General features: G+C 49.8%; 42 protein-coding genes and 1 tRNA gene (2 of these 43 cut by a window edge). 15 read left to right on the top strand and 28 right to left on the bottom strand.

Going from position 1 to position 57,671, the window contains the following annotated elements; translation table 11 throughout:
• From J3P34_RS19510 to J3P34_RS19495, 4 genes are all read right to left on the bottom strand, one after another.
• Nucleotides 1-180 carry the start of a RecQ family ATP-dependent DNA helicase gene (locus J3P34_RS19510; protein ID WP_210490318.1) on the bottom strand. The gene continues 1,734 nt to the left of window position 1, outside the view, so the window shows 180 of its 1,914 coding nt (coding positions 1-180); its start codon is at nucleotides 178-180; its stop codon lies off the left edge, out of view.
• A 270-nt stretch (nucleotides 181-450) separates the two neighbouring features.
• A complete protein-coding gene (locus J3P34_RS19505; protein WP_210490317.1) occupies nucleotides 451-1,272 on the bottom strand; it encodes a hypothetical protein in 822 nt (273 codons plus the stop codon).
• Between the two features lie 364 nt (nucleotides 1,273-1,636).
• Nucleotides 1,637-3,745, bottom strand: a complete 2,109-nt coding sequence (locus J3P34_RS19500) for a ComEC/Rec2 family competence protein (protein ID WP_210490316.1) — start codon at nucleotides 3,743-3,745, stop codon at nucleotides 1,637-1,639.
• Between the two features lie 99 nt (nucleotides 3,746-3,844).
• On the bottom strand, nucleotides 3,845-4,888 hold the full coding sequence (locus tag J3P34_RS19495; protein WP_210464312.1) for a PhoH family protein: 1,044 nt from the start codon (nucleotides 4,886-4,888) through the stop codon (nucleotides 3,845-3,847).
• Nucleotides 4,889-4,998: 110 nt separating this feature from the next.
• Between J3P34_RS19495 and J3P34_RS19490 the strand changes: the two genes are divergently transcribed.
• The 4 genes from J3P34_RS19490 to J3P34_RS19475 all read left to right on the top strand — a co-directional run bounded on the left by J3P34_RS19490 (nucleotide 4,999) and on the right by J3P34_RS19475 (nucleotide 6,996).
• Nucleotides 4,999-5,775: an SAM hydrolase/SAM-dependent halogenase family protein gene (locus tag J3P34_RS19490; RefSeq protein ID WP_210490315.1), complete on the top strand. Its 777-nt coding sequence runs from the start codon at nucleotides 4,999-5,001 to the stop codon at nucleotides 5,773-5,775.
• Between the two features lie 182 nt (nucleotides 5,776-5,957).
• The gene (locus J3P34_RS19485) at nucleotides 5,958-6,248 is read left to right on the top strand and encodes a putative quinol monooxygenase (protein WP_210490314.1); all 291 of its coding nucleotides are present in this window, start codon (nucleotides 5,958-5,960) and stop codon (nucleotides 6,246-6,248) included.
• Between the two features lie 78 nt (nucleotides 6,249-6,326).
• Nucleotides 6,327-6,866, top strand: a complete 540-nt coding sequence (locus tag J3P34_RS19480) for an iron-sulfur cluster co-chaperone HscB C-terminal domain-containing protein (RefSeq protein WP_210464306.1) — start codon at nucleotides 6,327-6,329, stop codon at nucleotides 6,864-6,866.
• A 46-nt stretch (nucleotides 6,867-6,912) separates the two neighbouring features.
• A tRNA-Leu gene (locus J3P34_RS19475) sits at nucleotides 6,913-6,996 on the top strand.
• A gap of 266 nt (nucleotides 6,997-7,262) precedes the next feature.
• Here J3P34_RS19475 and J3P34_RS19470 read toward each other — a convergent pair.
• From J3P34_RS19470 to J3P34_RS19385, 18 genes are all read right to left on the bottom strand, one after another.
• Complete coding sequence (locus J3P34_RS19470) at nucleotides 7,263-8,234, bottom strand: ROK family protein (RefSeq protein ID WP_246853812.1); 972 nt, start codon at nucleotides 8,232-8,234, stop codon at nucleotides 7,263-7,265.
• A gap of 93 nt (nucleotides 8,235-8,327) precedes the next feature.
• The gene (locus J3P34_RS19465) at nucleotides 8,328-10,526 is read right to left on the bottom strand and encodes a GH92 family glycosyl hydrolase (protein WP_210490313.1); all 2,199 of its coding nucleotides are present in this window, start codon (nucleotides 10,524-10,526) and stop codon (nucleotides 8,328-8,330) included.
• 239 nt (nucleotides 10,527-10,765) lie between these two features.
• The gene (locus tag J3P34_RS19460; protein ID WP_210490311.1) at nucleotides 10,766-12,181 is read right to left on the bottom strand and encodes a glycoside hydrolase family 125 protein; all 1,416 of its coding nucleotides are present in this window, start codon (nucleotides 12,179-12,181) and stop codon (nucleotides 10,766-10,768) included.
• 106 nt (nucleotides 12,182-12,287) lie between these two features.
• Nucleotides 12,288-13,448 carry a glycoside hydrolase family 76 protein gene (locus J3P34_RS19455; RefSeq protein WP_210490310.1) on the bottom strand — a complete coding sequence of 387 codons (1,161 nt, stop codon included), beginning with the start codon at nucleotides 13,446-13,448 and terminating at the stop codon, nucleotides 12,288-12,290.
• Between the two features lie 78 nt (nucleotides 13,449-13,526).
• Complete coding sequence (locus tag J3P34_RS19450) at nucleotides 13,527-14,666, bottom strand: SusE domain-containing protein (protein ID WP_210490309.1); 1,140 nt, start codon at nucleotides 14,664-14,666, stop codon at nucleotides 13,527-13,529.
• 35 nt (nucleotides 14,667-14,701) lie between these two features.
• Complete coding sequence (locus J3P34_RS19445) at nucleotides 14,702-16,327, bottom strand: RagB/SusD family nutrient uptake outer membrane protein (RefSeq protein WP_210490308.1); 1,626 nt, start codon at nucleotides 16,325-16,327, stop codon at nucleotides 14,702-14,704.
• 12 nt (nucleotides 16,328-16,339) lie between these two features.
• Nucleotides 16,340-19,645, bottom strand: coding sequence for a SusC/RagA family TonB-linked outer membrane protein (locus tag J3P34_RS19440; protein ID WP_246853811.1), 3,306 nt, complete (start codon nucleotides 19,643-19,645; stop codon nucleotides 16,340-16,342).
• A 153-nt stretch (nucleotides 19,646-19,798) separates the two neighbouring features.
• Nucleotides 19,799-20,875, bottom strand: coding sequence for a FecR family protein (locus J3P34_RS19435; protein WP_210490306.1), 1,077 nt, complete (start codon nucleotides 20,873-20,875; stop codon nucleotides 19,799-19,801).
• A 242-nt stretch (nucleotides 20,876-21,117) separates the two neighbouring features.
• A complete protein-coding gene (locus J3P34_RS19430) occupies nucleotides 21,118-21,786 on the bottom strand; it encodes an RNA polymerase sigma factor (RefSeq protein WP_210490305.1) in 669 nt (222 codons plus the stop codon).
• Nucleotides 21,787-22,468: 682 nt separating this feature from the next.
• On the bottom strand, nucleotides 22,469-23,371 hold the full coding sequence (gene ypfJ / locus J3P34_RS19425; protein ID WP_210490304.1) for a KPN_02809 family neutral zinc metallopeptidase: 903 nt from the start codon (nucleotides 23,369-23,371) through the stop codon (nucleotides 22,469-22,471).
• Between the two features lie 314 nt (nucleotides 23,372-23,685).
• Entirely contained in the window at nucleotides 23,686-25,077 is a 1,392-nt protein-coding gene (locus J3P34_RS19420; protein ID WP_210490303.1) for a sigma 54-interacting transcriptional regulator, read from the bottom strand.
• A gap of 287 nt (nucleotides 25,078-25,364) precedes the next feature.
• Nucleotides 25,365-26,204 carry an amidohydrolase family protein gene (locus tag J3P34_RS19415; RefSeq protein WP_210490301.1) on the bottom strand — a complete coding sequence of 280 codons (840 nt, stop codon included), beginning with the start codon at nucleotides 26,202-26,204 and terminating at the stop codon, nucleotides 25,365-25,367.
• Nucleotides 26,205-26,285: 81 nt separating this feature from the next.
• A complete protein-coding gene (locus tag J3P34_RS19410; protein ID WP_210490300.1) occupies nucleotides 26,286-27,380 on the bottom strand; it encodes a hypothetical protein in 1,095 nt (364 codons plus the stop codon).
• On the bottom strand, nucleotides 27,331-28,452 hold the full coding sequence (locus J3P34_RS19405; protein WP_210490299.1) for a pyridoxal phosphate-dependent aminotransferase family protein: 1,122 nt from the start codon (nucleotides 28,450-28,452) through the stop codon (nucleotides 27,331-27,333). Before J3P34_RS19405 ends, J3P34_RS19410 begins: the two co-directional genes overlap by 50 nt.
• The gene (locus J3P34_RS19400; protein WP_210490297.1) at nucleotides 28,445-30,517 is read right to left on the bottom strand and encodes a hypothetical protein; all 2,073 of its coding nucleotides are present in this window, start codon (nucleotides 30,515-30,517) and stop codon (nucleotides 28,445-28,447) included. The genes J3P34_RS19405 and J3P34_RS19400 overlap by 8 nt, the downstream gene beginning before the upstream one ends.
• A 14-nt stretch (nucleotides 30,518-30,531) precedes the next feature.
• Complete coding sequence (locus J3P34_RS19395) at nucleotides 30,532-31,803, bottom strand: hypothetical protein (protein ID WP_210490296.1); 1,272 nt, start codon at nucleotides 31,801-31,803, stop codon at nucleotides 30,532-30,534.
• A 68-nt stretch (nucleotides 31,804-31,871) separates the two neighbouring features.
• Entirely contained in the window at nucleotides 31,872-32,654 is a 783-nt protein-coding gene (locus J3P34_RS19390) for a hypothetical protein (protein WP_210464271.1), read from the bottom strand.
• 66 nt (nucleotides 32,655-32,720) lie between these two features.
• Complete coding sequence (locus J3P34_RS19385) at nucleotides 32,721-33,611, bottom strand: hypothetical protein (RefSeq protein ID WP_210490295.1); 891 nt, start codon at nucleotides 33,609-33,611, stop codon at nucleotides 32,721-32,723.
• Between the two features lie 531 nt (nucleotides 33,612-34,142).
• On the opposite strand from J3P34_RS19385, the gene J3P34_RS19380 reads away from it, so the two are divergent.
• The 3 genes from J3P34_RS19380 to J3P34_RS19370 all read left to right on the top strand — a co-directional run bounded on the left by J3P34_RS19380 (nucleotide 34,143) and on the right by J3P34_RS19370 (nucleotide 36,514).
• On the top strand, nucleotides 34,143-34,982 hold the full coding sequence (locus tag J3P34_RS19380; RefSeq protein WP_210490294.1) for an alpha/beta fold hydrolase: 840 nt from the start codon (nucleotides 34,143-34,145) through the stop codon (nucleotides 34,980-34,982).
• A gap of 287 nt (nucleotides 34,983-35,269) precedes the next feature.
• Nucleotides 35,270-35,692: a DUF1810 domain-containing protein gene (locus tag J3P34_RS19375; protein WP_210490293.1), complete on the top strand. Its 423-nt coding sequence runs from the start codon at nucleotides 35,270-35,272 to the stop codon at nucleotides 35,690-35,692.
• A 108-nt stretch (nucleotides 35,693-35,800) separates the two neighbouring features.
• Nucleotides 35,801-36,514, top strand: coding sequence for a RibD family protein (locus J3P34_RS19370; RefSeq protein WP_210490292.1), 714 nt, complete (start codon nucleotides 35,801-35,803; stop codon nucleotides 36,512-36,514).
• A 227-nt stretch (nucleotides 36,515-36,741) separates the two neighbouring features.
• On the opposite strand, the gene J3P34_RS19365 is transcribed toward J3P34_RS19370, so the two are convergent.
• Nucleotides 36,742-37,200: a hypothetical protein gene (locus J3P34_RS19365; RefSeq protein ID WP_210490291.1), complete on the bottom strand. Its 459-nt coding sequence runs from the start codon at nucleotides 37,198-37,200 to the stop codon at nucleotides 36,742-36,744.
• A gap of 1,903 nt (nucleotides 37,201-39,103) precedes the next feature.
• Complete coding sequence (locus J3P34_RS19360; protein WP_210490289.1) at nucleotides 39,104-40,843, bottom strand: WYL domain-containing protein; 1,740 nt, start codon at nucleotides 40,841-40,843, stop codon at nucleotides 39,104-39,106.
• A gap of 96 nt (nucleotides 40,844-40,939) precedes the next feature.
• On the opposite strand from J3P34_RS19360, the gene J3P34_RS19355 reads away from it, so the two are divergent.
• The 5 genes from J3P34_RS19355 (at nucleotide 40,940) to J3P34_RS19335 (ending at nucleotide 48,521) form a co-directional block, all read left to right on the top strand.
• Entirely contained in the window at nucleotides 40,940-41,710 is a 771-nt protein-coding gene (locus tag J3P34_RS19355; protein WP_210490287.1) for a nucleotidyltransferase domain-containing protein, read from the top strand.
• Complete coding sequence (locus J3P34_RS19350; protein ID WP_210490286.1) at nucleotides 41,691-42,761, top strand: DNA polymerase beta superfamily protein; 1,071 nt, start codon at nucleotides 41,691-41,693, stop codon at nucleotides 42,759-42,761. The genes J3P34_RS19355 and J3P34_RS19350 overlap by 20 nt, the downstream gene beginning before the upstream one ends.
• A gap of 150 nt (nucleotides 42,762-42,911) precedes the next feature.
• Entirely contained in the window at nucleotides 42,912-44,336 is a 1,425-nt protein-coding gene (locus tag J3P34_RS19345) for an RtcB family protein (protein ID WP_210490285.1), read from the top strand.
• Between the two features lie 262 nt (nucleotides 44,337-44,598).
• On the top strand, nucleotides 44,599-45,972 hold the full coding sequence (locus tag J3P34_RS19340) for a 3' terminal RNA ribose 2'-O-methyltransferase Hen1 (protein WP_210490284.1): 1,374 nt from the start codon (nucleotides 44,599-44,601) through the stop codon (nucleotides 45,970-45,972).
• Complete coding sequence (locus J3P34_RS19335) at nucleotides 45,969-48,521, top strand: polynucleotide kinase-phosphatase (protein ID WP_210490283.1); 2,553 nt, start codon at nucleotides 45,969-45,971, stop codon at nucleotides 48,519-48,521. Before J3P34_RS19340 ends, J3P34_RS19335 begins: the two co-directional genes overlap by 4 nt.
• A gap of 364 nt (nucleotides 48,522-48,885) precedes the next feature.
• On the opposite strand, the gene J3P34_RS19330 is transcribed toward J3P34_RS19335, so the two are convergent.
• A complete protein-coding gene (locus J3P34_RS19330; RefSeq protein ID WP_210490282.1) occupies nucleotides 48,886-52,509 on the bottom strand; it encodes an ABC transporter permease/M1 family aminopeptidase in 3,624 nt (1,207 codons plus the stop codon).
• Nucleotides 52,506-53,435, bottom strand: coding sequence for an ABC transporter ATP-binding protein (locus tag J3P34_RS19325; protein WP_210490280.1), 930 nt, complete (start codon nucleotides 53,433-53,435; stop codon nucleotides 52,506-52,508). The genes J3P34_RS19330 and J3P34_RS19325 overlap by 4 nt, the downstream gene beginning before the upstream one ends.
• Before the next feature lie 828 nt (nucleotides 53,436-54,263).
• Between J3P34_RS19325 and J3P34_RS19320 the strand changes: the two genes are divergently transcribed.
• Both J3P34_RS19320 and J3P34_RS19315 read left to right on the top strand, forming a co-directional pair.
• Nucleotides 54,264-54,983, top strand: a complete 720-nt coding sequence (locus J3P34_RS19320) for a sensor histidine kinase (RefSeq protein WP_246853810.1) — start codon at nucleotides 54,264-54,266, stop codon at nucleotides 54,981-54,983.
• Nucleotides 54,952-55,677 carry a LytR/AlgR family response regulator transcription factor gene (locus J3P34_RS19315; RefSeq protein ID WP_210490278.1) on the top strand — a complete coding sequence of 242 codons (726 nt, stop codon included), beginning with the start codon at nucleotides 54,952-54,954 and terminating at the stop codon, nucleotides 55,675-55,677. The genes J3P34_RS19320 and J3P34_RS19315 overlap by 32 nt, the downstream gene beginning before the upstream one ends.
• Before the next feature lie 210 nt (nucleotides 55,678-55,887).
• On the opposite strand, the gene J3P34_RS19310 is transcribed toward J3P34_RS19315, so the two are convergent.
• The gene (locus J3P34_RS19310) at nucleotides 55,888-56,145 is read right to left on the bottom strand and encodes a hypothetical protein (RefSeq protein WP_210490277.1); all 258 of its coding nucleotides are present in this window, start codon (nucleotides 56,143-56,145) and stop codon (nucleotides 55,888-55,890) included.
• A gap of 9 nt (nucleotides 56,146-56,154) precedes the next feature.
• Nucleotides 56,155-56,586, bottom strand: a complete 432-nt coding sequence (locus J3P34_RS19305; protein WP_210490276.1) for a hypothetical protein — start codon at nucleotides 56,584-56,586, stop codon at nucleotides 56,155-56,157.
• Between the two features lie 718 nt (nucleotides 56,587-57,304).
• Between J3P34_RS19305 and J3P34_RS19300 the strand changes: the two genes are divergently transcribed.
• A protein-coding gene (locus tag J3P34_RS19300; RefSeq protein ID WP_210490275.1) for an Ig-like domain-containing protein crosses the window boundary here: on the top strand, nucleotides 57,305-57,671 show its 5' end (the start). 5,126 nt of this gene lie beyond the right edge of the window; only the first 367 of its 5,493 coding nucleotides appear in the window; the start codon lies at nucleotides 57,305-57,307; its stop codon lies beyond the right edge, outside the window.

Raw genomic sequence — 57,671 nt, 5'->3', positions numbered from 1 at the left:
CACGCACACGCCTCCAAGCGCCAGCGCCGGCACCTGGAAACACACCGATTTCCCGCCGCCGGTGGGCAGAATGGCCAGCGTGTCATTCCCCGCCAGCACCGAGTTGATAATGTCCTCCTGCCCCGGCCTGAACGCCTCGTGCCCCCAATATTGCCGCAGGATGTCTAATGTATTTGCCATAGATCACCCAAAAATACGAATTTGTCTGAGGATGCAGGCGCTGGTAGACCCGGTAATCGGTAAAGACGCTCGCAGGGCCTCCGAACGCTTCGAGCTCTTTAAAGCAGAGCGGATTACAGTTGCGTGCAGAAACTCCCCTCCTAATTTAGGAGGGGTGCCCGCAGGGCGGGGTGGTGAATAATGCTTTTAGCCTGATTTCCCCTAAACGGTCTAAAAACAGAAAACCCAGCCATTTGGCCGGGCTTCTATACATTCACTCTATTTAAGGACTTAGGCAGCAGCAGATTGATCGTGCTCGCGGTCCTCAATTACTTTCTTCAGTTTCACAATAGACTGTTTGGCACGCTCCTCATCCAGTTTGTTGATGTTCAGGAGCATTTTGGTTTTCTCCTGACGCGTGATCACCGGATTGTTCAGCAGGCGGATGATTTCTTCCTTCTGCTTGGCGGTGGCGTACTTCACAGGGGCTTCCTCAGCTACCGGGGCCGGAGCAGCGGCTACAACCGGGGCAGGAGTTGGCTCTACCGGAACCGCGTCGGCCGGAACGGCTTTCATGGTCTTGGCAGGGGCAGCAGGCTTGACTGGCTGCTCAACTTTCTGCTCGGTCACGTTGCCCTGGTAGTCCATCTCCTCAGCAGGGGTTGGCTCATACCCGGCGGCTCTGATGATCCAGGCTAAGATGTTACGGTAGGCTTTGCCGATGGCTCTGGTCTGTGCCATAGACGCGATAGCGTATTCCTGGTAGTACTTACGGCCCTGCTCTTTGTTGGAGCAGATCGCGAAGCCGGCGCCCACTATCTGCTCGGTACGCAGGTTCAGCAGGTTCACCTTGGCCAGGTACTTGATCTCGGTGCTATCGCTCATATTGGTAAGCTCATCTACCACGGGCAGAATACCCAAGCGGGAACCGGCGTACTGCCAGCCTTCCACGTTCACGTACTCCTTGCCTTGTATGTTTTGATACAGCCGATTCTCCTTAATGAACTTCGCCAAATCAACGGCCAAGTGCATGGTCTCATCAGAGCGGGAGATATCAAAACTTTCGATTTTGTTCTTCTTAACCACTTTCTCTTCGTTACTAGCTTGGTTCATTTTCGTCTGCATTTAATTCGTTGTTGTGTTACAGATTGATAACAGACCTCCCTCTCTAAAAGTGCCAAACAGGTGAATTTTAACACTATTTTATTGCACTGATAATCAACAACTTACAAGTATTTACTAAAATATTTTTAGCATTTACAACCTCTTTATTCTCAGCACATTACCTGATTAGCTAAATACATTAGCAACATCTTACACCTAGCGAAGGACTCAAAACGCTAAACACCTAAATACCAGAACCTTATTATACGTTTAACAGCAGAAAAGGGTACCCAAAAGTAGCAGAAATGCCAGCACACCAACCCTTGAACTGGTCTTTGCCTGTTGTGAAAAAAGAGTCTTAAAACGATTATTACTAGAGCCTGATTTGCCACGCCCCGTCTTCTTCCAGCACGTGCACGCGGTACCCGGCGGCCCGGAGTTCATTGGCTTTCCTGGCCACGTACCTTCGGCTGTTCGTCTGGTCCAGAATCAAGGTGATGGTAGCGAAATTCTGCTGCAATCGGGGCAGGTCAAACCATACGTTGTGCTGCAAAACCACGGCATCCAGGACCAAAGAGTTCTCTAAGTTCCTAGGCATTTTCTTCAGCCACAGCAGGCGTTTTCCCTGCCAGACCACCAGGCGGTTCCCCTCAGGGGTTTCATAGGTAGAGATTGGCTGTTTTAGGTCTGTTTTCGTAAAATCAGCCACAAAAGGAAGGGTTTGGCGCACGCCTCTTGCCCACCAGTAAGGCTGCACCTGGTATGAAAACAACTGGGGCTGCGCCAGGAAAGCAGAATCTGCCAGGAAAGCGACCTGCCGGCCCTGTAGCACACTCACCACGCTGCTCCTGCGGGCACTGTGGATGACCAGCTCCCGCGTGCGGCGCTGCCGATGGGCCTCGGCCAGTTCCGTACCCGAGACGAAAGCCAGGCACAGCACGCAGACCGCCAACCAGGAAAGCTTCTTCTGGATCAGAAACACCACCGCCGCAAAGATCAGGAGGTACAAGGCCAGCACCTGCCCCGGCGTGACCACAAAGCCGTCCAGCACCGCCTTGGGCCAATGCTCCAGCCAGAGCAGCACCTCGTTCAGAATCCACAGCGTCCACTCCAACAGCTTCCCAATCCAGCCGTTTACCACGGGCACCCAGAAGAACATCATAAAAGCCACGCCAATGTACAACCCGATGGACGTGAGCGGCACCGCCAACAGATTCGCAAGCCAGAAATACACCGGAAACTGATGGAAATAATAAAGGCTCAGCGGGAACGTGGCCAACTGCGCTGCCACTGAAATGACCAGCAACTCCCAAACCAGGCGCACAGCACGGTTCTCAGGGTTCCAAAATTGGAGGAAAAGCGGCTGCAGCAGCACAATGCCGGCTACGGCCAGAAAAGACAGTTGGAAGCCTACATCATACAGGAAATTGGGCTCGTAGATGAGGAGCACCAGCGCCACCACGGCCAGGGTATTGAGAATGGAAGCCCGTCGCCGCAGCAAAAGTCCCAACTCCACCAAGGAGAACATGCACACCGACCGCAGCACCGAAGCCGACATTCCCGTCACGAAGGCATAGAACCACACCACGCCCACCACCAGGAAAAAGATGAGCAGCTTACTCGTTTTGCCGCGCCGCAACGGTTTTAGAAAGAACAGCAAGACTCCGTACAGCAAACCTACGTGCAGCCCGCTTACCGCCAGCACGTGCATGGTACCGGTACGGGCGTAAGCGTTTCGCAGCGCGGCATCCAGCTCATCCTGCACCCCCAGCACCAGCGCATGGGCAATGGTTTCTTCCCGCCCGGCATGGATGTGTTCCCGGAAGGCGTTTTCGAGCTGTTTTCTGATTTTCAGGCTTAAAGCGATTACATAACTGGGCGGAGCATAGCCTATGGCCAGCCAGGTACTTTGAGGCAAGTACGCCTGCCATTGGATGTGCTTTAAAGCCAGATACCGCCGGTAATCAAACTGGAAGGGATTGGCGGGAGCGGCCGGCGGCGAAAGCGTACCCTGCACCAGGAGTCTTTGTCCGTACCGGAGAGAATCAGCTTGCGGGGAACGGGGCAGGAAAACAGCGACCTGCCCTTGGGCGGGATACCATTTGCCTTGGGCCCGCACGGCCTCTACCCTACCCACTGAACTGACAGAGTTTGGTTTCAGGGCCACGGCTTTCACCAGCGTGATCTGGTAATGGGTGATTTGCAGGGCGGGTAACGGCAGGGTTTCGGGGGTATTTTGGAGAGAACAGGCCCAAAATGAAAGAGCGGCTACCGCCAACATCCCGGTCAGGCCGGCCCATCTTCGACGCCGCGCCAATGGCCTTTTGTAGGCCAGCCAGAGGAGGGCCAAAAACAGCAGCACAAAAAAAGCCGCGAACTCTCTCCCAAAAGAGAAATCGCGGCCGATGATATGATACAGGATAATCCCGGGGATAAAGCTACCCACCAGCCTAAATGTGCCGGTGAGCGTCTTTCTAGCCATTGAATACAATCATGTATTGTTTCATCACACCAAGGAATTCATAAAAACGGCAAAGACGCATTTCCCCAGAGGAGAAGGCATCTTTGCCGTACTTAGAAATTAGTCGTCGTGACGGCGGAAGTTCTGCCGGCGGCGCGGGGCATCCTGCAGTTCATAATCACCGTTCTTCTCGCGTTCCTCACGCTCTTTCTGGCGCTTGTCGTCAAACTTGGTATAAGCTTCCACAATGGACTTCACCAAGCGGTGACGCACCACGTCCTCGGCCTGCATCTCCACAAACCCGATGCCTTTGATGTCTTTGAGTACGGTCATGGCCTCAATCAAACCTGAGCGCTGGTTGCGCGGCAAGTCAATCTGGGTACGGTCACCGTTGATCATCACCTTAGAGGTAGGTCCCATACGGGTCATGAACATCTTGATCTGCATGGGCGTGGTGTTCTGGGCCTCGTCCAATAATACAAACGCGTTGTTCAAGGTACGTCCGCGCATGTAAGCCAGAGGAGCTATCTCTATGATTTTGTTTTCATAGTAGTACTTCAGCTTCTCTACCGGGATCATCTCTTCCAGCGCATCGTAGATAGGCCGCAGATACGGATCCACTTTGTCTTTCATGTCACCAGGCAAGAAACCCAGGCTCTCCCCGGCTTCCACTACCGGACGGGAGATGATGATCTTTTTCACCTCCTTGTTTTTGAGCGCCCGCACGGCCATAGCCACAGAGATAAAGGTTTTACCCGTACCGGCAGGCCCCAGCGCGAACACCAGATCATTCTTAGCCACGGCCTCTACCAGTTTGTGCTGGCTGGGGGTCTTGGCTTTGATCACACCACCCTTGCTGCCGTACACAATCACATCCGGAGAGGTGATGACCACGTCATCCTCAAAATCATTATCGGCGGCCAGGAACTTGTGCACGCTCTTGTCCGTGATTTTCCCGTATTGGTGGTAATGCTCAATAAGAGAGGAAAGAATTTCGTGAATTTTGGTGATCTCAGGGGTTTGCCCCTGGATCTTAATCTCGTTGCCGCGGGAAATGATTTTGCTGCTTGGGAAAGCGGCGGCCAACTGTTTTATATTCTGGTTTTCCAGTCCCAGGAAGTCTATCAACGATATATTCTCCAGGGTTATAGTTTTTTCTACCAAAGGCTATTTCTGTTTATATAGGTGGTTTTTAAACCAATCTACTGAAAATATAGTAGATTTGTTATAAGACAATTTTAGAAATATTAAAGTTCTTTTGACCAACCGTTCCCATGGGAATTCTCACGTTAATGTCGGATTTTGGCACCACAGACCACTATGTGGCCGCCGTCAAAGCTAAGATCCTGACTATCAACCCGGCGCAGATAATTGTAGATATCTCACATCACGTAGAACCCTTCAATATTGCCCACGGCTACCATGTGATTCACTCCGTTTTCCAGGACTTCCCGCAGGGAACCGTTCACCTGATTGCCGTAGACACGCACGGCACCCGCAGCGGCAGATACCAGGTGGCCCGTCATAAAGGACATTATTTTGTCTGCGCTGACAACGGCCTGCTGTCGCTCCTCACAGACGGCGATCCAGAGCAGCTGGTGGATCTGCCCATAGTGCCGGATTCATCTTCCCCAGCCCGGGATATCATGGTGCCCGCCGCGGTTGCTTTGGCCCAGGGTGCCACCATGGCTGAGATAGGCGAACTCGCCGATGGCATGGTTCAGCTCATCAACCGCCAGCTCCGCCTCAATGACCACTCCATCACGGGGCACGTGGTACACGTGGACCATTACGGCAACCTCATCACCGATATCACCCAGGAGAGCGTAGACGCCATCGGCCATGGCCGCCCGTTTACCATCCATTTCAACCGCGAGGTCATTGACCGCCTGAGCACCCGCTTCAGCCAACCCAACGAGGGCGACAGCGTGGCCCTGTTCAACCGGCAGGGATACCTTACCATTGGCATCAACAAAGGGCACGCCTCTGAGTTACTGGGCATGTACTTTGACTCTCCGGTAGACATCCGCTTCGCGCCAGATCCGGTTTAATTAAGAATTGGGAATTAAGAATTAAGAATGGGGGAACGCGCCAATGCACTCCTCTTGTATTCCCATTTCTAATAATGTACTTAGGCCGATGCGAGCAGCGAAAAAACCAATTCCTAATTCCTAATTCCTAATTCCTAATTCCTAATTCCTAATTCCTAATTCCTAATTCCTAATTATAAAAAATGCTGATACGAGTAGTGCGGATGACGTTTGTGGAGGAGAAGGTGCCGGTGTTTCTGGAGATCTTCAAGGCTTCCAGAGAAAAGATTGGGTCTTTTCCGGGGTGTAGAAGCGTGGAGTTGCTGCAGGACTACCATTTGCCACACGTGTACAGCACCTACAGTCTCTGGGACTCAGACGAGGCGCTGAACAATTACCGAAAATCTGAGTTGTTTGGCAGCGTCTGGAAACCTACCAAAGCCTTGTTCTCTGAGCCAGCGCAGGCTTTCTCCTTTAAGCCTGCCCAGGTGTAACGCAAAAACAGGTATATCTTCTACCCTATTTTTTGCGTCTTGTATCTATTGTCTCACTTCTAGCGCCAACCTTATACTTTGAACTACTTCCAATTCTACCAGATACCGGAAAGTTTTCTGCCCGACGAGAAAGCCATCCAGACCAAGTATTACGCCCTGAGCCGCGAATTTCACCCGGATTTCTACACTCTGGAATCACCCGAAAAGCAGCAGGAGATTCTGGAGAAGTCTACCCTCAACACCAATGCCTACCGCACCCTCTCTAATTTTGACCGCCGCATGCAGTACATTCTGGAGCAGCACGGCCTGCTGGAAGAAGGCGGCCAGAACGACTTGCCGAAGGATTTCCTGATGGAGGTGATGGAGCTGAACGAGCAACTCATGGAACTGGAGATGGACTATGATTCTGTACAGTTCAAGATTGTCTCTGACCAAACAAACGAAATTGAGGGTTTCCTGAAGGCCCATATCTGGCCCGTGCTCGAAAAGTATGAAAATTTACCCCCTGACGCTCAGGCAGAAGCCCTGAAGGAGGTAAAAAATTACTACCTAAAGCAGCGCTACCTCTTGCGTATAAAGGAATCATTGAATAAGTTTGCATCCTCTTCTGACAGATAAAGCGTTTCACGCCTAGTTTTTCAGAATCTACCGAAAAGGAGCAAATGCCCAGGTGGCGGAATCGGTAGACGCGTTGGTCTCAAACACCAATATCTTCACGGATGTGCCGGTTCGACTCCGGCCCTGGGTACTCAGAAAGCCTTGTAAACGAAAGTTTGCAAGGCTTTTTTGCTTTCAGAACCTACCTTAAACTAGATAAAAGAAGTCTGACAAGATCTGCTGCTCCTCCCGCTTTTGGCCGCTTTCCAAAAATAAAGCAAGATCCCAAAAACTGCCCGTAGGGTTCTCCTACCCGGCTTTTCAGGAACCTGTTAGCCATACTTTTTCAATTTGGTTTGGTGCTATGTACAGTTGCCGACGGTACAATTGGGTTATCTGGCAACAATAGGGTAAACCTTATTTTCCCAAAGGATTCACGGCTTCCGTTTTCTTCTCCAGACTAGTTTTCCAGGAGCTGGCCGCCCCGATCAGAGCCGACTCCTCCCCCAACTCCGCCACCCGGATTGGTATGGACAGGCCCGCACTTTGCAGGTGCTTCTCCAGCTCTGCGGAGAACAGCGGATAGGCTTTGGAGATGTTGCCCCCGATGACTACCAATGCCGCGTCCTGGCGTTTCAGGGCCGTTTCGATGAAATCGGCCAGGTTCCGGCCAAACTCCCCGAAAACAGTCTGTACGGTTTGGTCTTCCGGTGCCAAGGCAACCAATTCCTTCACACCTTTCACTTCTTGGCCGGTGAGTTCAAAGAACCGGCCCACGAACCAGCGGGTGGACAGGTAATCCTCGGCGATGCCCTCCTTGAAGGGCGAGTTCCACAAATCCGCATCCGCCACTTTGCCGTGGTGGCACCAGGCGGAGCCCAGGCCGGTGCCCAACGTGAGCCCCAGCACCTCTTCGGCGCCCCGAGCTGCGCCGCAGAACACCTCTCCCATGAGGAAACACTCCGCGTCGTTGAGGAACCGAATGTCCTCCTGCCGGATCATCAGCCCCTCGGCCAGCAGTTCCTTCACGTTCAGTTTGTAGAGGATATCGTATTTGTTTTGGCCCTTGATGAGGGAGACGCCGTTGGGGTAATCAAACGGGCCTGGCATGGCAATGCCTATTTTCCCGGGGGAGGAATGGCTGACGCCGGCGGCCTGTCGGATGACCTCACACCAGTCGCTGATGATCTCAGCCACGCTGCCCTGGGTGTTGATTTCCTTCCGCACGTAACTCCCCGCTACCAGGGCACTCGTTTCCAGATTCACCAACGCGGCGGTGATGTGCGAGCCCCCTACGTCAATGCCCACTACTGTTGTAGTAATCATAGAATGATGAATTAAAGTCAGGATCTGGTTATAAAAGACCTTCTCCACGACTAGTTGAAACATATTGCTTTTAGGTGTTTTTTGCCCGGTTTCCGGAAAACAAGCCTAAAACACCTTCAGGTGACGGGCATCATTTTGAAATTTTGAGGCTTAGGATCAATTGCCTGTAACTACGCCTAAGTTGCCGCCATTCCGGAACAGGTCATGGGAAACGAAATACCCTTTCTGGGCTTTGTCATTCACCAGAATGGTTTTCAAGGCACGGTCTTTCCCTGACTTCTTGATCATAACCTCTTTGCCATTGGGCAGTTTCCAGCGTACCTCATCAAAGATGGGCACGGTGACCAGGTACTCATCATCGACGGGCGAGAACGGGTACAGGCCCAGGGCATTGAAGACATACCAGGAGGACATCTCGCCGGAGTCGTCCATGCCGCAGAGCGCCAATCCGTCTTCTCCTATGCCGTAGAGGTCGTTCATGATGCGGTCAATCATCTGCTGTGATTTTTCGGGTTTATTTATAAAGTAGTAGGAAAACGGCGCCTCGTGGTCGGGTTGGTTTCCGTGGCAGTACTGCCCAATCATGCTTTCCACGTTTCTGGCGATGTGGTTGGGGTTCCAGGGCAGGGTGAACAGGGAATCCAGCTTTGCCTCAAAGGGTTTAGGGCCGCCGTACAAGCTTATCAGTCCTTTCATGTCGTGCAGGGCGAAGAAAGAGACTTGCCAGGCATTCGCCTCGCGGTACATGTACTCGTAGTACGGATACTGCGGATTGAAATTCTTGATCCAGTCACCGTTGGCCAACCGGCCCCGCATGAACCTGGTTTTGGTATCGAACATGTTGCGGTAGTTCTGGGACCGTTTCATGAGCACTCTGTAATTAACTGTGTCGCCTAGGGCTTTGGCCAGTTGGGCCAGGGAATAATCATCATAGGCATATTCCAGGGTTTTGGAAACCCCGGCCTTGGCTTTGGTCTCCACGTGGGGGTTGGTCACATCGGGATCAGAGATAAAGCCTTTCTGGATGTACTCTGTGATGTAAGGCCGCGCGCCGCCTTCTACGTTGGCGTTTCGCAGGAGCAGGTTATAGGTGGCTTTCACATCAAAACCGTCTAAGCCTCTGGCATAAGATCCGGCGATAAAAGGGGCGGCATGGTCTCCGTGGAAAAAGGTAGGAATGAAGCCGGTTTTATCACCCACGTCTTTGAGCGACTTGATCACGTCTACGGTTACCTCAGGCGAAACAATGCCCAGTAAAATGAGGTTATTCCGGTACGTGTCCCAAAGGGATGGTTCGGTGTAGTAGTTGAAATCTGCTTTCGTTTTGTTTCCTTTTGCGTCTGTGTATTCTTTATTGGTGTCACTGCGTAGGGCAGGCCAGAGAAAAGACCGGTACAAGGACGTATAGAAAAGTTGTTTCTGTTTGGCTGTGCCTCCTTTCACCTGGATTTTTGAGAGCAGGTTCTCCCAGGTGGTATTCGCCTCATTTCTGATGGTTGCGAACGTTTTGTTTCCTATCTCGCTTTCCAGGTTCTGTTTGGCGTTTTCCACGCTCACAAAAGAAAGCCCGATGCGCATGTCAATGGTAGCATTGCCTCCATCATTCAGGTGCAAAATAGCTACCCCGTTTTTGGTGTCCTCGCCTCTTTTCTCCAGGCTGCTCAGTTCTGTACTGAGGGTGGCGTAGAAGTATATCTTTTCCCCTACATCCTGGTGACCCTGCACGGCATTGTTGCCTACCTGCTGGATGCTCCACTTTCTGACGGGGTTATTGGCTTTGGCCAGGTCAAACACAATGCTGCGGTCTTTGCTTGAGGGATAGGTGTATTGGTGAAAGCCAGCCCTAAGCGTGGAAGTCAGGTTTGCCTGGATTTGGTAGTCTTTCAGAAAAACGCCGTAAAAACCCGGGGCGGCCTTTTCCTGTTCATGGGAGTACCTGGAGTAAAACGCATCTTTGCCCTGGGTGCTTCCGGTGACGGGCAGCACGGGTATGTTGCAGAGGTTCCAATGGCCTTTGTTCGTGTGCGTGAAGGCGTGGATAAGGGTGTCTTCATACTCATACCCCGCCCCGGAGCCATACTCAGTGATAGGGCTTAACTGCACCATGGCATTGGGAAGGGAACTTCCCGGGTATACCAGTCCGGCCCAAACGCGCCAGCCCTCAGGAGGATTGTAGCCAATTATTTTCGGGTCCTGCAAAGGAGCCGTGCCGATAAAGGTGTTTACGTACTGGGTGTAGCCTTTCTCGGTTGATTTAGTAGTATCCTTCTTCTCAGCGCTTGGCTTTATCGTTTTAGCACAAGAGCAGATGAAGATAGCCACCAACAAGATCAAAGCACTTTTCAAGGTATTCATCAGGGGGAATGGTTAATAGTTTATGGCTTTTGCAAAATGCTGGTTTAACTCAAAGGGAAGGAGCCGTCCAACTGGTCAACGGTAAGCCAAATTCAAAATACAGGCACTGGAGGAATGGAAGAGCAAGACGCTCTTGTGCAGAAATGCCATGTGACATGTCTCACATCAGGAGAAAAAAGGTTCGGAAAGCAGGAAGTTAGGGGGCTCTTCCTGCAATCCTCACCTGGTAAAACCCAGCTTTAAGCCAGGAGCTTGGGCGTTTCCTGATAGGTTTTCCAGAGCAACTCCCCAAACAGGGTGTTGGCCCAGGCAAACCAGGAACGGCTGAATTTTTTAGGGTCGTCTTTGTGGAAGCTCTCGTGCATGAAACCAGTTCCCCCGTGCGTGTTCTTCAGCATGTTGATACACGCCTTGATCTCCTCCTGGCTGGTGCTGGTGAGTCCCCGCATGATAATGGCCATGGGCCAAATCATGTCTTTGCCCACGTGGGGCCCTCCTACTCCTTCTCCTGCTTTGCCTTTGTAGAAAAACGGGTTGCTAGGAGACAAGACGAATTTGCGGGTATTTTGATAAATGGGGTCAGAAACGCTGATGGCCCCCAGGTACGGCAAGGACAGAAGACTAGGCACGTTGGCATCGTCCATCAGGTAGTGGTTCCCGAACCCGTCCACTTCAAACGCATAGAGCTTGCCGTGTTTTGGATGGTCAATGATGGCATGGTCCTTCAAGGCAGCTTCCACTTCTTTTGCCAAAGCAGTCATGTCATTAGCTGTCTTTTGATCCTTGGCGATTTTGTCCATCATCTCGGCGGCCTGCCGTAAACTCACAACGGCGAAAAAGTTAGACGGTACCAGAAAGGAGTATACCGTGGCATCATCACTGGGCCTAAAGGAGGAGCATATCAAACCTACTGGGTTCACAGGGTTTCCATACCCGGCCATGGACAGCGTGTCAGTGGCAAACTGGGTTGTGCGCTGGAACTTGTAAGGACCCAGGTCTACCTTGCGCTGCTGCTCTTTAAAGGTCTTGAGCGTTGTTTTCACCGCCTGCTGCCACTCGGTGCCGAAGGGTTTGGTGTCGTTGGTGGTTTTCCAGTAATGGTAGGCCAGTCTGATGGGGTAACACAGCGAATCTATCTCCCACTTACGCTCGTGTACGCCAGGCTTCATGTCGGTGTGGTCTGTCTTCCATTCCCCTACTTTGGCATCATCGCCGTAGAACGCGTTGGCGTAAGGGTCTTTCAGAATACACCTTGTTTGGCGGTTGATGACGCCCGCAATCAGTTGCTTTAACTTTTCGTCTTTGTTTGCAAACTGCAGATAGGGCCACACCTGCGCCGAGCTGTCACGCAACCACATGGCATCTATGTCTCCGGTGATGACATAGGTGTCTGGTTTGCCGGCTTCTATTTTGTGCGCTACGGTAGTATCTAGGGTGCTGGGGAAACAATTCTGGAACAGCCAGCTAAGTTCTTTGTCTTTGACATTCTTCGCGAATTCAGCAATGGCCTGGTCAACTGACTTACTTTGGAAATTACGCTTCGCCGCAGGTACCCGGACTACCGGAAAGTCTGCCGCGGCAAAAATAAACTGGGGGTTGAAAAGCACGCCGGCTCCCACCAAAGCCGAATTTTGAATAAAGGTTCTTCTATTCATTTTGGTTGTACGCTAAAGAAAATTCTGAAATGTAAATCTGGAAAACGGTTACCGGTTCTCTGGCTTTTGGGCAGCTTCTGAACTTACGGTGCCAGCTCAGCCCCTTTTAGTCAAGGAGGTTCAATTCATCCAACCTCGCCATGGCCTCCAGGAGCATGAGCCCGGAAAGCTGGGTTGAAAAATCAGTGGATTCACCGGGCATGTTTTTCCAATCGGGGCTGACCATAAGGGCGGGCCTCCGGATGCCTTTGGCATAAAGCGTTTCGGCGTTGTATTTCAGAAAGTTGATGTATTTCGCCTTTTCCACTTGCGGCACATTAGGCTGTTCAATCAACCGGGCCAGGTACCGCACCAGGATTCCTTTGAAAAGGCCACCGTCTCCCTGGTTTTCGTTTCTCAACAAACCGCCAGGGGCAAGCTCGGTGCTGTTGATGGTGGTGTTCGCCGTCCGGATAGCATCCGTTAGGTAGGCTTGGTCACCGGTGGCTTTGAACAGCTCTTCCGCAGCCCCAATGAACACGCCCTGGTTGTAAGTGAAAATCCAGTTCTTGTCAATTTCCCCATTTCCGGTTCTGTTGATTCCGTCCCAAACAGTTCCGGTAGACGGGTCCACCAAGGTAGCCTTCAGCCAGGTGTAGAGGTTCTTGGCCAGGTCAAGGTCTTCCTGTTTCTTCTGCAGTTGGTAAAGCCTTGAGGCCAAAATGATGGCCGGGGCGTTGGCGGGGGTGTTCTTGTAATCTAGCTGGGTTTTCTTCCAGGCAATACCGCCACCCTGGTTCGCATTCAAGCCGGTTTTAATGTCTTGCCACAGCAAAGTGGTTGCCTCCAGAAAAGCGGGATCTTTGGTGGCATCGTAGGCTCGAAGGCTGGAGAGGGCGAGCCACTCCATGTCATCATAGAACTCATTGGGCAGGGCGCCCTTGTTTTTGTCTTTGATGCCGTTCAGCAGGGATTTCATGCGCTGCACATAGACCGCTTCCTTGGTCCTTTGGTAAGCATCTACCAATGCATCCAGGCCATGGGCATTCCACCAATAGTTGAAACTGGTGTTGCCGGTATTGTTCTGAATGAAATATTTGCCATCTGCGGAGAGGAAAGTACTGTAGGTTTTATCCTGCAGAGAGTCTGCGGTGGCTGCCCAGTCGTGCACCACCACTTCAGAGTCACGGTCATACAGCGGGAAGGGCTCCTCTTCACAGGAGCTGAAAACCCCTAACACGGCCATCAAGCCAATGCACAGGATGCGTTGAAAATGTATTGTTTTCATAAAAAGAGGCTTAAAACGTAAGGGACTTCCCCAACCCTTTTACTGATCACAGTGCTAGGGCTGGGGAAGAACCAGGATTTATTTCACGGTAACAGAATGGGTGTACTGATCTGCCGTCGCACTGAAATCCACTTTGATATCAGCGTTCTTGCGGTCAGCGCTCTCATTGAATTTGAAGGAGTAATCATACTGGGAACTGTTCACCGGGAACATATACCAGTAAGAAAGAGCGGTATTGCTGTTAGGCCGGCTATTGTCACTGTTCTGGCTGCCATACCACTCCTGGGATTCTTCGCCGGCAGCATTCACTACCGTAAACCTGAACTTATAGCGCTCATCGCGTCCCCAGCCTTCCTGCTTGAATTCCACGGGAGCGTTCTTGATTTCCCAGGTGCCTTTGCCGGCATAGGGCAGGTCATACCAGATCTTATTGTCCGCGGAGAACCATAGACCTAAGGACTTGATTTCGGTAAACTCAGCAGAGGCGTTGTTCAGGTTCAATCTGATTCGGTACACTTTGGTATCTCCGGTAACCGTGGTGGTGCCGCCTTCTACCATTCTGCCATTGTTGATGGAATAGGTGATTGGGGTTCCGGAATTGCCCGAGGCGAACTTGTAGATACCAGCCTTCAGCGAGGTATAAATCTCAAAAACCCCAGATTGCGTCTGTTTGAAAGGAATAGCTTCACTAAGGGTTTCGCCGCCCTCAGAGGCAGAACCCGTGATGTACAAGGCAGAAGGAATCTCCGCGAAACCGGCAGGACGTTCCAGCTCCAGCAAGTGGAAAACCGTGGATTTCTTCACATTTATTCCTTTTGAGGAGAAAACGGTCCATTTGATTTTCCCTTTGCTTTGGGAGGCAATGCCGGCCATTTTAGCGATTTGGTTCAGGCTGGAATAGCTCATGGTAAGGGTGTTGCCAATCCCGTTGCCATCAGACTTGATGCTGTAGATAGGGTCAGAGAAGTCTCCGGCCTCTTTGTCGAAGACCACTTCATAGAAGACGATTCCGTTGTCTTCTGCCTTTGCCTGGGCCCATTCAAACACAGCGCTACCGGAGGCTGGCTCCAATTTTATGAAGGTGTTGTTTTCAGGCGTGAACAGGTTGCTCACCTCGGTTACCTGGGTATGGTCCAGTTCTTTATCATCCTCACAGCTTGTTAAAAACAACAATGCTGCCGCCCAGGAAAGGAAATGAAGGAAAAGTGAATTTTTCATATAGAGATGGATAGAGGGTTAAAATGGAGAAACAATTACCAGTTAGGGTTTTGGGTAAGATTTGGATTAAGCGCCCTTTCGTCGCGGGGAATCGGCCACAGGTAGTGTCTGCTTTCGTCAAAGGTTCTTTGGTTGACTCTGATGTAACCATTGTCAACAGAAGAAGGACCGAACTTTGCACCATGGGCCCAACCGTTCAAAACCTGCCCCCCTATTCTCCACCTGCGGATATCAAAAATCCGAAGTCCTTCAAACGCCAACTCTATCCGGCGCTCGTTTCTGATGATGGTTCTCAATTCATCCTGGGCCACCGCTGGATAGTTTAAGGCTGCTGGATCAGTGAAACCTGCGCGGGCCCGGAGGGCTCTGATGGTCTGGTTCCAAACGGTTTCATTCATTTGCCCTAGCTCGTTCTTGGCTTCTGCATACATCAACAAGACGTCTGCGTACCGGATCAAAATGAGGTTAAGCCCAGACAGGAAGTTCACCGAAGAGGTAGGGTCATAGTATTTTCTGAAGTAATACCCGGTAGGCGAGCTCACTCCCCCTGGTTTGTATTCGTCCACGGCAGAGGCATCCGGATCAGATCCTGGTTGGGTGTATATGGTTTCAGTGGTGCCGTTTGCCCTTTTCCATTCATAGCCATGATACACAATAGTAGAAGCGAAACGAGGATCACGATTATCATAAGGATCTGATTCGTCATACTCTGACCCGGTTTCCTGAATTCTTCTTCCGTTTTCCGTCAAATAGCTGTCTACAAGTTCCTGCGTGGGTGCAAGGGCATTGAGCCGGGCACCCACGGCCAAAGGGGCAATATCAAAGTAATGGTTATGGGCCCGTACTTCCGGTACAAACTGGATATCCAGGATAACTTCACTGTTGTTCTCGTTCTGAGGCAGAAAGACTCCCTCGTAAGACGGGAAAAGACTGTAAGTACCATTGCTGTTGTTGAGCAGCGTTTCGCAGGTGGTCACCACGTCCTGCCACCGGCCTTCATACAACAAGGCTCTGGCTTTTAAAGCTATGGCGGCGCCTTTGGTGATTCTGCCCCTGTCTGCCGCGGCATAGGCGGTATTAATGGGTAATGCCTCGGCAATCTGCGTTAATTCATTCAACACAAATTCCAACACCTGGGCCCGTGGGGTTCTGGAGATTGTCTTGGCTTCTTCCACTGATATATCGTGGTCGAAAAAGGGCACGTCTCCATACCAGGTTAACAATTGGAAGTAATGAAAAGCCCTGATGAACCGTGCCTCTGCTTTCATTCTTTCTTTTAGTGTGGCATCCATGTTCTCCACCCTGTCTACATTCTCTAAAAAGATATGGCAGGTCTTAATCCCGGCATAATGGAAATTCCACTCTTCCCGTATTCTGCCAAGGGAAGCGTCATAGGTACCCGCCGCCAGGGAAGCCACCCCGTTTTGGTCTCCTCTCCCATTATATGCATTGTCTGACATGCCTTCATTGTAGAAGAAGTAGTCACTGCGGTACATCTGGGAATAGGCAGAGTTCAGGACACTGTTGGCCTTCTCGGTAGTAGTCCAGTAGTTGGCATCCGTGAACCGATCCTCCGGTACCAGATCTAAGTCGTTGCAGGCCGTAAAAGAGATGGTTACAACCCCTAGTAGGCAAAAGATGAATTTGGAAAATTTATGCATGTGGCTGTTTAATTAGAAGGTGACATCTAGACCAAAACCATAGTAGACAGGCGTAGGATAGGCTCTTCCACTGTTTGCCCCAGAATTACTGAGGTTGTTGTTGAATTCGGTGATTTCAGGATCTATGAATTTCAACTTGGAGAGCGTGTAAAGATTCTGCCCGGAGAAATAAGCCCGCATAGACTTCATTCCTATTTTACCAATAAGCGAGGTTGGCAGGGTATAGCCAATCTGCAGGTTCTTCAGTCTCACATAAGAGGCGTCATAGAGGTACATATCTGAGCCCCTCCGGAAGTTATTCTCAGTTGATTGACTTCCACTGGCAGAAAGCCGCGGGTACCGGGCGCCTGGGTTCTGAGGAGTCCAAAAATCAAGCTGGTGCTGGTACATCACCTGAGAATAATTAAAGTGGAAGGGCTCCACTAACTCACCTCTCAGGAAGGTGCTCCGCTGCCCCACCCCCTGGAAGAAAACGTTCAGATCAAATCCTTTGAACTTCAGGTTATAGGTAGCTCCAAAGGTGTAGCGGGGAAAAGGGTTCCCAAGAACAAACTTGTCATTATCATCTATGATGTTGTCTCCATTCACGTCAACATATCGGTTGTCGCCTGGTGACAGGTTAAGTCCTGCGGGCTTGGGACCTCTTTCAATTTCATCAAGGTTCTGAAAATAGCCGTCTCGTTTCAGCCCCACATAGGAGTTATAAGGCAACCCTTCTCTTAGAATCACCTGCATCTCATCTGCCCCGGTTAAGCGCTCTTTCCCTTCAAAATAGAGCACCTTGTTCTTAGAGTCCCCAAGATTGAAGGAAAAAGAGTGGTCAAAGCTGCCATGGGAAATCCGGTAGTTCAGGTTGATCTCCCAACCTTTATTTTCCACCTTACCGGCATTATAAGTTGGAAGAGAGGCTCCATAAACTCCTGGCACGCTTGGCGGGATAAGAATGTCACTGGTGATTTTATTGAAGTAATCCAGTGACAGGGTTAACGCGTTGTTCAGGAAACTTGCATCTATGCCCGCATTGAAAGTAGCAGCCTTCTCCCACCTGATGTCTGGGTTGGCAAACGCAAAGCCTGTGCCGCCTACGCCGGCATTGTTAAAGCCATAGGCATTTTGGTAAGTAAAGTAAGTGGTCAGGTACTGATAATCTCCCACGCTCTGGTTACCCAAAACCCCATAAGAAGCCCTCAATTTCAAATCACCAATATTGTCCCGATAGCCAGTCAGGAAACTCTCCTCACTGATCCGATAACCGGCGGAAATGGAAGGGAAAAAGCCCCACCTGTTGTTCCTGTTGAACTTGGACGATCCGTCTACTCTGAAGCTGACCTCCCCGTAGTACTTGTCCCTGAAAGCGTAAGAGGCTCTCCCAAACAGGGAGTTCAGGCTCGTTTCAACTGTTCTTTGGTTTGTATTATAGGAATCTGTGCTTACTATGGTTCCAGACACAGGGGTGCCCAATTCTGGATCAGTATAGGTTTTGAATAGGCCGTTGCTTTGACTGGTGTAAGATTCATTTGAAATACCCACTAACACATTGGTGGCATGGTCTTGCGAGAACGTTTTGTTGAACTCGGCTAAAAGCTGGGTATTAAGCGAAAGATTTTTACTGTTCTCATCATTGGTATTACGGTTGGCGCCGGAAGTTCCATTAGGGAAGTAGTCTACCTGCATGGTTCTGGCAAACTGATGGTTGGAAACCAAGCTTCCGCCAAATACCCCTCTCAGTTTAAACGATTTGGTTACTTCAAACTCCGCGTTGATGTTCCCGAAAATATTATCGTTGTTGTACTTCCGGTAGCCTCCTTTCTCCAAAACGCCCAAAGGGTTAAATTCAGAGAGGACATCATTGGTAAGATAGCGGCCTTGCTCATCTTTCAGCTGATAATAGGTAGGCACCCTTCCGGCATCTACAATAAGCGTTTGCGTGGAGGAGGAATGGTCTTTGATCTGACTGCGGGTATACGCCAGTATGCTGGTCAATTTCAACTTCCCGTAGTCACTGGTCAGGTTGAGGCGGTAGTTGTACCTTGAATGCCCATAATTTGGTCCTATCAGGTTGCTTCGCTGGTCTGCCACTCCTGCTGAGATAAGAAAGGTGGAAGTTTCGCTTCCGCCGGACAAGCTCAGGTTATGGTTCTGCTGAACAGCATTCTGCAGGATCGTATTCAGAAACCATTCATTGTCACCCTGCTCCTGGAATCTTCTGATGTCTTCTGGTCCGTAGATGGGTGGCAACCCGGCGTTTACGGTTGCCTGGCTTCTAAGGATGGCGTTCTCATATCCTTTTACCGGCTTGTATAAAACTTTGGGCTCTTGGATGCCCACCAAGGCATTGTATGTCACCGTTGGGCGGGTATTCTTTTTCCCCTTCTTGGTGGTAATTAGGATGACCCCGTTAGCCGCTCTTGAACCATAAATGGCGGCACTCCCTGCATCCTTCAGAACAGAAACGCTTTCAATGTCATTCGGATTTAACAGGTTGATATCTCCTCCTACTATCCCGTCAATCACCACCAACGGACTGTTGTTTCCCAAGGTGCTGATGCCCCGGATATTTATACTTGGGGACTGACCGGGCTCATAACTGGTCTGTTGGATGATGAGGTTGGGAGAAGCCCCTTGCAAAGCCTGCGTTGCCGTCATGGCGGGCTTCCCTTCAATCACAGCTGAGGTCACCTGATCCACTGCCCCTACCACACTGGTGCGCTGCTGCGTTCCATACCCAACCACCACTACTTCCCCAAGGGCCTGATCATCTTCCTGAAGGGTTACATTAATGGAGGTTCTATTGCTTATTGCTACTTCCTGCGTTTTGAACCCAATGTAAGAGAAGACAAGTACCCCGCTTTCCAGTCCGCTTGGCAACTTTAGGGAATACCTTCCTTCTACATCGGTGGTAACGCCAATGCCCGCCACACCTTTCACCACCACGGTCACCCCGGGCAAGCCATTTCCCTGTGCATCTTTTACTTCGCCGGTAACGGTGATGTCTGCCTTCACCTTGTTGCTTTCAAGAAGGGTTGTTTTAGGACGCACATTTGGGCCAGATGCAGGAATGATGACGAATGTATTGGCCCCCACTTTTTCCGCGCTCAGGTTATAAGGCTTCAGGATTCTTTCCATGTCTTGGATCAAATTGCCGCTCATGGGTTTCAGAGCCCCGGCCTCGGTTTTGATTCTAGACAGGAGCTCACTGTCATAATTGAGGTTTACCTTATAATGGTCGCCTAACTCTTTTATCACCTTGGATAGGGAGATTGTCTTTTGCTCCGTTCCCGCATAGCTTCTGGGAGTAGACCGTAATGCGGTTGTCATTGCTTGTGCAGACACCTGCATCGCTACACATAGTAGTAAGGGAGTGAGCATTTTTTGCTTGCTAAAAGGTTTTACCATATGGCCATAAAGTTTAGGTATAGTTATAGGGAAGGATCAATTCAATTGGTATTTGGCCCTAAGACCGGAAGGGTTTCAACTAAAGTCCAGTTGATTGCCTTGTTGGGAAATCTTCAGGTGGAATAATTTCTCAAGGGCCACAAAGAGGACCTCAACTTTGTCAAGGGGAACGGAACCTGTATAGCGTCTGCTCATGAGTTCACGATTAGAAAAGGTTACCTTAAATCCATATACATCCTCTAACACACGGGCTACATCCGTTAACGGGGCATCGGCAAACATGAGTTTATTGTACTGGAAAGCATTGTAAATCTCCGGGTGCTGGACGGTACTTTTCACCAGCTTCCCTTCTCCAGTTTTTTGGGCAGCAAACGCCACTGCTTCACCCGGGCTAAGCGTCTCCTGCGCTACTGTCTCCTGGAAAAAGCCCAGCAAGCCTTTCTTGGCCACAGAGAATTCTACCTTCCCTTCATTCAAAACAACTTTGGTGTCATGCGGTCGTTTGGTGGCGGTAAACTGGGTTCCAAGCACCTCAATGAAAACCGTATCGGCTAGCTTTACTTTGAATTTTTGGTCGTTTTGCTGGTGGGTGACTTTAAAGAAAGCCTCTCCTTTAAGAGTTACTTCCCGCGTAGATTCAGCATACCAAGACTTCTTAAAACTTAAAGATGAATTGGCATTCAAGGTCACTTCTGAACCATCTGGCAACAAAACACTTTTCACCTCACCGTATTGGGTGGCATAGCGGATGGTCTCCCCTTGTCCACGCTGCATCAGGTAGTACAAGGCAATACTAAGCACTACCAGTGCCGTAAGGCTTGCCGCTACTCTGGAAGCAACCCTCCAGGCCGCAGGACGAAGGCGATGCACTGTCCCTTCTGTGTTGTCATGGCTGAATTCTGGTTGAGCAGTGATCCGGCTCTGGATCTGAGTCCAAACCTCGGCTTTCTCTGAGGCAGCCCAATCAGAACCTGTATTTTGCCCCATGGCAAAGACCAACGTCTTAGCTTGCTCTATGAGTTTTGACTTGTCAGGATTAGCTTTGAGGTAGGTTTGCCAGTAAGCTGCAGCGTCTCCATCTCGCCCTAAAACCCAGTCGCAAAAGCTTGGGTCTAATACAAAATCGTGCAGCGTCTGGTAATTCTCCTCCATCTAGTTTGACTGGTGAATAGTTCTAAATAGCTAAAGGAGATTCCTCTTTGAAGTGACCCACCAGAATGGAAAAATTTTACAGATTTCTTAAAATATTTCGAAATTCACCTCCTACGCATAGACAATGCCTCCAAAATATGCACACTTATTAACATAGTAGCAATATTGCAGCTGTCCTAATAAATAAGGAAAGGTTAAGGTAAATACAGAATAGAGGGAAAGTTACCCCCCAAAGCCTTCTCTTACAGGAAGAATTTTGCCCCGCTTAGCGCCACAAAACTAACGAGAACATCAAATTGAAGCTTTGTGTTGGGTACCTGCAATAAGTTAGTGGAAGAAGCAGAAGGAGTGGAAGTGTAAAAACTCTGCTGTAGAACGTCTATTGCCCTGTAAATCAACTTGTACACTGCCCTCGGGGTGATGTCCAGTAGAGTGGCAATGTCAGAAAATTCCATATTCTGATAAAAACGGAGGTAAATAGCTTCCCGCTGCCGCTCTGAGAGGTTCGCCATGGCTTTTTCCAGATGCTGCCGTAAGAGGTTTTCATCCTCTACCTGTATCAGGTTATCTTCTGAAGAATATTCCTTCTCGTTTTTGGCAAACGCCTGCATGTCTTCAGCCACCATCACGCCTCCTTCTTTTACCTTAAGGGCTATTTGCCTTCTTACCGAGCGCAAAAGATAGTACTTGATGGAAGTAGTGGGCCCAAGCATATGACGCCGGTTCCAGATAGTCACAAAAAGATCCTGCAAACAATCTTTCACTAGTTCCGCATCGGGGTGCAGGCGACAACCATAGTGATAAAGGGTATCTGAAAAGCGAGCAAATATTTGTGAAAAAGCGTTCTCATCACCTGCCCTCATCCTATCCCAAAGCTCAGCTTCTTCCTCCAATAATTGCGCTTTCCCCATTTATTGAACCATTTTCTTGTAATTATATGAAAATTTTACAAAAATTTAACTTTAAAGCTTTGAAAATTTGATTGATGGTCAATTGCGGAGATTTTTCTAAACTTGAAGGCAGATACCCACCTTTTAGCAAGTAAGAAGGAAAACTTTGTTCAACTGGTTCGCCCCTCTTCAAAAGTCCTCAGGTGAAAGCCGCATGGTATTAGATATACAATGATTATCCTTTTCACTAAAGCAGGACCAGAGGCTTTCAGCAGCTATTTGGAAGCAGCGTGATTCTTTCCTTTTTACCTTTCCCGCCCAGCGTGAGCCGCAGCCTTTGCTCAGACTGAATCTCCATTACCTTAAAGCCTATTTGGATATTTTTCAAATAAAAAAGTCAATAAGTGTTCATGATCATCAGAGAATTTGATGATACCTTCCAAATCCTCAGCAAAATAGTTCGACATTAGTCCGCTTTTTGAATATCCAGCATCCTACCTTAAGCTAGATAAAAGAAGTCTAAAAGGATCTGCTGCTCCTTACGCTTTTAGTCCCTTTCCAAAAATAAAGCAATATTCCAGAAACAGCCCGCAGGGTTCTCCTACCTGGCTTTCAAGGAAACTGTTAGACATACTTCACAAAGCATCCCAAATCTGGAAGCTTCCCAAGGGCCAACACCATCTTTCTCATTACTGCAGTTGCCCTATAACTCGGCAGCGTTGAAGGTATCCCCCTGTGCCATGTCTCCTGTTTCGAAGCCTTTTCTGAACCATCTTACTCTTTGGGCAGAGGTGCCGTGGGTGAAGGAGTCTGGCACCACCCTCCCAGTAGATTGTTTTTGAAGGTGGTCATCACCAATGGCACTTGCCGCATTCAGGGCCTCCTCCAGGTCTCCCGGCTCCAGGAATCCGGTTGCTCTTTGCGTGTGGTGAGCCCACAAACCTGCGTAGAAATCAGCCTGCAATTCTACCCTTACCATCAGTCGGTTGAATTCCGTTTCTGACAACCGGCCGCGCATCGCATTTACCTGCTCCATGGTGCCCAGGAGTTTCTGCACATGGTGCCCTACTTCATGGCCCACTACATAGGCCTGCGCAAAGTCTCCCTCTGCTCCCAGCCTGTTTTCCATCTCCCCGAAAAAGCTCAGGTCTATGTACAGCTTTTCATCTCCGGGACAGTAAAAGGGCCCCGAAGCGGATGAGGTAAGCCCACAGGCCGAGTTTACCTGCTCTGAAAACAGAACCAGGGTAGGTTCCCTGTATCCTTGCAGTAACTTGTTCCAGACGTCTTCTGTGTCCGCCAGCACTGTAGCTGTCTGATCGGCCAGTTGCTGTTCCTCTGGGCTCCGCGGGGAGGTATTTGACTGGGCATACTGTGGTTCCCCACCCAGGAACTGCTGGAGGAGCGCTACCGGGTTGGTTCCTGTCAGAAAAAACACCACGGCCAGTATAGCGACTACAACCAGCCCTGCTTTGGAGAAAAGGAGCCGGAACAAGGGTAAGAGTAGCATGGGGCTGATGCCTCCTCCACCACCTCCGAAGCCGCCTCCTGCTTGTCCCCTACGATCTTCTATATTGCTGCTTTTTCTTCTGCCTAGCCATTTCATGTCTATCTGATTTGAAATAAGTGAATGTTAGCGCATTGGATTGTTCCCCAATTGGCCACCGGAAAGCTCCTCCTCTGCACGAACAGTATAACGGTAGGCGCCTCCACTTGGATGCACACAAATCCCACTGTGGACTTGTTTGGGTGTACAGGTGAGATAGGACCGTCCTTTAAGGCCTGCCAATCTAGAGCGAAGACTATCGGGCCTATACAAACAAACATTTTGAAGGAGATCCATGGTACGGAAACGCGCCGGAACAGACATGAGGCAGATTCACCTAAAGTTTCAGTTACGCGTACTTTTTGGCTGTAAAGTCAGTGGCAAACTTTAAGATATGAATTGTGATAGTAATCTGTTTTTTTGTGCATTTGCAGAATCCGCTCACTGCAACCCAGTTTTTGCGCAGCCTGTTTCAGGTTACCATGTTCATCATCAATGACTACTTCCTTCGCAATATTGGTAACGATGTCCTTTACATCTTTCAAGCTTAGCCCGGCATAAATCATCTTTTTGACTGCCTGTTCCAGCTCTTTTGTCCCGAAACAAGATTCCTGTTCCGGAAAATTAGGCCGATCTGCCTCCGGAATATCCCCTACCGTAAACGGCCCTTCCCCTATATGTTTGTTCGCGATCCGGCTTACAAGTTGCTGTAGTTCCCGGATGTTGCCCGGGTAATTGCGCGTAGATAGATATTGGTAAACCTCCGGGTCAACGGGTTGGTTTTTCTTATGGATTTTTCTCAGGAAGTAATCTGCTAACATTGGGATATCTTCTCTCCTTTTCTCAAGGGAAGGTAGTTGGCATACCCAACCTGAAATACGGTAAAATAAATCCTGGCGGAAGTTCCCATTTTTCACCTCTTCAGATAAATCACGATTGGTGGCACTGATAAGCCGGAAATGGGCTTTGCGCCAGGTATTACTGCCTACCCGTTTGTAGGTGCCCTCCTGCAGCACCCTTAATAGTTCCGGCTGTAATGCAAGGGGTAATTCGCCCAGTTCATCCAGAAACAAAGTGCCGCTGTTTGCCAAAGCGATAGCCCCATCCCTGGTGCTTATGGCATTGGTAAAAGCCCCTTTCTCATGGCCAAACAGTTCGCTACCCGAAAGGCTGGGCACAATAGTAGTGCAATCCACCACAACCAAATCCTGTTTGTCTTTCCGGGCATCCAGTTGGTGGATTTCTTTCGTTACCAACTCTTTGCCTGTACCGCTTTCCCCTAAAATCAGGACGGGGCAATCCGTTGAAGCCATTTCAACAATTTGCCGGAGGGTTGCTTGCCAGAGATTGCTTTTACCAATCAGCTTGCTGTTAAGGTATTGTAATTGTCGTTTGGTGCTCTCCCAGTACTGCAGTCTTGCGGATATGATTTCGGTTGGTCTTTCAACGGAGCCCCAGGCCAATACATCTGAGGCACCGGCGTTCAATAGTTTCCAGGATAATCCATGGGGCAAGGCATCTAAGGCAATAGCAATTATCTGATGCTCGCATAAGTGAGCGTGTTCCGCAATACACTCTATAATAGTCGGAATAGGAGCATGGCTATCAAAGAAGATAGCGCCCGGGCCCACTGGAACGTCCTGGTCACATAATGCCTGAACTTTTACATTGGATTGGCCTAATGCATAGATTACGTCTGTGACTCTGGATGAAGCCCGGCAATAGCTCTTAACCCAGAGTTCATTCTCGGAAACGTTCTTCAGCATGATCTAGGAAACTATGATTTGAAATACCATGCCATGCTTTTACTACTTGGTAGCAGAAGGGCTTGGTTCATAGTGAAGCCTCTGGTGAGAATACAGCAATTCCCCTGATGGCGGGTTGGGCTGTATTACATGAAGAGCGGGGTATAGATTGGATTTTAATCCTAATATAAGCACGGTTTTTACTGACTGCTAGCTATTTCCGCAGTATTTTTCCTGAAAGGGCTTCGTAGCGCTCCAAAGCAGCCTTGACAACACAGGTTAAACTAGAGGATGCCAAAAGTGCCTCCTTACTTCCGGACATTAAGGAAATCCTGACCTATTAACCACGGATCGCGAAAGTCGGCGGGTGGCGCACCGGGGCGTTTCACAGCCGTTTTCCTGGTAAAGTCCGGCTGGGTACGGACATTGGAGATCAGGCGCAGGAAATTACCCGACAAAACCATCTGCTGCTCTCTTTCGGGCAAATGCAGGGCGTATATTTTGGAGAGCTCAACACCCGGGTGCAGCCAAGGGCCATCTGAACCAAATAAAATCTTACCGGCACCGGCCCTTTTCACCGCTGTCTTCAACACATCAAAACGGCGGATGCCGGAAGTATCAGTGAAAATATTGCGGTGACGCACCAAATGGTCAATCAAGGAAATTTGCGCTTTCCAGTCATCGGCAAAACTACCTAAATGTGGAATAATAAAATTCACGTCCGGGTATTGGGTAGCGAGTAACTCCACCACCGAGACTTCTCCCATGACATCATACAACACCGGCAGGCGAAAACTCCGGGCTGCTTCACAAATCTCCCGGGTAATGCGGGCGTCGTACCGGTGCACTTTGATGCCACAGAATCTATACTGTTGCACTGCCGTTTTTACTATTGCTAACACGCGGCCTCGGTCCCGTTCAGGATGAATAAAAACGTACCCATAAAACCGGTTAGGTTGCCGGTTAACAATGCCCGCCACTTCTTTGTTGGCGATGGTGTAATCAGAATGAAAAGCGGCAAAAAGGACTGTTTTCTGAATTCCGGCCTCTTTAGCCCAAGTGAGGTAATCGGTTAAGGGCGCATCAGTATCCCAGGGGCCAGTTAAGCCATCCCCTTTCCCGGCGTGGCAATGGCTATCTACTATCATATTGGTCACAAATCGGGATAGATATGGTTTACACAAACAGCTGAACAGAAGCCCTTAAAGCCTTATATTCTCTCCTATGGCCTAAGGGACGGGATAGTAATGCCAGTTGCCTTTCTGGTCAATAATGGCTTTTAAACGGTTAACTGGCTTACCATAGGACCAACCGGTAGAAAACCTAAAAGACCGGATAGCCTCGTAGCTGCCATCGGGCCGTTGGCGGTAATTGCCCTGGTTAATTGTTCCCTGGAAAAGCTGTTTTACCCGCGCATAGTTATGGGGACTGGCAAAAACCCGAGATAGCAAACTGGCTGGTTTTAAACTGTTGGTCATTAGCCGCTCTGCTCTGCGGTTAATCGCTTGGGGCTTATTTAAATGCACGCGTTTATCCAGCAGATAAGTATGGTGCTGTTGCTTGGCTAATTTCAAATTTTTCAGTTGGGGCTTTATCTCCGCCAGTAACTCAGATTGACCAGGGGAAATAGCCACAATCCCGCATTGTCTCAGCTTCTGTAAATTAGCCGTGCTATCAGTTCCTTTGTTGTAGTTTCTTTTCCAGGAGATCTTCAGCTTACTCCCCAAATAATACCTTGTGGCAAAAGCGCATAAATCTGCGGCACAGTAACCGCAGGGACTATTATTGATAAATATCTGAATAGCCCTGATTCTTTTTAAAAACTGAGGGTATTGCTGCAGATGGGCCTTAATCCAGTTTAAGAACTGGGTTTCCGCGTGCGTTTCGTTGCCAACATTGCGGCTTAAGCTCAGGCGGCCTACATTCCAGGTAAGCAAATGAATCACATTTCTCCCTGATTCGGGTAAAAATAAAACCCCTCCGTTCCCTCTTGCGCCCTTGCTTGGTATAGAAACAAACTGGCGTCTGCCCCTGGTCTGGATAGGAACGCGGGCACCGCCCAAACCACCGATGCCGCTGGTAATATGCGGTGTTTTGCCCAGGATGATGGTTTGTAAAGCGAAAGCCGGTAATCTGTCATTGAGCAAGATTACGATACGGGCCTGCGTAACTGGTGCACCAGCTTTATTAGTGGCAGCATACGGCGCTATCCCTGCTATACCCGGAAACTTTACTTCCTGGTGAACAGAATCAGGAGAAGTTGCAGACTGTTGCCTACATAAACAGCCCGGACGACATACGTGTGATTGGTGGTACATTGCCATGTGCCTTTCTTAGGCATATTCGGTTAGCCTCATTTATGCAGTTGGCAGCCCTTATTAATTGCTCCGGTGAATGCAATGCGGTCAGGCAAAAACTGATTTCAGGCTTCTGGCCCTGATGCGGAGCCAGCAGTATAGCCCTGACATTCATGTTCAGCAGTAGTTTGTACATGGTATAAGGGTTTGTTCGGTTGGGCAGCTTTAATACCTGCACCGGGAAAAAGCCTCCCTGGGTAAGAACACCAATCCTAGCTAAACTTTCCCGGAACAACTTTACATTTTCAAATAGCTTCAGGCGGAGCAAATTGCCCCGCTTTCTATTTTCTGCAATTGCCAGGCAAGCAGCCTGCACATGCGCCACAGACACCGGGCTGCTGTGCACCCTTGTTTCGCTCTGGCTTTTAAACTTCTCAATTTGCTTCTGGCTACCACTTAAAACAGATAAAGGCACCCCAAACCCTTTGGCTAAAGAACAAATGGTAAGAATATCATTTCCTTGAACATCATACCATCGCAGCAATCCGCCGCCGCTTTTTCCGTAGGGCTGATCTTTTGTCCGTCCGGTGCCCAAAACACCAAATGCCTGCGTATCATCTACTAAAAGCAAACCGCCATATTTTCTGGTTAGGCTTACATATTCTGGCAAAGGTGCCGGTTTACCGCAATGTGGGCACCAGCCATCGGTAACTACCAAAAGAGAAGCTTTCTGGGCTACATGGTGTCTCAATTTCAAAGCTAAATCTTTTGCATCCTGGTGTTTGAAATGAATTACCTTGGCCCTGCGGGAAGCAGCCCTTTCCAATCCCCATCTGGCTACCGCATATAATTTGTCATCGGCCAGAATGATGGTATTTTCCTTCACCTGGCCAAACACATCCCAGAACAGATGCAGGGAGGAAGGGGAAATGACGCCTCTTTCCAGTCCCTGCATTTTTGCTACCTGGGCTGCCACATACTGATTAGTAGAAGGCTCTTTTAATGCCGCTGGTACCCCAGTGGTTAACCTCTGCCAGAGTGGTACCTGACTTGATGGGTTACAGAAACCCAGGTAGAGTGCTGATGTGAAATCATCCATTCAACTTTTTTTGACCTAGTACCGGTATAGATGGTGACCTCATTGCAGTTGCGGGTCTGTTAAGCAGTAAACCCGGAGTGGCTACATTTGCCTGTAATGCATATTGTTGCCGGCTTTTCTGTAAAGCAGCCTGCTTCTGAATCATGACGGCAGGTGGTAAAAACCTGTCTTCTCCCGTAGCAACCTGGACCCTGGCATCTGTTATATCTGCTCCCAAATCAATGCCCGTTACGGCATTATAGGCATGGATATACCGCTGCACTTCATTGCGCCAGTAGTGGGCCCAATTGGCGGCATTCTGAGCGCCAATGCTGGTTGTGGAATTCCAACTGCCAAACCGTATAGATAGTAACAACTGCTCTCCAAATACGCCCAAATCATGGAAATGCGTTATATTGGGTACATTCCAATCCTGTAGGGTTTTCATAGTGTCCACCTTATCCATCCAGGCTTCAGAATAGGGAACCATAATTCTGCCCCCTAAAAACTCCCTCATTTCGGTTCTGGAAAGTAGCCATTGCTGAATAAGCATTTCTACCCTAGATGTCCAGGGAAGGTCACCGTACTGATTGTGGGCTCCTTCGGCTAAAATCAAGTGGACCTCCCTCAGGTGGTTTAATAACGGGAAGGCATCCGGGATAACTGTAGTAAAGTTGGCCTGATTGTAAAAATCCACACAAGCTTTCAGGAGGTTATGGAAAGCCCGGATGAAATTAGTGCGATGTTCGGCCACACCTAATTGGGGCACGGCTTTTCCAATCAAGGAAAGACCATATTCATACTGATATTCCAGGTTTCGACGGTTCAGACTTAAACGGTTCCGTTCATCCTCTATATAAGTCCATAGAAGGTTATTCAATGGTCTTAGCGGATCAATATTCAAATTAGCTAATGGGTCTTTGCCTGAACCTCCCCGCACGTTCTGAAATCTCCGGCTTATGGCGTTCATGGTTTGTACTAATCCACCCTCCTCGTGCCAGTAAGACCATATCAATTCTACCATACAAGGACCTATCAGTTTAGATTTCAGAATTCCGTAACAGGCCTGCGGTATAGGAAATTTACTAAGCTCTCCATTTAAAGGTATCTGGATATCACCATTAACAAAACTCAATATTCCTGGCAACTCATGCGGCTCTTTCAGAGGAACTTCACTTAGTTTCTGTTGAATGAGGCTAAAATAGGGCAGCGCATACCCTCCTTCGCCGTTAAGTTGCTCCAGGTATTCATTTCTGATAGAAGACAAATCAATATCTGACCGAGCAGTGCGGTTAAATTCATCCTGCAGGTTTCTCCCGTTCGCCAGTATGTCATTCAGTCTATCCCAGTTAATATCCCCATCGGCTTCATATAAATTGTTAGGCACTAAGCCGCACTCCTGCATCATGTAATACTCTGTCGCATACTTAAGTAAACTGTAGGAGGAAGAATTGTGGAAAGGTAACCGATAGGAAAATACTGTTTTTTGCAGGGCACTAGGTTTGTTCGCGCTATAAACGCCATCGTCACACATCACACTATCCATATACCTTTTGTACCGGTTGAAATCTATGGTCCGATTCCGGATTAATACCCACAGAAGTTGATCAGACGTTTCAATGCGCCTGGTTTCGTTCAGCGTGACCTTGATAGGGACTGTATTTATGGAAGGCGCTGATTTTGGCAGGATTTTAACTCTAATGGGGCCAGCTGGATCAATATCTTCAAATCCTTCTGAATTATTAAAAGCGGCTGTCACCTCGTATAATCCTGGTCTGGAGCCATTCTCCCTGATGGAACTACCACCTTTGATGTGCCAGATAAACTCTACCCGGCTTGCTTCATCTCTTGATGGATCCAAATAAACAGTCTTGTTTTCATAAGCTGCGTCACTAAGTGCAACAGACTGTTTGGTTAGAAAATCTATGATTACTAATTCGGGGAAATTAGATTTTGCTTCAATAAAGTCCCTAAAATTATATCCTTTATCTTTTGCACTGTTTCCTTTCTCCAGAACAAGTGAAATGTATACATCATCCCCGGCAACTATCTCCTCCGGAAAGATGACATTTAAGTCTTTTTGCATGGTAACCTCCTGTTTTAAATCAGTTGAAGTTGTTTTGGTGAATAGTGGAGTTCTCCCTGCTGCACGGCTTCTAACATGTGCCGTTTACCGGCCACACAATAATGCTGCGAACGCAGTAATGCCCAGCGGGTGAGCATGTGTTGTAAAATCCGGCTTTCTTCTGCCGAGGTAATACTTCTGTTGTATTTGGCTTGACCCAGTACCGCAAAAACCAGGGTAGGAGCCGCTGACTCCATTAAGGTGGGCGAATGCCGCCAGCGTTGGTAAAGTTCTTGTAGCCTGCCTGGTTGCCGCTCTTTGAAAGGGAAAATTTCCTTCAGCAGTTTTCCTTTCAAAGACTCTGGTTTATGATTGATGAGCAGGTTGGCGAATTGGGGCAGTATTTTTTCAAGTGAATCAATAATCTGCCGTTTACCGGGTTCTAATCCCTTTGTGGGATAAAAGGATTCCCATTGTTTTTCCATGAAGTTCCATTGCGGGTGCGGATACAGGGCTCTTCCTAAAGCGAGGCTGATTTTAACTCTAATCCAGGGAAACGGGTGGGGACCATCAGTACCTATTCTGAAAACAAAGTAACTGGGTAAGCCTACTACGCCTATTAACCCGGTGGTGGCGCTTATCCCAAGATGGGCCATGGCCCAGAAGTCCGATATTATCTCTGATATCCACCGGCTTAGCAACTGCCAGGCCAGTACGTTCCGCCCCTGCTTTACTTTCAGGTTTATGGCTTCTTTTACAGATTCAATCAGGTTAAGTAAATCTGAACCTTGGTGCCCAACTTCATGGATGAGCGAGGAGGCAATGCCGCTGCCCACTAGTCTTTCACGGGGTACCTGAATCACACCTACCGGGTTAGTATCGCCGCCTGGTAACCTGGTGCGGGCCCGCCTGATGGCAGCACCGTGGCCCCGGTCAAGGAAACACACCAATGGTGGCGGATGATAATAGCTCCCGGGTAAAGCCAGGGCATCCATCGCCATTACATCCAGACCCGCGAGCCAGACGCCGGTGCTGTGCTCCCCCCTTTGGGATAATACATCGGCAAAAATATCCAGCTGGTCCAGCAGGTTATTGAAGCGCAGCTTCAACAGAGCGTAACGGGTCTGGGCTTCTGCCGCTGTAACCTTCTGGCTGGCGGGGCTGTTCAACCACGATATGAATGCGTTAACCTTTTGCTTTACCTCTAGACTTACCTTGTTTATTAATTCGCTGATGGCGTTCTGGGCTTCTGCTGAAATAGCTGCGGCCCTTACCATGGGCGTATTCAAGGCAAAAGGTTTCACCATATCCAGCCGGGTTAACAACGCCGTGGCCTCATTCTCCAGGAATTGATTATCAGCAACAGACCGGGCCATTATGCATCATATATAACCAAGGTCCTACCTCTTCTGACCCAACTTCCCCGGCTGGCTCCGGTTGATCCATTGCCGTTTAGCCGGCTACCACCTCCCATCATGCCATAGCCGTTCTGACCTCTCCCTATACCCGCGTTTTTAGCCAGAAGGCCTGGGGCATACTTACTGGCAGATTGCTTCAGGGCGGCTCTTATAATCTGATTGGGCTGGGCACCCGGATTGCTTCTGTACATGGCAGATCCTCTGCGCAGGGCATCATTGGCAAACCGGACATAGGCGCGGGCAACTTCAAATTCTCTGTCTTCAGGGCTAAGTCCTTCCAGTTCCAATTCAAAAAGCTTGGTAGCCATAGAGCCTAATTGCCGGCCAGCCATGGCACCCAACGGCCCACCAATAGCACCTCCCAAAGCCCCCGCAGCCCAAGGCAAGGCTTTTTTGGCCACGCTTTTAAGAACACCACCCAAGGCTTTACCTACAGGTGATTTAATGAATTTCCCGGCGCTTTTTACCAATTTGCCCAGAAAGTAGTTTAATTCCTGCTCATTGCTCACACTCAGCAATTCGTTGGCTAGTTCTAATTCCTGGCTTTCATTTAACTCGCCCTGGTATTCATTTTCACCTTGGTATTCATTCTCTCCCTGGTACTCGGTGAGAAACTCCTGGTTAAACTCCTGCCCGAGGACACCGCCAAGCTCCTGACCATATTCCTGGCCGAATTCCTGCCCAAACTCGTTTCCGAATTCCAGCTCGTTACCGAATTCAAATTCTCTGTTGTCGTACATGATAATTGAGTTTTAGTATTTAGGGATTTATTTTTCAGCAGGTTTGCCCCAATCCAACGGCTTGGTTTACTGGAATTCATAAAGAATAATGGACCGGCCTCTTCTTACCCAGGTGCCTTTGCGGCGTTGGCCAATTAGGGTGTTCATTCCATTCACTCCCTTGTATTTGATGCGGAAAAGACCCGGCGCATATTGCTGCGCTACCTGCGGAATGATATTTTGGGAGAGGGTAGGTAAATCAATAGAGGGGTTGTTTCTGATGGCAGCATTGGCTCTTTTGGCTACCTCTGAGGCAAACTGTACATACGAACGCGCAATTTCGTATTCACCCTCTTCAGGGCTTAGGCTTTCCAGTTCAAGGTTAAAGACCCGTTGGGCTGTAGACGCTAGCAAAGTACCGGCTTTACTTCCCAGCCAGGCACCACCTTGTTTTCCCAGGTAAGCGCCTCCTTGTCTCAAACCGCCGCTTACCGCCTGGCCAATAGCCCCATTCCCTAAACGGTTGGTAATTGCTTGGCCGGCCCTTGCCCCTAAAGCACTCCCGGCCTGACCACCCAGGTTAGATGCCAACTGTGGAAGCGTGCTTTTTCCAAAATTAACCAGGAAACGGCCTACACTTTGTCCGGTAGGGGACTGAACAAAGCCCGAAGCCGCTTTCGCTACTTTGCCCATCAGTTTCCCTACAAACTGATTTAACTCCTGCTCGTTCGTTACCGCCAGCAGTTCATTGGTCAGTTCCATTTCCAGGTTTCCCTGTATTTCTCCCTGGTATTCATATTCCATTTCAGGGCTAAACTCCGGGTTTAGCTCTTGTATGAATTCATTCCCAAATTCATAGCCTGTTTCCTGTCCAAATTCATAGCCAGCTTCTTGCCCAAACTCGTTTCCGAACTCCTGGCTGAACTCAAGTTCATTTCCAAACTCTTGTTCTCTTAAGGTGCGATCGATGTCATGCATAATGTTAGGTTTAACTGAATAGCTGAATACTGTTGCTATACAGTTGCCAAGTACTATGCCAGGACAAAAAAGCGGCTTAACAGGCTGTTTTGGGGGTAGAAAACGAAATTTATTTCGTTTTGAGCGAAAAATCGTTCATAAAGCGAAATCAATTTCAGGGTCTTTTACAGTAATTCTATACCTGATGAATTGAAAACCAGACTTCTGTTTTTTAGAGAAGTAAACGTGATCAGACTTGAAAAAGGGCTGTTTTACTCGTTAACCTTATACATAGTTGGAAGCTTTTTACCGACAAGGCAACTATACCTTTTTTCTGTCAGCCCCTTTTTAAATCCCCAAACTATTGCCTGAAGTATCTCCATGTCTATGGGGATCAGAGCATGACAGGACCTTGGTTTCTAACCCAACCGGAGGTGGGTACTGAGGCGGCAGACTACCTCCTTTCTTGGGTGAAAAGCTTGTACGTTTCAAACAAAAGCCGGGGGATTGCTGTACCTACTTATATCCCCAACCACCAACCTTATAAAACCTATGAAATTCATTGTTAAGCAGGATGCGACCACTGGAGAGGAGCTGCAACTCTCCTACACCGACTACGGCGCGGGGCGTCCCGTGGTGCTGATCCACGGCTGGCCCTTGAGCAAGGAGATGTGGGAGTACCAGGTGGATGACCTCGTCAGTGCCGGGCTGCGGGTCATCGCCTATGACCGGCGGGGCTTCGGACATTCCGCCAAACCGTGGCAGGGCTACGACTACGACTCCCTCACCGAGGACCTGAGAGACATCATGGATCACCTTGACCTGCGCGACGCCGTTTTGGTGGGCTTTTCCATGGGCGGCGGCGAGGCCGTGCGGTACCTGAGTCGGTACGGCAGCGAGCGGGTCTCCAAACTGGTGCTGGTCAGCGCTGTCCCTCCTTTTCTGGCCAAGACACCCAACAACCCCGAGGGAGTAGACCAGAGCGTGTTCGAGGAGATCATGGCCAACCTCAAGGAGGACCGGATCGGGTTCCTGGATGATTTCGGCAAGAAGTTCTTCGGGGTGAGCCTGATGAACCACCCGGTAAGCGCCCCCCTGTTGGATTACTACCGCATGCTGGCCTCCGTTGCCTCTCCCCGGGCCACGCAGCAGTGCGCCATCGCCTTCGCCCAAACCGACTTCAGGGCTGACGTGCAGGCCATCCGGGTGCCCACCCTGATTATCCACGGCGATGCTGACCAAACCGTTCCTATAAAAGCCAGCAGCGACCGGACTGCTGCCATGATTTCCGGCAGCCAGTACTTGGTGTATGAGGACGCACCCCACGGGCTGTTCTATACCCACAAAGAGAAGCTGAACCAAGACCTAATCTCCTTTATCACCTCTACATAGTGGTCAGGTAAACTCTTGAAAGCATTTTTAGATTGCTTTCCAACAAGTCTAAATCATACCGGCAGCTTGTAGTTGATAAGAAAGAAGATATTTCAAAGAGTGGGGGTCAGTAATTACTGACCCCCACTCTTTTTTTAAGTGAATAGTTGACCATTGCTTTTTTGTTTTCAAGGGTACTTCAAGGGCCAATGTTTAAAGCTAATTTCAACTGCTCCATCTAAAATAGATTCATCATTCTGAGGAGAATCTGCCGTATACATCCGAATAAATATTTTTTATACCACTCCATGAAAGAGAACGGCTTACAAAGATTCCTGAGCGCTCAGGAAGAAGACTATGAAGTGGCACTTTCTGAAATAAGAAAAGGAAGAAAACACAGCCACTGGATGTGGTATATCTTTCCGCAGATCCGGGGGCTGGGTTTTAGCGAGACATCTAACTTTTACGGCATCAAAGACCTGAAGGAAGCCGAGGCATATCTAAAGCACCCTGTTTTAGGCAGCCGGCTCGTGCAGATTTGTGAGGCACTTCTGAAACTGGAAGAGAACAATGCCCACCGCATTTTCGGAAGCCCCGATGACCTGAAACTCAAATCTTCCATGACCTTGTTCGCCGCATTACCAGATACAAACCCTGTGTTCAGAGAAGTTTTGCAGAAATTCTTCCACGGCAAACAAGACGAGAAAACACTACAACTCCTTCACCGCTAACTTTGCTTGGCAGAAAGAAAGGTGAATTATGTCCTTACTTCCATAAAGCATTAAATCACTTTAAATGGATTTATAGCTTAGTTTTAAAATTTTAAAGCAAAAACGTAAATGTTAGATACCAAGAAGCCTTATGTCATTTGCCACATGCTTGGTTCTGTGGATGGCCGGATCAAACAAAATATCTGGGGATTTAAAGACCACCATAAGTACTTTGAAGAAACCGCCGAGAAAATTGAGGCAGATGCCTGGTTAGTGGGCCGGGTCACTATGCAGGAATTTTCGAGCAAGAAAACCTATTCCATAGAGGGAGACTATGATTCAATTCCGAATGAGGACTTTATAGCGGAGCAGGAATCCAAAACCTATGCTGTGGTGATTGACCCATCCGGGAAATGTTTTTGGGACACCAACATGGTCTCTACCGAGCACGTGATTGAGGTCCTGACTGAACGAGTGCCTTCTGGTTACCTGGCGCACCTCAAAAGTAAGAACGTGTCGTACATCTTCGGCGGGAAAGAGGAGCTGGACCTTGACCTGGTGCTCAGAAAACTCGCCAGCCTGTTTGGCATGAAGACGGTGCGCATAGACGGCGGAGGCCACGTAAACGGCTCTTTCCTGAAAGCCGGTCTGATAGACGAGTTCAGTCTGGTGCTGGCCCCCGTCGCCGATGGTACCATTGGCTCACCCACGGTGTTTGAGGCAGCCGAAGGCTATGAAAACCGGAAAGCCACGCAGTTCAAAATCAAGTCCGTGGACCGCATCTATGATGACTTCTTGTGGATCAGGTACCAGGTGGTCAAAGACCAGGAAACTGGTAGATAAGATTTTATAGACATTGGGTTGTTATTGGATTCAGCATGCCTAATCCGAGTGGCTTTCTGCCGGTGTCTTAAAGATGATTAAACGGGGAGGGTAAAGGCACATTTTTTTACATGTGCCTTTACCCCTCTCCTTTACTTCTTTACCTCTGCGAAAAATTTTATTACTGTTCCAGTTAACTTGACGAACAGCAACCTGTTTTCACCCCGTCGCATGAGACAGAGAATACCTTATTTTTTAGCCGTAAACCCCACGGGTACCTTTAAGTCGCCCTTGTCGTACATGTTGATGTAGATACTCAGCGTGTCTTTCCCTCCTTCCCAGTACACCCTGTATTTGTCTAGCAGGCCCTCGCCCATAAAACCGTTCGGGGTCTTGAAGCCGCAGCAGCTCCCCGCCCGATAATAACCAACCTGCTCCCCATTGAGGCCGAGCAGCGCGTTGAGGAACCTCCGTTCGTTTCTGGGGCCGCTGCTTTCAAGACTACCTCCCACCTTGATGGGGTTACTCCTGTCGTATCCGTAAGACTTGTCGCTGCTTGTCTCCCTCAGCAAGTAGGTGTCCTCGTCGTGGGACTCTACGGTTTGGGTCCGGGTGTCACCGATACTGTTTTCGGCTGTGGTTGACCTTTTTTGGGTGGCACAGCCCGTCAGGGCCACCATGCCGATCATAAGTAATATCTTTCTCATTCATTTTTTTTTGGATTGGTTGTGTTTTCTTCCAAGCGGCACTTCACCACCGGCCTTCTCCAAGTACCTTCGTCATTATGATGCAGGGAGACGTTGGTTTCCATTAGCCACCTCTTGGCCTTTCATTTTAAGTAGAGCAATACACTCTACTCTATAGAATATCGCCAAGAACATGGTTATGGAAGACAACAGCACGATCAATGACCCGCACCTCAAAAACAGGGACTTCTCCGAACTATTTTCCTCCTAAAGCGCTAGCCTGATACCACAACATGCCTCGCCCCATCCCAGCGGCCCGTGCTACTACTAAGGAAGAAAAGGAATATGAGAAAAGGGTTTTTAGGGTATGGGTTGATGGTATTCGTTGCTGCCCGAGGAATATGATTTGCTTGATTGCAATGGCAATGTGCAATGGATTGGTATATTGACATTATGTTATTCATATTCGCGATCCTGTTTCTTGGCTTGTGTCTTTTTGCAGCCCCAATTACCTATTATCTTCATCGCTACCTGAAAAGTAAAAGGGAGCCGCCATTGGTGCGGTTCCTTTTGGCAGGTGCAACCTTTGTATTGGTCGTTTGCATTTGTTGGGCTTTGTTCTATGAGATATACCTATCCTAAATAATGTTTAAGAAAGGTCCATTGAAAACATAGTAATTCTCCTTTCACTTATTCTGGTGCTGTCACCCATCTTACTATATTTCATTTATAGGTGGGTGAAAGAGCAATAGCCATGCTCCAGCAAAAATTCTTTATGGTTTCATCAACCTTGCCACCGCTGAATTGTATGCCTCCTCGGTGGCGATGTTGCCATTCATAACAGAGGAGTAAAACACAATTATGGAAACATTGATTATTCTGGTGTTGGCTGCCATACCTTCATTACCCATTTGCTACTTTTTACTTTACGTGAAGAAAATGGGTGTCTAACTTGTTAAAAGGCTTCTCCTTTCTACAATTGCCGTCCTTTTGGTGGATTTTGTTGGGTGGTGTGTTTTGGTGTTCTTGATATTCCACTTGTTGACTGTGCCTGGATGGATGCATTGAGCAAAATAGGTATATTGAAAACCATTATGGCAACAGTTATTACTTTGGGTATGCTCACCCTTTCATTCCTACCGGTTTTCTACCTTTATAGGAACATGAAAAACAGAGGAGTTTCAAGGTTGGTGCGTATCCTGACCTCTGTCTGTGTTTCCCTGATAACAGTGGTAATCGAATGCTTGGTGGTGTTTTGGCTTTATGCAATCTCTGGTAAGCACTAAAGCCTCGATTTCATTCCCATGCTAGTATTCATTGCCTTATTCATCTCCCCTATTATCTTGTTCTTCACTTATCGTAAGCTGAAGATAAATGGGAGTATTTCGCCTGGTGATAGAAATCTTCTTTTGTTGGTAATAGTCCTTTCCAGTATAGGATTCCTGTGTTGGGGAATCTGGTTATTCCAGATGCTTAATTGATGTTATGGTCTCAGATACTTTCCTTCTTTCCTTTCTTACCATTACCTCTGTTGCGTTCCTTTTCTTCATGTACCGCTGGATGGTTCGTCAGGGATTTCCCACGCCAGTCAGGTTGAAGGTGACGGTAATACTTGCAATCATTGCAGTGCTGATGTCATTGGGGCTTATATGGGTACTACAATTGTATTTTGAGCATCAGGATGTGAAAATGGACAGGGAACCTGATGCCAAAATAGTGGCACTTACATCCTCTGTTCAAGGACGTAGGCCCCCTCCTCTGCCAACCGTCAGTACTTCAGCCACGCGTCTTAGCAAGCTTCTCCGCCCCGCTTATCAACTCGCAGATAGCGCAGCAGAGAGGTAAAAAAGAAATAACAAAATGATGTTCGTCACATAGCATAGAATTTATGCCATGTAAATTTTCTAATGAAGCAACTTTTCATTTAGAAATCCTCCCGCTCCAACCATTCTAAACCTTCTGGCAAGTCAAGGCAGTTGAACTCCAGGTGGATTACCCGGCGGTGCTTTTCATTCACTGTTTTGGAGGAGGAATGCAAGGTGAGTGGTTTCATCAGGTGCACGCCTCCCTTCAGAACTTTGCAGCACTTACTTTCTGTAGTCTCACGCAAATTGCTGATTTCTTCATGAGACAGGGCGCTGAAATGGGTTTTGGGTATCACCCGCAAAGCTCCATTCTTTTCGTCGGTGTCATCCAGGTGAACACGCACGGTAATAGCTTTATGAAGGTAATCCAGAGGCGGGATCACACTGATCAATCCAGCCTTGTTCGTCCAGCCCCGGAAACCATCTGAATCCACTTTTTCTTTCACATTGATGGGCACGTCCTGGTGCCAGGTCACGTACCAGTTCGACTTTGGAGGTTTGTCAAAGTAGATGGCTTTTGTCAAAAAGTAATCCTCTCCAAACCCCTCCTTCACCAAGGATTTGAGGTTTTGATTAAAGAGCACAGACTTTAGGTTAGGGATTTCCTGCAACAGGTTTCGGATTGAGAAAAGGCCATCTGTTCCATGGAATCGATTGGGATCTTCCGTAGCTCGGTTTATGATAGACAGCATTTTCCCTACCTCCTTCTGGGTGTACATGCCATCCAAGATGGCAGTGCCAGTGCGAAGTAGTTTTTTCTTACTTGACTCTAGCTCAATCAAGCGCAACTCTTTTTCATAAAGCTCCGCCGCGTTTTTCATCTTTTCCTGAATCCTGCGCTTCAAACGCTCAGGTTTCAGCACCTTGATGCAGTCCCCGAAGCCAAGTATCTCGCGTTCCAGTTCAAAGTTCATCTGCACCTCCAGCTGAATGATGACACCGTTGCCGGTGCGCTCCAGCATTTTCTGTGAATGGTGCAGGGGCTTGGTGAGCACATAAGGAGCATTGTCTGCATTCACATAAAGCTCCACCGTCTGGGGAGGTTCATTTACATTCACCGTCACGCCAATTACATCCTTAAAGAACGACTCTACATTAATTGACGAATTATCCAGATAAGGCACCATAGCCTCTTCCACAGTGATAATTCTGTCCAAGGCCAACGTGAGCACAGGTTGGCTAGCCTTCTTGATACCGATCAGGAACCACCGGTTTCTGAACTCCTTCAGGAAATAAGGATGGAAATTAAACGAGCTCGCCTCCCGCGCCCTGAAAGATTGGTAAGAGAGCGTAATGGCCTTTTTCCTCAGAATGGCCTGATAAAGCACGTCTATGTGCTCCAGGCCTTTCAGGTGTTCATTTTTCTCCAGGTCAATGATGGGGGCCTGCTTTGTTTTGGCGGTATGGATGCGGTCCTCCAGTTTCTGCACCATCCCGTTCAACTCATTGAAGTGCGTAAAGCCCTTGAATTGCCGCAGGATCTCCACCACCTCGGTCAATTTGCCTAGATCCTGATCTGTGAGCGGGATGTTGGTGATGGAGTACTCGGGGTCTTCATAAGTGTAGTACTTCTTGTCCACCACCACAATGGGTGCGTTATATCCCAGCTTGTCACTGCGCATGAGCTGCAAATCCATCTGCACCGAGCGCCGACTCACACCTTTGTCTATTCCCTCGTACTCATACAAAGCCTCAGAACAAGCTTCAATCAGGTCTTCAAGGGTCCAGGTACGGTAGCGGTTTCTAAGGCAGTTATCAATAGTTCTGAACCGGATAAGGGCGTTGCGGTTAACGGGCATGAGCTGGTATTTGAAAGAAAGTTAGAAAAAACTTTCTGCTGCGCAAAAACACTGCGTAGTAGTGTCATTCTTTTGAGGTATCAAAAGAATGACACTATGAAAGAACTAATACAACAGAAACTGAAAGGACTGGAAAGCGATTATAACATCACCATTCTTTTTGCGGTAGAGAGCGGGAGCCGCGCTTGGGGATTCCCTTCGCCCGACAGCGATTATGACGTGCGGTTTATTTACAAGCATATGCCTGAGTGGTATCTGTCACTGGACGAACAGAAAGATACCATCAACAGCCTGGAAGGGGAACTGGATCTGGTTGGTTGGGATGTACGCAAAGCCCTGCGTCTACTCAGGAAATCCAACGCCGCCCTGTTTGAGAAACTACAATCACCCATTCGGTACGGCCAGCAAGGATGCTTTTTAGAAGAAATCCAGCGCTTGGCTCCGGCCTATTTCTCACCTATGGCAGGACTGCACCACTACCTTAGCATGGCTTTTAATTACTACAAGGCCAGTGCACCAGAGCAAGACGTAAAACTGAAGAGTTACTTTTACCTGCTCCGCACCACCTTGGCAAGTCTATGGATTGTGGAGAACGGCACTATCCCTCCTATGGAGTTCAAAGAGTTACTGCCGTTAGTACAGGACAGAAAGCAACTTGATAAGGTGGAGCAGCTTTTAGAAGTAAAAACCCAGGAGGGAGAGCAATACCGCCACCCTAAAGAAGTAGAACTGGAAACGTACCTGCTACAGATATTAAACTACTGTGAAAGCAAGGCAGACTCCTTACCCAAAAGTGTGGGCACCACCCAAACTTTAGACCAACTGTTTAGAACTACTATCCTGGAATATGACACTAACCATTCCTGATCTACACCCAAGAAAGTTGCTTCTGCTGGAAAGCATTAGCGGTAGCAAAGCTTATGGCCTGGATACCCCTGCTTCTGACACCGACCTCCGGGGCGTGTTCGTGCTTCCACAGGATGACCTTTACGGGTTGGGGCATACAGAGCAGTTAAGCAATACCAGCAATGACATTGTGTATTATGAGCTGAAACGCTTTGTGGAGTTGTTGGCCAAGAACAACCCCAACATGCTGGAACTGCTGGCCGTGCCTGAAGATTGTCTTCTGCATCTTCACCCCATGTTTAAACGGCTCACCCCAGAGCTTTTCCTTTCCAAACTTTGCCAAAGCACGTTTGCGGGGTACGCACTCACGCAGGTGAAAAAAGCAAAGGGTCTAAATAAGAAGATCGTGAATCCGGTAGAACCGCAGCACAAATCTGTGCTGGACTTCTGCTATGTAACGCAGGGACAGGGAGCCGTGCCGTTGCAGGAGTTCCTGGCGCAACAGGGCATAGAGCTAGAAGCGTGCGGCCTTGCCAAAATCCCCCACATGCCGGAGCTGTACGGCCTCTACTTTCAAGAGGGTACCAGGTTCAAAGGAGTTGTGCAGAGTGACGTGGCCAATGATGTCTCCCTCAGCTCTATTCCTAAAGGTCTGGCCCCAATTGCCACCATGTCTTTCAACAAAAACGGCTACTCAACCTATTGCAGGGAATACAAAGAATACTGGGAATGGGTGGAGAAACGAAACGATGCCCGTTACCAAAATACCCTGAGTCAAGGCAAGAACTACGATGCCAAGAACCTCATGCACACGTTCCGGCTCCTGGACATGGCCGAGGAGATAGCCCGCACGGACCAGATAGTGGTGCGGCGTCCTAACCGTGATTTCTTATTGAAGATCAGGGACGGTGAATTTGAGTATGCCCAGCTAGTTGACATGGCCGAGGAGCGGATTTCCAAAATGGATGATTTATATGCCGCCTCAGACCTACCTGAGGAGCCCGATGTGGAAAGGATCAACCAGACACTGGTTGAGATGCGGAGGGACTTTTATAATGCATACCGTTATTAGAGGGAGTGTAGCTTAGTCCTCGTTTCGACTTCTTTTTTAGAAAAGAGGCCGAAAACGAGGACTTTTATTTTACTTTTCTTTTGCTGCGCAAAAACACTGCGTACTAGCCCATTTGCTTTGTCCTAGTTCATCACCTAACCACCTATAACTATGGAAAACGCAACCACCTCTCTCACTGGCAAAGACCTTCTGGACCTGGGCTACCCGAAGGACAAAACCATGGGCCTGGCCCTGAAACTCTTGTCTGAGCACTTTGCTGCCACACCGCCGGTAACGCAGCGCCAATTGTTGGCACAAGTCCTGGCTCAGCCTACAGAGTTTCTGAACCATGACACACTGGCCCCGCTGGCAGAAGCCTTAACAGCGCCCAAGGCACTCACGGTTACTCCCTTGCACGAGGCGCCGCTACCCTATGCGGTGTATGACAGGGCGGGTATTCAGGAGGGAGCCAGACGCCAGATGGAAACAGCCATGCGGCTGCCGGTAGCAGTGGCGGGAGCACTCATGCCCGATGCCCACCAGGGCTACGGCCTGCCTATTGGCGGGGTACTGGCCACGCGCAACGCAGTGATTCCTTATGGTGTGGGTGTGGACATCGGGTGCCGCATGTGCCTCACCCTCTACCCTGCTCCCGCTGATTTCATCACCCAAGAGCGTGACAGCCTGAAGAAGATATTGGTAGACAATACTCGCTTCGGGAGGGCAACCTTCCAGAAACCTAAGGATCACGCGATCATAGACAGGGCAGAGTTTTCTGAGATTGCCATGCTGCGTGGGCTGAAAGACCGGGCGTTTGCGCAGTTGGGTTCTTCGGGCGGCGGAAACCATTTTGTGGAGTTTGGGACGGTGACGCTGACTGATCCGCAGAATGAGTTCGGGTTGCCTGTGGGCGAGTACCTGGCAGTTCTGTCGCACTCGGGTTCCCGTGGCATGGGCGCGGCCATTGCGGGGCATTACACCAAGCTGGCCATGCAGGCCTGTCCGCTCCCGCAGGAGGCGCGCCATCTGGCATGGCTGGACTTGAGCACCGAGGCGGGGCAGGAATACTGGCTGGCCATGAACCTGGCCGGCGACTACGCCTCTGCCTGTCACCACCAGATTCACGCGCGGCTGGCGCAGGCCCTGGCCCTGGAACCACTGGCCATGGTAGAAAACCACCACAACTTCGCCTGGAAAGAACTGGACGCCCAGGGGCAGGAACTGATTGTTCACCGCAAAGGCGCCACCCCCGCAGGTCTGGGTGTGCTGGGGATTATTCCTGGCTCCATGACGGCTCCTGGCTTTATTGTGCGCGGACGCGGAACGGTGGCCTCGGTGAACTCCGCTTCCCACGGGGCCGGACGCCAGATGTCCCGCACCCAAGCCAAGAACAGCCTCTCCCCCGCCTTGGTGAAACAGCATTTAGAGGAAGCTGGAGTAGAGCTTATCGGTTCTGGGCTGGATGAAGCGCCCATGGCCTACAAAGACATCCACCAAGTCATGGCTGCCCAACAGGAACTAGTAGACGTTGTGGGAACCTTCACGCCGAAGATCGTGCGCATGTGCGGGGATGAGCAGTATCTAGAAGTGGATTAATAAAAATTCCTTCAATTCAAGTTCGTGAAGTGCAGGTGCGAACCCTGCAAGCCTTTCTATACAGAAAGGGGATGGTGTAAAAAAGTAGCACGCCCAAAAGCCTCTTGCCGCCTGTTGCCCGTTTTCCGGCCATTTCTTCAAAAACGCATCAAAACCAAAAGAAACCGATGGATTCAAAATCTTTGCCTAGCTTAGGCAGGAGCAATCCATCCCTTTACAGTAATTCAATGGCCTCCGGCGATTATTCCAGATTTAATTCAACATGCTTTTAGAAATCACCACTACCCACCACCCTGCCACAGACTTGGGGTATTTGTTACATAAACACCCAGACAAGCTGCAGAGCGTGGAACTTGCCGCCGGCGCTGCCCACGTGTTCTACCCAGAAGCTAATCCTGAACGTTGTACCGCGTGCCTGATGCTGGACATCAACCCCGTTGATTTGGTGCGGGTGAAAAAAGGGAACATGGCCTACCAGGACCAATACGTGAATGACCGCCCCTATACCACCAACTCCTTTCTGGGGAGCGCCATTTCCAAAGCCTTCGGTTCAGCGCTTAACGGGAAATGCAACAGCCGTCCAGACCTGGTAGAAACGCCCATGCCTTTTATGCTTCGGTTGAACTCCCTAAGGGTAGACGCCCCGCTGGAGATGTTGGAACGTCTGTTTTTGCCGCTGGGCTATGAACTGAAGACGGAGACTATTCCGTTGGATGAGGCTTTCCCCGGATGGGGATTGAGCAAATACGTGAACCTCACTTTGCACAAGACCTGCCTCCTGCAGGAAGTACTCACGCAGGTGTATGTGCTCATTCCGGTGCTGGACAACAGCCGCCACAGCTACGTCTCCCAGCAGGACATTGACCAGTTGCTCCAGAAAGGGAAAGGCTGGCTGGAAAACCACCCAGAGCGCGACTGGATCTCCCGGCGATTCCTGCGCAACATCCGCACCCTCACCTCGGAGGCCATCCTGCGCCTGGCCGGTGAAGAAGCATTATCTACGGAAACGGAGGCCTCCCCTGTACAGGAGAACCTGCACCAGCAACGCCTGAACCGAGCTTTTGACCGCTTGAAAGAAAGCGGTGCCCAGCGCGTCCTAGACGTGGGTTGCGGCGAAGGCAAACTACTGCGCCTGCTCCTCAAAGACGGTCAGTTCACCAAAATAACCGGGATGGATGTGTCTTTCGGGGAGCTGCAGAAAGCCAAGGAGAACTTCCATTTAGACGAGGCCTCCCCTGCCTTCAAAGAGCGGCTTTCCCTCTTTCAGAGCTCCGTCACCTATTTAGACGAGCGTTTGCTGGGGTATGATGCCCTGGTTATGGTAGAGGTGATCGAGCACTTAGACGAGGAACGCCTACCCACCATGGAGCAGGTCATCTTCGGCTACGCCTCGCCTTCTACGGTGGTACTCTCCACGCCTAACGCCGAGTACAACGTGGTGTTTGAGCGCATGGACCCGGAGGCGTTCCGCCACCAGGACCACCGCTTTGAGTGGACCCGGGCCCAATTTAGCCAATGGTGCGCCCAGGTTGGGGGAAAGTATGGCTATGAAGTACAAATTGAGTCAGTCGGACCGGAGGAACCTGCCATTGGCGCCCCCTCCCAACTGGCTACTTTCAAAAAGAAGAACACATGAGCAAAGAGATAAAACTACCGGAGCTGGCCCTGGTGCTGTTAGTAGGCCCCAGCAGTTCTGGCAAGAGCACCTTCGCCCGCACCCACTTTCTGGGCACCGAGGTGATTTCCTCAGACTATTGCCGCGCCCTGGTCTCTGACGATGAGAATAACCTGGATGCCACCAAAGACGCTTTTGACCTGCTGCATTACCTGGCCGCCAAACGCCTGAAACGCGGGAAACTCACCGTCATAGATGCCCTGAACATCCGGAAGGAAGATAGGGCCAAGCTGGTGCAATTAGCCAAAGACAACTATGCCCTGGCGGCGGCAATCGTGCTAGAAGCCCCCATGAAAACCTTGTTTGAGCGCCATGACCTCCGCACCGACCGTACGTTTGGCCGGCACGCCCTGGAGAAAATGGTGGACAACTTCAGGCGATCGCTCAGGACCATCAAGCGCGAGGGCTTCGGCTATGTGTACACCGTGGAGGACGGCGAAGAGGTGCAAATAGTCCGTCAGCCGCTCTGGAACAACCGCAAGGAGGAAACCGGTCCGTTTGACATCATAGGTGACGTACACGGCTGCTTTGATGAGTTGGTGGAGTTGCTGACCCAATTAGGCTATTCCTTGGAATTAACCGACAGTGGCGGTTTCCGGGTGCAAGCCCCCGCTAACCGTAAGGCTATTTTCTTAGGCGACCTCACTGACCGTGGACCGAAGTCTCCGGACGTACTGCGCCTGGTGATGGACATGGTGGCTAATGGCACAGCATTTTGCATCAGAGGAAACCATGATGATAAACTCCTGAAATACCTGCAAGGCCGGGATGTGGTCATCGCCCACGGACTGGAGAAAACGGTAGCCCAACTGGCTTCTACGTCAGCGGAATTCAAGGCAGAAGTCCGGGCTTTCCTGGATAGCCTGATCGCGCATTATGTTTTAGATGGAGGAAAGTTGGTGGTGGCCCACGGAGGCTTGCCCGAGGAGATGCACGGACGCGCTTCTTCTGCCGTTCGCGCTTTTTGTCTCTACGGAGAGACCACCGGAGAGATTGACAAGTTTGGGTTGCCTGTGCGCTACAACTGGGCTAAGAACTACAAGGGTAAAGCCATTGTGGTGTACGGCCACACGCCAGTACCAGGCATTGACTGGTTGAACAACACACTCAACGTGGACACCGGGTGTGTGTTCGGGGGCAAACTCACGGCACTGCGCTACCCTGAAAAAGAAACTGTGCAGGTACAAAGCCGTGAGGTATACAGTGACCCCGTGCGTCCGCTTCTACCGGAGACGCCTGCCCTACAGGCAGCCCAGCAGGAATATGACAATCTTCTGGACATCGGATTGCTGAAGGACAAGTACATTGTGGAGACTAGCCTGGGTAACCGGGTGGTGGTGCGGGAGGAGAATGCCGTGGCGGCCTTGGAGGTGATGAGCCGATTTGCCCTGGATCCAAAGTGGCTGGTGTACCTACCTCCCACCATGTCACCGCCTGAAACCAGCGCACTGACTAATTACCTGGAGCACCCAAAGGAAGTGTTCAACTATTTCCAAAAGAACGGAGTGCGGCACTTGATCTGCGAGGAGAAGCACATGGGCTCCCGGGCCATCGCAGTGGTTTGCAAAAACCCGGAAGTAGCGGTTACCCGCTTTGGAATGCACACGCCAGCTTTGGGCACCATCTACACCCGCACCGGCCGCCGCTTCTTCACGGAAGCAACTTCTGAGGAAGCCTTTCTGGAGGTGTTGAACAGAGCTCTCACCGCCTCAGGATTCTGGGACAAGTTCAACACCGACTGGGTCTGCTTGGACGGTGAACTGTTGCCTTGGTCCTCCAAAGCACGTGACTTGATCGTGAACCAATATGCTGCCGTCGGTTCCTCCGCGGCAAATGGATTGTCTAGAGCATCCACCGTCTTACAACAGGCCCTAGAAAGAGGATTACCGGTAGAAAGCCTTTTGCAAACAGTAGAAGCCCGTGCTGATAGGATTGGCAAGTACATTACCTCTTACCACAATTACAGCCGAGACACGGAAGGGATAGAGGGAATGCAGTTTGCGCCGTTCCATTTACTGGCCACAGAGGGGAAAGTGCATGTTGATCAGCAGCACCCCTGGCACATGGAACAGTTGGGTGAAATCTGCAGGCAAGACGAGCGCTACCTGCTGTTAACAGCCCACCGGTTTGTGGACCTGGAAAATGAGCAAAGCGTTGATGCCGCCAATACCTGGTGGACGGAATTGACCAATGCTGGTGGGGAAGGAATGGTAGTGAAGCCCCTTGATTTCATTTCCACCCACAAAGGCCGATTGATTCAACCCGCCATGAAATGCCGGGGCAGTGAATACCTGCGCATTATCTATGGGCCTGAATATGACTTGGACGGGAACTTGGAGCGCCTGAAGCAACGGAGCGTGAAAGCCAAGCGGGAACTGGCCATTCAAGAGTTCTCCCTGAGTGTGGAAGCCTTGCAACGCTTTGTAAACCGAGAACCATTACGCAGGATACATGAATGCGTATTTGGTGTGTTGGCTATGGAGAGCGAAGCGGTAGACCCTAGGTTATAAATCTTCCTTGTACCTGGTTTAGAACCTTGTTTTATTCATTAGACAATTCAAAATTTTCATGGTTCCATATTCCCAATGCAGCCTTAGTAATGATATAATTTAAAAAGTATACAGCTTAGGGTACATTTAGCTCATGGAAAAGAAGGCCTTGCAGATTTACGATTTACAAGGCCTTCTTTTTCATGAGAGGTGATTCATTTGTAGCGTCGTTACATTGTAACGACGTGGTCCTTCGCAGCTATACCTTTTCACCCTTCTTGAACCGTACCTAACAAAGGTCACTGCTTTTCATGCTCAGAAGAATGGTATGTACAAGAGGAGCCATTCTTGTTGCATGGAGACACGTCGTTACAGTGTAACGACGCTACATTTTCACCTCTGCTACATTATCCTTCGGGTTCCAATCAATCAGCAGATGATTAGGGTCTATACCCATTAACGAGGGCTTGCCTGGTACTGCCACCGTAATGGTTTGCTGTTTAGAATGAATCAAGTGCTTCTGTAGGTAAAGCGGTTTGCCTAACTCCACTCCCGTTTTGGCAGGAGCATAAACTCCTACTTCCATCCAATCCCTTAGCGGAACTTCCTTCTCCAACCCGGCTTCACTTACCACCGTTTTGCGGACCTGCACGTTGAAGGTCACCTGCCAGGTACCTGCATTGGATTGCTTCACGATGGCTTGTTTCGCCTTAAGGTCCCAGAACGTGTTGGCCTTGAAAAGGTCGTGGAGCAGGTACTGGAGCGAGTCTGGGGTGGCTGCTTTCAGTCCCTGATAGAGGTCTAGGGAAGTGGCGAACGGGACTTTGCCTGGAGGATGCTTTTGGAGCAAGCTTCGGAGGGCACCATCCACCTTGTCTTTGCCGATGTATTGGCTCAGCGCATACAGCGCCATGGGGCCTTTGCGGTAACTCTGGTACCAGTCGTCGGCGTGCAGCAGCGGCAGGGCAGCTTTGGTCTGCGGGTTCTCGTACTCCTCCATCAGAAAACTTAATAGCTTTTTCCTGTGCGCTGGCCCATAGGCTGATTCCAGCACGCCCATGGCAGAGTACCAGGCAAGGCTTTCGGAGATAAGGCCTGCTCCCTCTACATAGGCTTGTTTGAGCTGGTTTCCCCACCACTGGTGCGCTACCTCATGCCCCACCACCGCCGTCACCAGGTCAAAGCCCCGCTCATCCGCCTCCGGGTTCAGGAGGAAAAAGCCTTCCTCGGCCGTAATGTTGATGGGCGCGGCGTGGTTCCCGAAGCTGTATCCAGGGTGCGCCACAAAGCGTAATTGGCTGTGCGGGTAGGGCCCAAACTGCTTCGTATAATAATCCAGTGAAGCGATTGCGCTCTTGACCATCCGCTCCGGGTTCTTCGTAAGCCCCGGCGGATAGAAAATCTGGATGGCAACCTCCTTCCCCGGCCCTCCTGATGGGTTTCGCCATTTCTCCTCCTGCACTGCGTAGTTTGCTGAGTAAAAAGCATATTCATTCCGGATGGGGGCGTCCGTGGCATAATGGAAGTAGCGGCGGCCGTCTTTGTTCCAGGTCCGGCGCAAGGTGCCCGGTGCCACCACCTGTTGGTTGGCCTTGGTGCCCACAACGGCTTCAAAACTGATGCGCTCAGGAAATGTGGCATACCGACGGGCGGCCACATTGTAGAGCGAGGCGGTGGCGGGCCGGGGTGCCAGGCCATAGTTCTTTCGCGCCGCGGCCTCATCCAGTTCCCGGTACGGCTGGTACCCGATGACCGGAAGCCACTCCATATTCCGGAAGTGGGTGCCATTTTCCCGCACCTGCGCATCGGCCCCGTTGTTGGTAAATCCCTGGGGGTTATAGATTACCTGAAAGCGGAGGCGTAGCGAATCGCCGGGAGGAAGGAGCTTAGCTAGGGCGTATATGCGGAAGCCAAGCTCCTCATCCAAAAGCACTTCCTTGGCTGGCCGGTCAAAATGAACCGAAGTTGTTTTAACGCCTGCCCCAGGTGCTAGATGAATAGTATCAATAGGAACCTGGCTCTTATTCACCAGCAGGTAAGTGCCCGCAATCTCCACCTTCCGCTGGGAAGGATACATTTCTACCTGCAGGTTTACGCCGGTGAGCAAAGGTTGCGGCACGTTCTGGTATTGTTTATAGCGATGTTCGTAGGCTGCCCGCTGCGCCGCTAAAGCGGAGGAATTGAGGTAGTCATGCAGTACATTGGTGTTATAGAAGACAAAGCTGCCCAACAAGAGAATCCCTCCTACCGCCACGGCCGTGGTCAACGCCGTAGTGCGGGTAAAGCGACGACGGGCTAACTGCAGCCGCGCCTTCACACTTTGTTCCTGTCCGCGCACCCAGAGTAGCCTTGCCCCCACCGCAAGAAGAAACGCCCACGCTACCCAATATGCTTTAAACCACAGCCACGGCGCCACCGATGGGCCAAAACCGCCCATGTTGGTATATGACCATTTGGGGCTGGACCCGAACACCAGTAGCTTGTGCTCCAGCCCCAGGTTAGAGGCATACATCAAGAGACCAAAAACAAGAAGCATCATTAAATGCCCTAGGTACTTCTGGTTGACCACCACCTGCACCACCAGCGCCAGCAGGGCAAACAGCAGACATTCTGTTAACTGAAACCCGAAGAGCACTTTCAGGTAAAGCCCTACCTCCACCTCGGCTCCTCCGATGCCGATTTGGGCCAGAATTCCGGAAAACAGCAAAAAAACGAGGCAAACCACCAGCATGAGACCCAGTGATAAAAACTTGCTCAGGAACAGCAACCATTCAGGCACCGGTGCCGCGTTAGAAAGCTGGTGGAGGCCGCTTTCCCGTTCGCGCCAGACCAGTTCGCCGGCGTAGAAAATAACGAGCAGGAAAATGACTATCCAGAATTTTCCGGGCTCGGTGAAGGGGGCTGCCAGAATCGTTAAAACCTGATCGGTTCTGGGCAGCATTGGAACGCCCTTGTTCTTTAGATTTCCGGGCATTGCCAGACCCACCACCCCCGCAATGAGCCCCAAGAGCAGCAGCCCGGATTTGCTTTTAGCCAGTGCCCAGAAGGAGTTGAGCGTGATAAGCTTTAACTGGTGCAGGTGGGTTTTGAAACCGAAGCTTCCCCGCCCCTGCGGTAATGATTCGGTTCTTTCCCAGGTCAGCCACGACAGTGCAGCTTTTGTAGTAGTGGGCTTAAGGGTCTGTTTCTGTTTTTGGCCTGTTTCCGGTAAAATGAACTGAAAACGGCAATAGGTGAGCGCCAGCATGCCCATCGCCAGGCACAGCCAAAGGACACGGTTTGCCAGAAATGCTCCCTCCAGGGTAAGAAGGCGCGTATTGGTCTCCAAAGGACTCCATTCAAGGCTTAAATGGCTAAGCACCGGCGTAAAACCCATGGGGTCAATAAGTGTCCCCCAATCTATGGGGCCCTTCATCACGCCCAAACCCTGCCCCACCCCGTAGGCCGCCACAAAAAGGAGAACACCACCCAGGTAGCTGGCCTTGGCTTTGCGGGTAAGGGCCGCCATAGAGAACTGGATAGCCGTGGCGATAAAAGCGTTGGGCAACACCAGATAGAAATAGGAACTGAGGTAAGCCGATAACCGGAACGGGCCTAGTATCTCCGACTCTATCCCCGTACAATACAGGGTCAGGAAGATACCCGCCGGAATGCCCAGCAGAACTAGCACGTTGAGCAGAAAGGCTGCCAGAAACCGCCCGCCCAGGTAATCCCTTTTGCTGGCGGGCGATGTGTACGTGAGGGAGAACATGCGCGACTGCACATCCCTGGCCGCTGCGTCGCCTGCTACCGCCCCGCTCATCAAGAGCCAGAAAACGCAGCATAAAACAGTGACTGCCGCAATCACAATGGGCGCATTCAGCAACACATACCCTTCCCGCGCATCAGAAGCGTAGTTGGCCGTAAGGAAGAGGTACGCCAGCACGAAGACAACCGCAAAGTACCCCCACGTAGACACCTGCTTGAGTTGGTAGGTAAACTCCAGGTGAAAAATCTTCTGGAACTTCATGGCTGTACCTCCTCCACTTCTTTCAGCGTTGCGTGTTGCCCCTGCACCCCGGTCATGGCACTGAAGTACACATCTTCCAGGTCTGGGGATACGGGCTCAAAATCGGTGCCAGGGTCTACCGGGCTATACACGTGCACTTGGGTGCGCCCACCCAGGGACTTGGCAGAAATGACCTGGTGCTCCTGCGTTACAGCCGACAGCTTGTTTTTCTCAATGAGCGTGCGCCATACCTTTCCTTTCAGGGATGCCACCGCCTCCTGCGTTTGCCCCTCCAGCAGAATTCTTCCTTTGTCTATGATGGCCAGGTTGGTACACAGTTCAGACACATCTTCCACGATGTGCGTGGAGAGAATTACCACACTGTTCTCGCCCAACTCACTCAGTAGGTTCAAAAACCGGATGCGCTCGGCAGGGTCCAGTCCGGCTGTGGGTTCGTCCACAATCAAGAGCCTGGGGTTGCCCAGCAACGCCACCGCCACCCCGAAACGCTGCCGCATGCCGCCTGAGTAACCGCCTAGTTTCTGTTTGCGCTTGTCCCAGAGGTTGGTTTGTTTCAGCAGACCTTCGGTCACCTCTTTGCGCGATGCCCGGTTGGTGAAGCCTTTGAGCACGGCAAAGTAATCCAGAAGTTCCTCGGCGGTGGCTTTGGGATATACCCCAAAATCCTGTGGCAAATAGCCAAGGCTCTGGCGCACCTCCTCCTTCTGGTTTACCACATCCAGTTCTCCTAAGAATATCTGCCCTTGGTCAGGCTCCTGCAGTGTAGCCAACGTGCGCATGAGCGTAGATTTTCCCGCCCCGTTAGGTCCTAGCAAGCCGTACATGCCGGGCGGAATGGTCAGCGAAATGTTACTCAATGCCTGAACGCCGTTGACATAGGTTTTAGAGACGTTCCTAATCAGCAGGCTCTCAGTGTGGTTCTCCATATTTTTCATGCTTGTGCAGTTGAATATTGCTCTTTCTGTCGTTGGCTTGTTTTTTTGAGAAAACAGACTTAAAATCAGACTTTTAAGTCATTAAAGATGGCTTTTTTTCTCTCAGTGTATAGGCAGCAAATATTGCTTGTACTTCTTTTTGTCATCCTGAAAGGACCTTGTGGGCAAGCTGTAATAGCGTCTACTCAAGCGCTTATTAAGTTCGCCCACAAGGTCCTTTCAGGATGATAAAAGGTGATGTGTACTTTGTATTACCTTCCATTTTATTGGGGAAAGAGATGGAATGAAAATCCTTTTCTGCTCCTTTCTTGGGTAAAAGAACCACCTTCCTAAAAGACCGCAAAAACCGATATGCAACCGCTGGGAAGCGATCGACGAAGGGCGGCTTTTCATCCGTGAGAGTACTGGCAGGTCGGGGTTTGCCTTTCGTAGATAAAGAAAAGGAACTGGTCGAGTAGAAGTGCAGGGGCGGCGGGGAAAAGGTATCTTTGTTTTATGCAGAGAGTCAAAAAAATCTTCCGGCTGATTCACCTTTTCGTCTGGACGCTGTTCACCTTTTTGGTGGGCCTGCAATTGCGGACGGATGACCAATCTTACTGGCTACCCCTAACAACAGGATTTATGTTGACGGCTTTGTATGTTTTTTACAGCCACTTTTATCTCCTGACCAAGTACTCAGGCCAGAAAAAGAGGAGGGAATACTTTCTAAAGCTGGCAGCAATTTTCTTTACCGGGCCTTTCCCATTCGTGATTTTACATCCTAAAACTTCTGGTACATGGGACCTTTTCCTGGGATATTATCCCGTAACGCTGTTGACCATGGTTCCCATTTTCCTCTTTCTCGGTTGGCTGGCCCGGGTCACCGAGACGCTGGTACTGAATACCATCAGAAAAGAGCAACTGGAGAAACAGGCGGCAGAGACAGAACTACACTATCTGAAATCGCAGATAAACCCTCATTTTCTGTTTAATACCCTCAACAACATCCACACGCTGGTCTACAAACAAGCCCCCACTGCTCCCGAGGCCGTTTTGCGTCTGGCCTCCCTCATGCGCTACATGATCTATGAATCCAACGCACCCACGGTGCCGCTTACCCGGGAGATAAACTACCTGCAGGATTATATTGGCTTGCAGCAACTCCGGTACAAAAATTCCCCGGTAGTAGACCTGACTATACACGGTGCCCCGGAAACCTGTGAGATTGCCCCCCTGCTATTCATTCACCTCTTGGAAAACGCGTACAAACATAGCCCCGCCCGGCTGGAGCCCGACGCTATAAAGGTGAGGGTGGAGATAAAAGCCGATTCGCTTACCTTTCAGATTCAGAACCCAATAGGTACTAACCAGAAGAAGATGGAGGTGGAGGAACCCGGGGGCATAGGATTGGCCAATGTCCAAAAGAGACTGCAATTACAATACCCGGATCAGCACCTCCTGGAGATTCAAAACACCGGAGAAACGTTTGGGGTAAACCTGGAAATTAACGGTACGCACGCGCACGTCCATGAAAGAGAAACTCAGCTGCTACATCATTGATGACGAGCCTTTGGCTCAGGAGATTCTTGAGGAATACGTAGCCAAAGTCCCTTTCTTGGAGTTAAAAGGAACGTTCATGAGTCCTCTGGAAGCGGCGGAAAACCTGAAAAAAGACAAACCCGATCTGCTCTTCCTGGACATCAACATGCCGGACCTGGACGGGCTCAGTTTCATTCCCCTGCTGAACCCCAAACCTATGATCATCCTGACCACCGCTTACGACCAGTATGCGCTCAAAGCTTTTGAGTTGGAGGTGAAGGACTATCTGGTGAAGCCTTTCTCTTTTGAGCGCTTCTACAAAGGGGTACTACGGCTGTACCAGGAACACAGTGCCAGTCAGGTACCTGCGAAGAAAGAAGTAACTTCCGAGCCTAAAAGCGAGCAGGAGTACCTATTCCTGAAGGTAGGCCACCGAATCCAGAAAGTTGCCACGAAGGATATTCTCTTCATTGAAGGCATGAAGGATTACCTTCGGGTGCATACCGCTCAGGAAAAGATCATGACCCTCACCAGCTTCGCCAGACTGGAAGAACTGCTACCTCCTCAGAACTTCGCCCGCGTACACCGGTCCTTTATGGTGGCGATTGACAAGATTAACCACATCGAGAAAAACAGGATCAGCATTTCAGACCAGATGATTCCTATCAGTGATACCTATGCCGAGGCTTTTTATAAAATGCTGAAGGGGATTTAAGAGGAGTTTTGTAAAGCACTTCCCTCCTTCTCTTCTATCCTAATTTGAGATTTGTTTAATCTTCAATTAGGATAGACCTTCCATTGTCCTAGGGTATCCTCAGGAAGTAAAATCCTAGTCAATACCTTACAGAGATTAACCTGGGCCTGAGGTGGCGCGGGTGTTTGTGGATATCAGCGATGAAATCAAAGGAGTTGAAGTTGTAGCTGATTAACAGTTCCCCGGGTTTGGAAAGGTGCGGATGGGCATTGGCGTTGTAGGTGTAGAAATCCAGGTCTTCGTAGATCTCGGGGATTTCGTGATCTTTTTGGCGGGCTGGAAAGGTCCGACGGGGGTTTGGCCCGTCTGGATGGCTACCGTGAGCGAGTTGGTGTCTAAGTGGTACCAAGCCAATACCCGGCCGTCTTCCATAAAGTTCACGTCCATCTCATTGGACACCCGGTTGGTCAGCGTGGCGGCTTTATACACGTCGGGGCCTCAGGTGCTGCCGTCCAAGTAGCGCCATTGGCTGAAATCCTCAAATGCTCTGTCTTGAACCCGAGCCACCAGTAGCTCTTTCTTGTCGCCCCTTACACCATAGACATAGATGTAGCCACCGGGTTTGCGGGCTTTGGCGCCCACGGTATTGGCCAGCACGGTTACCCCTAATACCAATTTCTCTTTGCCGTTGCTGTCTTTAAGAAACAAAGGCGTGTCCATCTGCCCGTGGTTAGCGAACGGCATCCAACTTCCTTTGGGCAGCGCAACAGGGGAAACGCCTAAATCTTCAAACGGGTACACGCCTCCGGGCAAACTCTTGATCCGGTAGGCAAAAATGTAGATGGTGCTGGCTCTTTGATGGTTGAAAAACCCGGCTCCCAGCCAATAATAATCACCGGGCTGGGCCTTGGGTGTATGTGGTTCAAACATAGAGGCGGCTTTGCCTTTCTCGTCTTTCCGCCAGTGGATTAACTATTTCGAAAATACTCTACAAAACAGCCCACACTCTACCAAATCCATAAACTATTATTCTTAACGTGAAGATTTGGATAATTTACAGCAAACCAGGAGTAAGGGGTACTTATATTATTTTACCAGCTACAAAGCGCTGTGAATAAGAAAGCCATGCAGGCCCATAATTCTGCATGGCTTTCTTATTTATCTCAAAATTCCGTGAATGAATGTTCCTTAAAGATGATTATGCTGATGGACTATGATGTAGTCGAGTTAGGTAGATTAGATTTACGAATTCATCATTTCTCCCTATCCTGAAAGACCTTTTTATATAAAAAACATATTAAAGACCATCAACAATTAATAAATCCCACATTTTCTACTAATAACGCGGTTTTACCACGCTTGTAGTAGTACTGATGTACCCGAAAACCACCAGTTGATGAATTATTGATGTAGTTGATTATTAGGAGGCACCCACCTCTGCCCCTACATTTAAGTAACATTTCCTCAAATACCTATATCTCAATTAATTAATTCAATCAAAAGGGTTTTCTGCCCAACATATTATAAAGACAAGGCAGACCTGGAGCACCTGCACCATCATTGGGTGAAATCCTGATAAACCTAAATCGGCTGCCTTAAGGCAAGCTTTATAGTTCTATTTTTTTAAACATTTAATCCATAAACACTTATGAAGATTCTATACTATGCAAGGACTACCCTGTTTAAGCAAGGTAAGTCAATCCTCCTGTTAGGACTACTTCTGTGCACTACTTCCTTTTTAAGGGCCCAAAACCTGGTTTGGGAAGAGAACTTTGATGGCACCAACATCAACCCGGATAATTGGACCTTTGATTTTGGCGACGGCTGTGAACGTGGGATTTGTGGTTGGGGAAACCAGGAGCTGGAATATTATACCAGTCGTCCGGAAAACGCCAGGTTGGAGAACGGAAATCTTTTGATTGAGGCCCGTCGGGAGAATTTCCAGGGCAAACCTTTTACCTCGGCCCGTTTAAAAACCTATGGGCGGGTACATTTCAAATACGGGACCCTGGAAG

The sequence above is a fragment of the Rufibacter aurantiacus genome, assembly GCF_017916345.1.
GTDB lineage: Bacteria > Bacteroidota > Bacteroidia > Cytophagales > Hymenobacteraceae > Nibribacter > Nibribacter roseolus.
This window is presented reverse-complemented; position numbering and strand designations above follow the sequence as displayed.

Bases quoted from the DNA above. Each gene is read 5' to 3' on its own strand.
- J3P34_RS19340 (WP_210490284.1), top strand. From the start codon at position 44,599: ATGCTTTTAGAAATCACCACTACCCACCACCCTGCCACAGACTTGGGG.
- J3P34_RS19440 (WP_246853811.1), bottom strand. From the start codon at position 19,645: ATGACAACCGCATTACGGTCTACTCCCAGAAGCTATGCGGGAACGGAG.
- J3P34_RS19350 (WP_210490286.1), top strand. From the start codon at position 41,691: ATGACACTAACCATTCCTGATCTACACCCAAGAAAGTTGCTTCTGCTG.
- J3P34_RS19435 (WP_210490306.1), bottom strand. From the start codon at position 20,875: ATGGAGGAGAATTACCAGACGCTGCACGATTTTGTATTAGACCCAAGC.
- J3P34_RS19485 (WP_210490314.1), top strand. From the start codon at position 5,958: ATGCTGATACGAGTAGTGCGGATGACGTTTGTGGAGGAGAAGGTGCCG.
- J3P34_RS19305 (WP_210490276.1), bottom strand. From the start codon at position 56,586: ATGTTTGAACCACATACACCCAAGGCCCAGCCCGGTGATTATTATTGG.
- J3P34_RS19470 (WP_246853812.1), bottom strand. From the start codon at position 8,234: ATGTTTCAACTAGTCGTGGAGAAGGTCTTTTATAACCAGATCCTGACT.
- ypfJ (WP_210490304.1), bottom strand. From the start codon at position 23,371: ATGAAATGGCTAGGCAGAAGAAAAAGCAGCAATATAGAAGATCGTAGG.
- J3P34_RS19315 (WP_210490278.1), top strand. From the start codon at position 54,952: ATGAAAGAGAAACTCAGCTGCTACATCATTGATGACGAGCCTTTGGCT.
- J3P34_RS19360 (WP_210490289.1), bottom strand. From the start codon at position 40,843: ATGCCCGTTAACCGCAACGCCCTTATCCGGTTCAGAACTATTGATAAC.
- J3P34_RS19330 (WP_210490282.1), bottom strand. From the start codon at position 52,509: ATGAAGTTCCAGAAGATTTTTCACCTGGAGTTTACCTACCAACTCAAG.
- J3P34_RS19460 (WP_210490311.1), bottom strand. From the start codon at position 12,181: ATGAATAGAAGAACCTTTATTCAAAATTCGGCTTTGGTGGGAGCCGGC.
- J3P34_RS19355 (WP_210490287.1), top strand. From the start codon at position 40,940: ATGAAAGAACTAATACAACAGAAACTGAAAGGACTGGAAAGCGATTAT.
- J3P34_RS19415 (WP_210490301.1), bottom strand. From the start codon at position 26,204: ATGATAGTAGATAGCCATTGCCACGCCGGGAAAGGGGATGGCTTAACT.
- J3P34_RS19410 (WP_210490300.1), bottom strand. From the start codon at position 27,380: ATGGCAATGTACCACCAATCACACGTATGTCGTCCGGGCTGTTTATGT.
- J3P34_RS19335 (WP_210490283.1), top strand. From the start codon at position 45,969: ATGAGCAAAGAGATAAAACTACCGGAGCTGGCCCTGGTGCTGTTAGTA.
- J3P34_RS19375 (WP_210490293.1), top strand. From the start codon at position 35,270: ATGAAAGAGAACGGCTTACAAAGATTCCTGAGCGCTCAGGAAGAAGAC.
- J3P34_RS19365 (WP_210490291.1), bottom strand. From the start codon at position 37,200: ATGAGAAAGATATTACTTATGATCGGCATGGTGGCCCTGACGGGCTGT.
- J3P34_RS19320 (WP_246853810.1), top strand. From the start codon at position 54,264: ATGGTTCCCATTTTCCTCTTTCTCGGTTGGCTGGCCCGGGTCACCGAG.
- J3P34_RS19430 (WP_210490305.1), bottom strand. From the start codon at position 21,786: ATGGGGAAAGCGCAATTATTGGAGGAAGAAGCTGAGCTTTGGGATAGG.
- J3P34_RS19325 (WP_210490280.1), bottom strand. From the start codon at position 53,435: ATGGAGAACCACACTGAGAGCCTGCTGATTAGGAACGTCTCTAAAACC.
- J3P34_RS19445 (WP_210490308.1), bottom strand. From the start codon at position 16,327: ATGCATAAATTTTCCAAATTCATCTTTTGCCTACTAGGGGTTGTAACC.
- J3P34_RS19505 (WP_210490317.1), bottom strand. From the start codon at position 1,272: ATGAACCAAGCTAGTAACGAAGAGAAAGTGGTTAAGAAGAACAAAATC.
- J3P34_RS19345 (WP_210490285.1), top strand. From the start codon at position 42,912: ATGGAAAACGCAACCACCTCTCTCACTGGCAAAGACCTTCTGGACCTG.
- J3P34_RS19395 (WP_210490296.1), bottom strand. From the start codon at position 31,803: ATGGTGAAACCTTTTGCCTTGAATACGCCCATGGTAAGGGCCGCAGCT.
- J3P34_RS19390 (WP_210464271.1), bottom strand. From the start codon at position 32,654: ATGTACGACAACAGAGAATTTGAATTCGGTAACGAGCTGGAATTCGGA.
- J3P34_RS19465 (WP_210490313.1), bottom strand. From the start codon at position 10,526: ATGAATACCTTGAAAAGTGCTTTGATCTTGTTGGTGGCTATCTTCATC.
- J3P34_RS19405 (WP_210490299.1), bottom strand. From the start codon at position 28,452: ATGGATGATTTCACATCAGCACTCTACCTGGGTTTCTGTAACCCATCA.
- J3P34_RS19500 (WP_210490316.1), bottom strand. From the start codon at position 3,745: ATGGCTAGAAAGACGCTCACCGGCACATTTAGGCTGGTGGGTAGCTTT.
- J3P34_RS19490 (WP_210490315.1), top strand. From the start codon at position 4,999: ATGGGAATTCTCACGTTAATGTCGGATTTTGGCACCACAGACCACTAT.
- J3P34_RS19385 (WP_210490295.1), bottom strand. From the start codon at position 33,611: ATGCATGACATCGATCGCACCTTAAGAGAACAAGAGTTTGGAAATGAA.
- J3P34_RS19380 (WP_210490294.1), top strand. From the start codon at position 34,143: ATGAAATTCATTGTTAAGCAGGATGCGACCACTGGAGAGGAGCTGCAA.
- J3P34_RS19420 (WP_210490303.1), bottom strand. From the start codon at position 25,077: ATGCTGAAGAACGTTTCCGAGAATGAACTCTGGGTTAAGAGCTATTGC.
- J3P34_RS19400 (WP_210490297.1), bottom strand. From the start codon at position 30,517: ATGCAAAAAGACTTAAATGTCATCTTTCCGGAGGAGATAGTTGCCGGG.
- J3P34_RS19450 (WP_210490309.1), bottom strand. From the start codon at position 14,666: ATGAAAAATTCACTTTTCCTTCATTTCCTTTCCTGGGCGGCAGCATTG.
- J3P34_RS19455 (WP_210490310.1), bottom strand. From the start codon at position 13,448: ATGAAAACAATACATTTTCAACGCATCCTGTGCATTGGCTTGATGGCC.
- J3P34_RS19370 (WP_210490292.1), top strand. From the start codon at position 35,801: ATGTTAGATACCAAGAAGCCTTATGTCATTTGCCACATGCTTGGTTCT.